This window comes from Sphingomonas sp. H160509 (genome assembly GCF_024124765.2).
Lineage (GTDB): Bacteria > Pseudomonadota > Alphaproteobacteria > Sphingomonadales > Sphingomonadaceae > Sphingomonas.
This window is the reverse complement of record NZ_JAMXSR020000003.1, coordinates 173,015-230,685: the sequence shown is the minus strand read 5'-3', so window position 1 is coordinate 230,685 and position 57,671 is coordinate 173,015. Positions and strand designations below refer to the sequence as shown.

General features: G+C 56.9%; 49 protein-coding genes and 13 pseudogenes. 36 read left to right on the top strand and 26 right to left on the bottom strand.

Annotated elements, in window-relative coordinates:
* Positions 1–94 precede the first annotated feature (94 nt).
* The 6 genes from NHF48_RS23160 (at position 95) to NHF48_RS23135 (ending at position 6,230) form a co-directional block, all read left to right on the top strand.
* Complete coding sequence (locus NHF48_RS23160; protein WP_263817107.1) at positions 95–364, top strand: TolC family protein; 270 nt, start codon at positions 95–97, stop codon at positions 362–364.
* Positions 264–1,697, top strand: coding sequence for a TolC family protein (locus NHF48_RS23155; RefSeq protein ID WP_263817106.1), 1,434 nt, complete (start codon positions 264–266; stop codon positions 1,695–1,697). Before NHF48_RS23160 ends, NHF48_RS23155 begins: the two co-directional genes overlap by 101 nt.
* A gap of 253 nt (positions 1,698–1,950) precedes the next feature.
* Positions 1,951–2,897 (top strand): IS630 family transposase gene (locus NHF48_RS23150; protein WP_253072599.1). Its coding sequence is split into 2 segments (ribosomal slippage): positions 1,951–2,287 and positions 2,287–2,897, totalling 948 coding nucleotides; the frame shifts between segments, so codons are not numbered across the junction.
* 344 nt (positions 2,898–3,241) lie between these two features.
* A complete protein-coding gene (locus NHF48_RS23145; protein ID WP_253072598.1) occupies positions 3,242–4,132 on the top strand; it encodes a hypothetical protein in 891 nt (296 codons plus the stop codon).
* Entirely contained in the window at positions 4,041–5,426 is a 1,386-nt protein-coding gene (locus tag NHF48_RS23140; protein WP_253072713.1) for an Ig-like domain-containing protein, read from the top strand. Before NHF48_RS23145 ends, NHF48_RS23140 begins: the two co-directional genes overlap by 92 nt.
* A 243-nt stretch (positions 5,427–5,669) precedes the next feature.
* Positions 5,670–6,230: a transposase gene (locus NHF48_RS23135; RefSeq protein WP_253072597.1), complete on the top strand. Its 561-nt coding sequence runs from the start codon at positions 5,670–5,672 to the stop codon at positions 6,228–6,230.
* A gap of 96 nt (positions 6,231–6,326) precedes the next feature.
* Here the strand turns inward: NHF48_RS23135 and NHF48_RS23130 are convergent.
* Positions 6,327–6,627: pseudogene (locus NHF48_RS23130) on the bottom strand (integrase core domain-containing protein); the annotation flags it as partial.
* 255 nt (positions 6,628–6,882) lie between these two features.
* Between NHF48_RS23130 and istA the strand changes: the two are divergent.
* Together istA and istB are read left to right on the top strand one after the other, a co-directional pair.
* A complete protein-coding gene (istA, locus tag NHF48_RS23125) occupies positions 6,883–8,412 on the top strand; it encodes an IS21 family transposase (protein WP_253072712.1) in 1,530 nt (509 codons plus the stop codon).
* An 11-nt stretch (positions 8,413–8,423) separates the two neighbouring features.
* On the top strand, positions 8,424–9,164 hold the full coding sequence (istB, locus tag NHF48_RS23120; protein WP_253072596.1) for an IS21-like element helper ATPase IstB: 741 nt from the start codon (positions 8,424–8,426) through the stop codon (positions 9,162–9,164).
* Positions 9,165–9,289: 125 nt separating this feature from the next.
* Here istB and NHF48_RS23115 read toward each other — a convergent pair.
* A pseudogene (locus NHF48_RS23115) lies at positions 9,290–9,997 on the bottom strand (transposase); the annotation flags it as partial.
* A 181-nt stretch (positions 9,998–10,178) separates the two neighbouring features.
* Between NHF48_RS23115 and NHF48_RS23110 the strand changes: the two are divergent.
* On the top strand, positions 10,179–11,123 hold the full coding sequence (locus NHF48_RS23110) for a glycosyltransferase family 2 protein (RefSeq protein ID WP_253072595.1): 945 nt from the start codon (positions 10,179–10,181) through the stop codon (positions 11,121–11,123).
* A gap of 45 nt (positions 11,124–11,168) precedes the next feature.
* Here the strand turns inward: NHF48_RS23110 and NHF48_RS23105 are convergent, their stop codons facing one another.
* Positions 11,169–12,116, bottom strand: a complete 948-nt coding sequence (locus NHF48_RS23105; RefSeq protein WP_253072594.1) for a glycosyltransferase family 8 protein — start codon at positions 12,114–12,116, stop codon at positions 11,169–11,171.
* A 402-nt stretch (positions 12,117–12,518) separates the two neighbouring features.
* On the opposite strand from NHF48_RS23105, the gene NHF48_RS23100 reads away from it, so the two are divergent.
* Positions 12,519–14,066, top strand: coding sequence for a lipopolysaccharide biosynthesis protein (locus NHF48_RS23100; RefSeq protein ID WP_253072593.1), 1,548 nt, complete (start codon positions 12,519–12,521; stop codon positions 14,064–14,066).
* A gap of 252 nt (positions 14,067–14,318) precedes the next feature.
* A complete protein-coding gene (locus tag NHF48_RS23095) occupies positions 14,319–14,729 on the top strand; it encodes a hypothetical protein (RefSeq protein ID WP_253072592.1) in 411 nt (136 codons plus the stop codon).
* Positions 14,730–15,220: 491 nt separating this feature from the next.
* On the opposite strand, the pseudogene NHF48_RS23090 reads toward NHF48_RS23095, so the two are convergent.
* Positions 15,221–16,247: pseudogene (locus NHF48_RS23090) on the bottom strand (IS3 family transposase).
* Positions 16,248–16,341: 94 nt separating this feature from the next.
* Positions 16,342–16,743 (bottom strand): hypothetical protein, encoded by a 402-nt coding sequence (locus NHF48_RS23085; protein ID WP_253072591.1) that lies wholly within the window; start codon positions 16,741–16,743, stop codon positions 16,342–16,344.
* A gap of 1,221 nt (positions 16,744–17,964) precedes the next feature.
* On the opposite strand from NHF48_RS23085, the gene NHF48_RS23080 reads away from it, so the two are divergent.
* Positions 17,965–19,824: an Ig-like domain-containing protein gene (locus NHF48_RS23080; RefSeq protein ID WP_253072590.1), complete on the top strand. Its 1,860-nt coding sequence runs from the start codon at positions 17,965–17,967 to the stop codon at positions 19,822–19,824.
* Positions 19,825–19,969: 145 nt separating this feature from the next.
* A complete protein-coding gene (locus NHF48_RS23075; RefSeq protein ID WP_263817102.1) occupies positions 19,970–20,326 on the top strand; it encodes a hypothetical protein in 357 nt (118 codons plus the stop codon).
* Between the two features lie 168 nt (positions 20,327–20,494).
* On the opposite strand, the gene NHF48_RS23070 is transcribed toward NHF48_RS23075, so the two are convergent.
* Positions 20,495–21,277: a hypothetical protein gene (locus NHF48_RS23070; protein ID WP_253072588.1), complete on the bottom strand. Its 783-nt coding sequence runs from the start codon at positions 21,275–21,277 to the stop codon at positions 20,495–20,497.
* A 644-nt stretch (positions 21,278–21,921) separates the two neighbouring features.
* A pseudogene (locus tag NHF48_RS23065) lies at positions 21,922–22,191 on the bottom strand (IS701 family transposase); the annotation flags it as partial.
* 698 nt (positions 22,192–22,889) lie between these two features.
* On the opposite strand from NHF48_RS23065, the pseudogene NHF48_RS26365 reads away from it, so the two are divergent.
* Together NHF48_RS26365 and NHF48_RS26360 are read left to right on the top strand one after the other, a co-directional pair.
* A pseudogene (locus tag NHF48_RS26365) lies at positions 22,890–23,023 on the top strand (transposase); the annotation flags it as partial.
* 76 nt (positions 23,024–23,099) lie between these two features.
* A pseudogene (locus NHF48_RS26360) lies at positions 23,100–23,246 on the top strand (transposase); the annotation flags it as partial.
* Positions 23,247–23,511: 265 nt separating this feature from the next.
* On the opposite strand, the gene NHF48_RS23050 reads toward NHF48_RS26360, so the two are convergent.
* Positions 23,512–25,566, bottom strand: coding sequence for a hypothetical protein (locus NHF48_RS23050; RefSeq protein WP_253072587.1), 2,055 nt, complete (start codon positions 25,564–25,566; stop codon positions 23,512–23,514).
* Positions 25,567–25,764: 198 nt separating this feature from the next.
* Here NHF48_RS23050 and NHF48_RS25585 point away from each other — a divergent pair, with 198 nt between their 5' ends.
* The gene (locus tag NHF48_RS25585; RefSeq protein WP_253072586.1) at positions 25,765–26,892 is read left to right on the top strand and encodes a glycosyltransferase family 4 protein; all 1,128 of its coding nucleotides are present in this window, start codon (positions 25,765–25,767) and stop codon (positions 26,890–26,892) included.
* Here NHF48_RS25585 and NHF48_RS23040 read toward each other — a convergent pair.
* From NHF48_RS23040 to NHF48_RS23030, 3 genes are read right to left on the bottom strand one after another with little or no spacing between them, the layout of a single operon-like run.
* The gene (locus NHF48_RS23040) at positions 26,871–27,854 is read right to left on the bottom strand and encodes a glycosyltransferase family 2 protein (protein WP_253072585.1); all 984 of its coding nucleotides are present in this window, start codon (positions 27,852–27,854) and stop codon (positions 26,871–26,873) included. The genes NHF48_RS25585 and NHF48_RS23040 overlap by 22 nt on opposite strands.
* Positions 27,855–27,864: 10 nt before the next feature.
* Entirely contained in the window at positions 27,865–28,779 is a 915-nt protein-coding gene (locus tag NHF48_RS23035; RefSeq protein ID WP_253072584.1) for an O-antigen ligase family protein, read from the bottom strand.
* Between the two features lie 4 nt (positions 28,780–28,783).
* Positions 28,784–29,221: a hypothetical protein gene (locus NHF48_RS23030; RefSeq protein WP_253072583.1), complete on the bottom strand. Its 438-nt coding sequence runs from the start codon at positions 29,219–29,221 to the stop codon at positions 28,784–28,786.
* 484 nt (positions 29,222–29,705) lie between these two features.
* Here NHF48_RS23030 and NHF48_RS23025 point away from each other — a divergent pair, with 484 nt between their 5' ends.
* The 7 genes and pseudogenes from NHF48_RS23025 to NHF48_RS23000 all read left to right on the top strand — a co-directional run bounded on the left by NHF48_RS23025 (position 29,706) and on the right by NHF48_RS23000 (position 33,924).
* Positions 29,706–29,846 carry a hypothetical protein gene (locus NHF48_RS23025; protein ID WP_253072582.1) on the top strand — a complete coding sequence of 47 codons (141 nt, stop codon included), beginning with the start codon at positions 29,706–29,708 and terminating at the stop codon, positions 29,844–29,846.
* A 662-nt stretch (positions 29,847–30,508) separates the two neighbouring features.
* Positions 30,509–31,642 (top strand): glycosyltransferase family 4 protein, encoded by a 1,134-nt coding sequence (locus tag NHF48_RS23020; protein ID WP_253072581.1) that lies wholly within the window; start codon positions 30,509–30,511, stop codon positions 31,640–31,642.
* A gap of 2 nt (positions 31,643–31,644) precedes the next feature.
* Entirely contained in the window at positions 31,645–32,430 is a 786-nt protein-coding gene (locus NHF48_RS23015; protein ID WP_263817100.1) for a glycosyltransferase, read from the top strand.
* On the top strand, positions 32,405–32,755 hold the full coding sequence (locus NHF48_RS23010) for a glycosyltransferase (RefSeq protein WP_253072579.1): 351 nt from the start codon (positions 32,405–32,407) through the stop codon (positions 32,753–32,755). Before NHF48_RS23015 ends, NHF48_RS23010 begins: the two co-directional genes overlap by 26 nt.
* A gap of 26 nt (positions 32,756–32,781) precedes the next feature.
* The gene (locus tag NHF48_RS23005; protein WP_253072578.1) at positions 32,782–33,552 is read left to right on the top strand and encodes a glycosyltransferase family 4 protein; all 771 of its coding nucleotides are present in this window, start codon (positions 32,782–32,784) and stop codon (positions 33,550–33,552) included.
* A gap of 8 nt (positions 33,553–33,560) precedes the next feature.
* A pseudogene (locus NHF48_RS26355) lies at positions 33,561–33,623 on the top strand (hypothetical protein); the annotation flags it as partial.
* Positions 33,624–33,714: 91 nt separating this feature from the next.
* Positions 33,715–33,924 carry a hypothetical protein gene (locus NHF48_RS23000; RefSeq protein ID WP_253072577.1) on the top strand — a complete coding sequence of 70 codons (210 nt, stop codon included), beginning with the start codon at positions 33,715–33,717 and terminating at the stop codon, positions 33,922–33,924.
* Here NHF48_RS23000 and NHF48_RS22995 read toward each other — a convergent pair.
* The 4 genes and pseudogenes from NHF48_RS22995 to NHF48_RS22980 form a co-directional block, all read right to left on the bottom strand.
* Entirely contained in the window at positions 33,891–34,085 is a 195-nt protein-coding gene (locus tag NHF48_RS22995) for a hypothetical protein (RefSeq protein WP_253072576.1), read from the bottom strand. The two genes, NHF48_RS23000 and NHF48_RS22995, sit on opposite strands and share 34 nt — an antisense overlap.
* 64 nt (positions 34,086–34,149) lie before the next feature.
* Positions 34,150–35,112, bottom strand: a pseudogene (locus NHF48_RS26350) (glycosyltransferase); the annotation flags it as partial.
* A gap of 439 nt (positions 35,113–35,551) precedes the next feature.
* Positions 35,552–35,737, bottom strand: a complete 186-nt coding sequence (locus NHF48_RS22985) for a hypothetical protein (protein WP_253072575.1) — start codon at positions 35,735–35,737, stop codon at positions 35,552–35,554.
* A 44-nt stretch (positions 35,738–35,781) separates the two neighbouring features.
* Positions 35,782–36,756 carry a hypothetical protein gene (locus NHF48_RS22980; RefSeq protein WP_253072574.1) on the bottom strand — a complete coding sequence of 325 codons (975 nt, stop codon included), beginning with the start codon at positions 36,754–36,756 and terminating at the stop codon, positions 35,782–35,784.
* A gap of 330 nt (positions 36,757–37,086) precedes the next feature.
* On the opposite strand from NHF48_RS22980, the gene NHF48_RS22975 reads away from it, so the two are divergent.
* A complete protein-coding gene (locus tag NHF48_RS22975; protein ID WP_263817096.1) occupies positions 37,087–37,212 on the top strand; it encodes a hypothetical protein in 126 nt (41 codons plus the stop codon).
* Positions 37,212–37,295: pseudogene (locus NHF48_RS26345) on the top strand (PEPxxWA-CTERM sorting domain-containing protein); the annotation flags it as partial. The gene NHF48_RS22975 and the pseudogene NHF48_RS26345, both read left to right, overlap by 1 nt.
* A gap of 69 nt (positions 37,296–37,364) precedes the next feature.
* Here NHF48_RS26345 and NHF48_RS22970 read toward each other — a convergent pair.
* Positions 37,365–37,919, bottom strand: coding sequence for a retropepsin-like aspartic protease family protein (locus NHF48_RS22970; RefSeq protein WP_253072573.1), 555 nt, complete (start codon positions 37,917–37,919; stop codon positions 37,365–37,367).
* A 112-nt stretch (positions 37,920–38,031) separates the two neighbouring features.
* On the opposite strand from NHF48_RS22970, the gene NHF48_RS22965 reads away from it, so the two are divergent.
* On the top strand, positions 38,032–38,271 hold the full coding sequence (locus NHF48_RS22965) for an XrtV sorting system accessory protein (protein ID WP_253072572.1): 240 nt from the start codon (positions 38,032–38,034) through the stop codon (positions 38,269–38,271).
* A 26-nt stretch (positions 38,272–38,297) separates the two neighbouring features.
* On the opposite strand, the gene NHF48_RS22960 is transcribed toward NHF48_RS22965, so the two are convergent.
* Positions 38,298–39,134 carry a hypothetical protein gene (locus NHF48_RS22960; protein WP_263817095.1) on the bottom strand — a complete coding sequence of 279 codons (837 nt, stop codon included), beginning with the start codon at positions 39,132–39,134 and terminating at the stop codon, positions 38,298–38,300.
* Between the two features lie 301 nt (positions 39,135–39,435).
* Here NHF48_RS22960 and xrt point away from each other — a divergent pair, with 301 nt between their 5' ends.
* From xrt to NHF48_RS22940, 4 genes are all read left to right on the top strand, one after another.
* Positions 39,436–40,263: an exosortase gene (gene xrt, locus NHF48_RS22955; RefSeq protein ID WP_253072570.1), complete on the top strand. Its 828-nt coding sequence runs from the start codon at positions 39,436–39,438 to the stop codon at positions 40,261–40,263.
* The gene (locus NHF48_RS22950; protein WP_253072569.1) at positions 40,260–40,970 is read left to right on the top strand and encodes an exosortase C-terminal domain/associated protein EpsI; all 711 of its coding nucleotides are present in this window, start codon (positions 40,260–40,262) and stop codon (positions 40,968–40,970) included. The genes xrt and NHF48_RS22950 overlap by 4 nt, the downstream gene beginning before the upstream one ends.
* Positions 40,971–41,044: 74 nt before the next feature.
* Positions 41,045–41,380, top strand: coding sequence for a hypothetical protein (locus NHF48_RS22945; RefSeq protein WP_253072568.1), 336 nt, complete (start codon positions 41,045–41,047; stop codon positions 41,378–41,380).
* Between the two features lie 34 nt (positions 41,381–41,414).
* Entirely contained in the window at positions 41,415–41,762 is a 348-nt protein-coding gene (locus NHF48_RS22940) for a hypothetical protein (RefSeq protein WP_253072714.1), read from the top strand.
* 66 nt (positions 41,763–41,828) lie between these two features.
* Here NHF48_RS22940 and NHF48_RS22935 read toward each other — a convergent pair.
* Positions 41,829–42,409: pseudogene (locus tag NHF48_RS22935) on the bottom strand (transposase); the annotation flags it as partial.
* A gap of 165 nt (positions 42,410–42,574) precedes the next feature.
* Here NHF48_RS22935 and NHF48_RS22930 point away from each other — a divergent pair.
* Both NHF48_RS22930 and NHF48_RS26340 read left to right on the top strand, forming a co-directional pair.
* Positions 42,575–42,841, top strand: a pseudogene (locus tag NHF48_RS22930) (transposase); the annotation flags it as partial.
* 51 nt (positions 42,842–42,892) lie between these two features.
* Entirely contained in the window at positions 42,893–43,348 is a 456-nt protein-coding gene (locus NHF48_RS26340) for a transposase (RefSeq protein WP_446741235.1), read from the top strand.
* Between the two features lie 2,832 nt (positions 43,349–46,180).
* Here NHF48_RS26340 and NHF48_RS22920 read toward each other — a convergent pair.
* A pseudogene (locus NHF48_RS22920) lies at positions 46,181–46,321 on the bottom strand (transposase); the annotation flags it as partial.
* Positions 46,322–46,494: 173 nt separating this feature from the next.
* Between NHF48_RS22920 and rpsU the strand changes: the two are divergent.
* The gene (gene rpsU, locus NHF48_RS22915) at positions 46,495–46,695 is read left to right on the top strand and encodes a 30S ribosomal protein S21 (protein WP_082453104.1); all 201 of its coding nucleotides are present in this window, start codon (positions 46,495–46,497) and stop codon (positions 46,693–46,695) included.
* Positions 46,696–46,770: 75 nt separating this feature from the next.
* Complete coding sequence (locus tag NHF48_RS22910) at positions 46,771–46,974, top strand: DUF5818 domain-containing protein (RefSeq protein ID WP_082453103.1); 204 nt, start codon at positions 46,771–46,773, stop codon at positions 46,972–46,974.
* A gap of 1,239 nt (positions 46,975–48,213) precedes the next feature.
* Here the strand turns inward: NHF48_RS22910 and NHF48_RS22905 are convergent.
* The 5 genes from NHF48_RS22905 to NHF48_RS26335 all read right to left on the bottom strand — a co-directional run bounded on the left by NHF48_RS22905 (position 48,214) and on the right by NHF48_RS26335 (position 53,175).
* Positions 48,214–48,576, bottom strand: a complete 363-nt coding sequence (locus NHF48_RS22905) for a response regulator (protein ID WP_253072565.1) — start codon at positions 48,574–48,576, stop codon at positions 48,214–48,216.
* 233 nt (positions 48,577–48,809) lie between these two features.
* A complete protein-coding gene (locus NHF48_RS22900) occupies positions 48,810–49,607 on the bottom strand; it encodes a retropepsin-like aspartic protease family protein (RefSeq protein ID WP_253072564.1) in 798 nt (265 codons plus the stop codon).
* A 288-nt stretch (positions 49,608–49,895) separates the two neighbouring features.
* The gene (locus NHF48_RS22895) at positions 49,896–50,588 is read right to left on the bottom strand and encodes a response regulator (RefSeq protein ID WP_253072711.1); all 693 of its coding nucleotides are present in this window, start codon (positions 50,586–50,588) and stop codon (positions 49,896–49,898) included.
* Entirely contained in the window at positions 50,545–52,575 is a 2,031-nt protein-coding gene (locus NHF48_RS22890; protein WP_253072563.1) for a PAS domain S-box protein, read from the bottom strand. Before NHF48_RS22890 ends, NHF48_RS22895 begins: the two co-directional genes overlap by 44 nt.
* A 402-nt stretch (positions 52,576–52,977) precedes the next feature.
* Positions 52,978–53,175, bottom strand: coding sequence for a response regulator (locus tag NHF48_RS26335; protein ID WP_446741234.1), 198 nt, complete (start codon positions 53,173–53,175; stop codon positions 52,978–52,980).
* A gap of 48 nt (positions 53,176–53,223) precedes the next feature.
* Here NHF48_RS26335 and NHF48_RS22885 point away from each other — a divergent pair, with 48 nt between their 5' ends.
* Positions 53,224–53,601: a response regulator gene (locus tag NHF48_RS22885; RefSeq protein WP_253072562.1), complete on the top strand. Its 378-nt coding sequence runs from the start codon at positions 53,224–53,226 to the stop codon at positions 53,599–53,601.
* Positions 53,602–55,294: 1,693 nt separating this feature from the next.
* Here NHF48_RS22885 and NHF48_RS22880 read toward each other — a convergent pair.
* The gene (locus tag NHF48_RS22880) at positions 55,295–55,591 is read right to left on the bottom strand and encodes a hypothetical protein (RefSeq protein ID WP_056484189.1); all 297 of its coding nucleotides are present in this window, start codon (positions 55,589–55,591) and stop codon (positions 55,295–55,297) included.
* Positions 55,592–55,904: 313 nt separating this feature from the next.
* On the opposite strand from NHF48_RS22880, the gene NHF48_RS22875 reads away from it, so the two are divergent.
* Positions 55,905–56,312 (top strand): HIRAN domain-containing protein, encoded by a 408-nt coding sequence (locus NHF48_RS22875; RefSeq protein ID WP_253072561.1) that lies wholly within the window; start codon positions 55,905–55,907, stop codon positions 56,310–56,312.
* 334 nt (positions 56,313–56,646) lie between these two features.
* Here the strand turns inward: NHF48_RS22875 and NHF48_RS22870 are convergent.
* A pseudogene (locus NHF48_RS22870) lies at positions 56,647–56,801 on the bottom strand (IS630 family transposase); the annotation flags it as partial.
* Between the last annotated feature and the right edge of the window lie 870 nt (positions 56,802–57,671).

The window sequence follows — 57,671 nt, the reverse complement described above, 5'->3', positions numbered from 1 at the left end:
GGCGATGGTAAACGCGTCGGAATAGACAGGGAATAGGATCGGGGCATTAATGAAACGGGCATGGTTCGGGGCGCTTGCCGCCTCTGCGTGCATGATGGCGACCGCCGCACAGGCGGATAGCTTGGCACAGGCGATTGCGGATGCGTATCGCAACAACCCCCGGCTTGAAGCGCAGCGCGCCGAACTTCGGTCAATTGACGAGCAACTAATTCAAGCGGCATCGCCGTATCGTCTGAACGCGACGCTCGTCGGCAATTTTGCCTATGACGAACAGCGTCAGCGTAGCCTGTTTACCGAAGGGTTCGGTACCAACACCCGCAAGACAATGGGCTTTGCCGTCAGCGCCCAACAGATTCTCCCTTAACGGTGGGCGTACCGCAGCGCAGGTGTCGGCGGCTGAAGCAGACATTCTTTCCGGTCGTGAGCGACTGCGCGAAGTCGAGAACTTCATTCTGCTCGAAGTGGTGGATTCATACGTCTCGGTACGACGCGACGCTGCTATTGTCGGTATTCAAGAGCGGTCGGTTCAATCCTACGAACGTCAAGCTGCTCAGGCTCGGGCGCGTGAACGGGGCGGCGATCTTACACGTACCGATATCGCGCAAGCGGAAGCTCAGCTGTTGATCATCCGATCGTCGCTGGCACAGGCGCGCGCCAGCCTTGAACAGAGCCGCGCGCGGTTTACAACGGTCGTCGGACGGACGCCCGGTGTATTGGATGTTGAAGCCCCGCTCCCAGGTCTTCCCCCGACAATCGACGCAGCCTACCGAACAGCCGATGCCGAAAGCCCCTCCCTTTGGCAGACTATCCTCAACGAGCGCGCTGGACGGCAGCGTGTCGCTGCGGCGCGGGCGGAACGTGCGCCGACAATCTCATTGCAGGGCAGCTACGGCTATATTAGCCCAGTGACATACCAAACCCGTGACCTAGGGCGGGCCGTGTCCGGTGCGGTAAACTTTAGCATGCCGCTTCTGTCGTCAGGGGTGATCGGATCGCGGGTACGGGCAGCGACCGCACAGGCGCAGCAACTTGGCTTCCAAATCGAGGATACTCGGCGGCAGGTTAATCAGGCCGTACTGACTAGCTGGAATCAAACGATAACCGCGCAAGAACAGTTGGATGTAGGGCGCGCAGCTTCGATTGCGGCGCAAAGTGCGTTGGAAGGCGTGCGCCGCGGGTTTGCCGAGGGATTTCGGTCAAATTTTGAGGTGTTAGATTCTGAGCAGCGGCTTCTTAACGCTCAACTCATCGTCGCTAATGCCGAGTACAACCACTATGCCGGTCAGGCGAACCTTCTCGCCTATCTTGGCAGACTGCAGGCAGCTGCGCTCACCAACGTACCCGCAGCCTATGATCCTGCAAAAAATTTGGAGCGCCAGCGACGTAGTCAGATTGGGCCGTTCCAGCTAATCCTGCAACCGCTCGACAAGCTTCAGAAACCAAACGGCGACACCCGTGCAGCGCCGGGGCTTCCTGCCCCCCGGCACGCCGCAGTTTGTGCCGGCGACAGCCGCACCTCCGCAAGGGGCGCTGGCGACGTCCTATCCCGTCGATCCCAGCGGACGGGCACCGATCGCCGTTACGGAGCTGCCCGCCGTCCGTCGGTGATGTTAAGGTTTGATCGAAAGCGCGGTCGTCGCTCTGTCAACTATAGTTGCCAAAGCGACGACCGTTGCAGCACGCTCGCGTCCGCGTGACTATCGATACCCCTCAAGCCATGTCGGATCGCGTTTGATTTTGCGGATTCATGTCGCAACAGAATGTGACGGCTTCCAATGTGCAATGTTGTTCACCGCAACCTGTGCATTCCATACATTTACGAGTCTGAAGCGCTAATCGTACGCAATGACCGGACATAGAGCGGTTTCTCACCGGGCTGAATCATAATGGGATTCCCGTCGCTGCGGTTTTCTGATTCAGGATACATGCCGGTACAGGAGGCTGGCATGTATGGCGCGAGCATTGTCGGTAGATCTTCGGGATAGAGTTGTGGCGGCTATCGCGGGTGGTCTGTCGCGTCGGCAGGCTGCGGTACGGTTCGGTGTCAGCGCCGCGAGCGCCATCCGGTGGCAGCAGCTTGCAACCCAGCACGGGACGCCAGCGCCACAGCAACAGGGTGGCGATCGACGTTCGATGAGGATCGAGGCGCATGCTGGGTTGATCCTAGACGCTTACAAGGCGACCCCCGACATAACGCTTGCCGAGTTGCAGGCGCTCCTCGCTGATCACGGCACCGAGGTCGCGCTCGGCACGATATGGCGGTTCTTCGCGCGACGCGGGATAACGCGCAAAAAAAGACAGCGCACGCGACCGAGCAGGATCGTCCCGACATCCTGAAGCGGCGCGAGGAATGGTTCGACGGTCAGCTCGATCTCGATCCCGAGCAGCTCATCTTCATCGATGAGACGTGGGCATCAACGAACATGGCACGTCGCTACGGCAGAGCGCCACGCGGCGAACGACTGCGGGCCGGCGTGCCGCACGGGCACTGGAAAACCACCACCTTCGTCGCAGGTCTGAGCCGCACCGGCATGATCGCACCCTGGGTGCTCGACGGACCGATGAACGGTGATGCCTTCACCACCTACGTGACCCGCGTGCTGGTGCCCGAACTCTCGCCCGGTAACGTCGTCATCATGGACAACCTGTCGAGCCATAAGGCGCCGGCCGTGCGTGTCGCCATCGAAGCCGCAGGTGCCAGGCTCCTGTTCCTTCCGCCCTACAGCCCGGACTTCAACCCTATCGAGATGGCCTTCTCCAAGCTGAAGGCGCATCTGCGAAAAGCGGCCGAGCGGACCATTCACGGCCTGTGGGATGCCATCGGCCGTATCGTCGACCTCTACTCGCCCCAGGAATGCTCGAACTATTTCTCAGCCGCTGGTTACGATGCAGACTGATCAGAAACCGCTCTAGCGCCGATACGTGGCTGAGTTGAGATCGCGACAGCATGTTATCAGATTGAAAAATCTGCAAAGTTCCGGATATTTTCTCGACTCATCCCAGGAATCCAACGTTCCGCGTGGGAGGGCCTATTGTTTTTTCGAGACATGGTTAACGACGGCATCGGGCGCATCACTCGCGTCATCCTGTTTCCGGGATGTCAGAGACGCAATGCGGGCGGGTTGGACGTAATATTAATCATGGCGTGCGCTGATGTGTGCGTGGTTTGAACTCGTGTGCGACAGCTGTCGCGGGTCGATATCACGATCATCAATGCTGTGCATATAGGAGCGGGACTGGCATGGCACTTACAGATATCAAGTTCGGGAACGAGATTTTTCTCCAAGGTAAATATCTGACTCTCGGCATCAATGGCAGTGGATCGCTGGGAACCAAGAAGATTGCGCCGGAAGGTATTTTCACCGACATTGCAAACGGTTTCAACCGTGTCGGCATGTATGCGGATTTTGATGGCCTTGGTGTCGGCAAGCCGTCGACGGTAACCGAAGCAATGCTGGACGGCACGCCAACCGAAGGCTTCACGATCGGCTACAAGATCGGGGGCAGCACTTTTATCGCAGCAAACCAGGAGCGCACGTCGCGGGTCAATATCGCTGGCATCAGCAGTGATCGTTCGACCGCCGGTGTTGCCAAGGCCGGCTGGCTCGGCGCAACTACCGAAAAGCTGACGGTCGATCAGACCATATCGCTAACCGACGATGGCAAGTTTGTTCGGGTCGATGTCGTCCTTACTAACAACTCTTCATCGGCAATGGACGATTTGCGTTACATGCGCTCGATTGATCCCGATCAGGGCAGCAGTTTCTCCACCGAAAACAAGATTGTAAGCCAGTCGGGCAGCGCTGGCGCATTGGTTGCGGCGTATGCCGGCGGCGTTACGCCGGTATTTTACTACGCTCAGGATGCGCGAGCCGTCGTGTCCACCACAGAGGGGCTATCGCAGCGTCGATCCCTATACTGCGGCAGTGAGTACTGCTCCTCAGGCGACGGGCTATACGCTGAAAGGCGACAACGTCATCAACATCGCGTTCAATGTCGGTTCGCTAAATGCTGGGGACAAGACCACCCTGACCTATTACATGGGTGTTACCGACAATCTCGATACCACGATTGCCACAATAAAGGGGGAGCCAGCGAAGCCGATCAATGTGGCTCCGGTAGCGGCCGATGACGGTTTTGCGCTCATCGCCGGGGCGACGATCAGCGGCAACGTGCTTTCTAATGATCATGATGCGAATGGCGACAGGCTTTCGGCGACGCTCTCGGCCGGTCCTAAGAACGGCATTCTTTTCCTTAACAAGGACGGGACGTTCACATACGAGGCGAAGGCCGGTTTTGTCGGGATCGATACCTTCACTTATGCCGCGAGCGACGGCAAGGCGTCAGACACCGCGACGGTAACGATGAAGGTATCGGCTCCAACGCCGACGAATATCGCGCCAACGGCTGTTGACGATGCATACAATCTGGTTGCAGGCGACTCAGTCAAAGGCTTCGTGCTGGCCAACGACAAGGATGCGAACGGTGATGCACTGGTTGCTACGTTAAAGACCGGTCCCGCCAACGGCACCGTGTCCATCGCTAACGACGGTAGCTTCGTCTACACCGCCAAAGCCAGCTTTTCTGGGACCGACAGCTTCGTCTACACCGCCAGCGATGGCAAGCTAGCAAGTGCCGCGACCGTGACATTGACGGTCTCGGCACCCTCCAACCCAGGAACAGATCCCGTTCTTACCCGTGTAGGTACTATTGACGTTTCAGCCGTTGGCGACCAGCTAGTATCTGGACCGGCTTATCATAATAGCTTTTTAGTTGATTCGGCAGGTGAATCTGGCCACGACCGTATCACCGGCTTCGCTCACGACGATATACTAGTCACGAGCATAGCGTTGCTTGATGGTAATGGTGACGGAGTGATAGGATTAAAAAACGGGGTCGCAAAACTAGACATACTTGGCAGCGATAGTATTCAGATTGACGGTCTAACAGGTCTGCGTAGTTTGGGTGACAGTGCAACCGGTTTGCATATCTACGCCGATGCTGATGTACGTCCGGTCAATGCAGTCGAAGGCACACTCGGAAACGATATGTTGCGCGGCGATTCAGGTGATACGATAGGACAGGCGTTTTTCTACGATACGGCTCTGGACATCAATCTTGGTAGCGACAGGATTATAAACTTCGGATCTAAAGATGTTATAGTCACAACTTCTGCACTGCTAGACGGCAATCGTGATGGCGTAATTGCGTTTGGTGGCAGCGGCAAAGTCAGCTTGATGGGTGGTAGCGGTGCTTCAGGCGATAAGGCTGTCTCTGGTGAAGCTGGCAGTGTTGCGCTGTCGAACGTAGACGACGCACCGATCAACAAAATCGAGTTTGACGGATCGGTCGTCCATGAGGGAGCGACCTATTATGTCTACAGCTTGGTAGGTTCTACGGCTGGAGTTGATACTCTGCATTTTTAATGCAGAGTTTGACCGATTGCAGTAGTTAAATCTGGAAGGTCTTGGATAATTTGCTGAACAAGAGCAATCATGCTGGCGGACTGTAAATCATGCGGCTTGCGTAACTGGGACTAGGGTTTGGGCAGCTTAGTTCCAGGGCATGAGCTCGTCCATTGCGCAGCTGACCAATTAGTGGTGATCTTTATAGTTGAGGTGAATCCTAAATAACCTGACAGGCCCCGCTCTTAGATACGAGTGAGCCATATGAGTGACGGTACTACAAGTATTGCAACGATAGATAGAGTTATTACTGGTGTCCAGCGCCGGAGGCGGTGGACACCGAAGGAAAAGGTCCGGATCGTCGAGGAGACGTATCTGCCGGGTATGAGCATTTCGCTCATCACCCGCCGGCACGACATTGGTGGCAATCAGATCCTCACTTCGCGGCGGTTGATAGCACAGGATGCGTTGACCGCCGCGGCAGCTGGCGAGGAGGTGGTACCGGCGTCCGACTACCGTGCGCTCGAGGCGCAGGTGCGCGAATTACACCGGCTGCTCGGCAAGAAGGCTATGGAGAACGAGCTGCTCCGCGAGGTCGTGCCCCGGGCCGCAGGCCCAAAAAAACGTATGGCCCGTCCCGTCCGCAAGGTGATTCCGAATGGCATGAGGAGTCTGCATCAACGTATCCGGTCTCAAGGATTTTCGCCCGGGCCAAGATGGGTTCCGCGCGCTCCGATCCTCATAAACTGCGCGGTGCCGAGCACCACATTTTTGGCCAGGATTTCGAAACGCCGGTTCGACCGTTATGCTAACTTCTGCCACTGACGTGACCCCCGCCTTTCATCCAGCTGCAACCAGAGACCGACCGTTGTTTGAGAATCCTTCGGTTTCTCATCCAACCTGAAGGTGAGTTTCCGGCGTTCATTCGGCCGCCTTGGCGACTGTTGCAGCAGCATATCCGACCGGCGTCATCCAGCCAAGCGATGTGTGAGGACGGGTCTCTATAGTCCCGTCGTTAGGCCTCGATCTTGGCTCGAGCGGCGGTAATGGACAGGAACCAGTGTGCGTTCAGGCAATCGTCGCGGAGGAGACCGTTGAACGACTCTACGAACGCATTGTCGGTGGGCTTGCCCGGTCGGCTGAAGTCTAGTGTGACGCCGTTCTCGTACGCCCAGCTGTCGAGCGCTTTCGAGATGAACTCCGGACCATTGTCCACGCGAATGGTCTTGGGCGCGCCGCGGATCAACGAGATCCGTGCCCTCGCCTCGACCACCTGCGGATTCCGGGATCATCGCGCTCAGCATTCCGGGATAATCGCGATCAGCGTTCCGAGATGATGGCGATCAGCATTCCGACATCATCGCGATCAGTGTTCCGACATGATGGCGATCAGATGCGGGATGTTTTGGTGGTGTGATCCGGTCGTCGCAGGCTGCTTCTTTTCGAGGAGCAGCCAATGCCGACGGAGCGAATTGCAATGCGCAAGGTGCGCGAGATTTTGAGACTGACGTACGACGCCAAGCTGCCGTCTCGGGAGGTTGGGCGCCAGGTTGGCGTTGGCAGCACGGGCGTACGTGTGATGCTTCAGCGTTTCCGGGCATCGAAGCTGGAGTGGCCGTTGCCGGACGGGCTGACAGACACCGCGCTCGAAGCTGAGCTTTACGGTGTGGCGGCGACCAGAGGCGGGCAGCGCGATCGCCCCGAACCGGACTGGGCAGCCGTGAACCGCGAGCTGAAGCGCAAGCACGTCACCCTCCAGGTGCTGTGGGACGAATATATCGAGGTTCAGCCCGACGGTTACCGATATTCCCGGTTCTGCGAGCTTTACCGCGCCTGGGAGGGACGGCTTCCAGTGACGATGCGGCAGACGCATCTGGGCGGCGACCGGATGTTCGTCGACTATGCTGGCGACACGGTGTCGGTGGTGGTCGACCGGCTGACCGGCGAGATCCGCGAGGCTCATCTTTTCGTGGCCGTGATGGGCGCCTCGAGCCTGTCGTTTGCGTGGCCGACCTGGACCGAGACCCTGCCAGACTGGACGGACGCGCACGTTAGAGCCTTTGACTTCTTTGGTGGCGCAGCTCGCCTTCTCATTCCCGACAATGCCAAGGTCGCGGTCATCAAGGCGTGCCTTTACGACCCGCAGGTGAACCGCACCTATGCCGAGCTCGCCGCGCACTACGGTACGGCGGTGCTCGCGGCGCGACCGTATCGGCCGCGAGATAAGGCCAAGGTCGAAGCCTGTGTCGGCATCGTCGAGCGCTGGCTGTTTGGGCGTCTTCGTAACCGGGTCTGGTACGGCCTAGACGATCTACGCGCCGCCATAGCCGAGATGATGACCGCGTTGAACGCCCGCGTCATGCGCCGGTTCGGCCGGTCGCGGCATGAGCTGTTCGAGGAAATCGACCGCCCCTTGCTGAAGGCATTGCCGGCTGAGCCATACGTCCTGGCAGAGTGGCGCCGCTGCAAAGTTGGCATCGACTATCACGTCGAAGCGGCGAAGCATTTCTACTCGGTGCCTTACCGCCATGCCCGGGCGCAGGTCGAGGTGCGGCTGACCGCGCGCACCGTCGAGATCTTCCTCAGGGGCGAGCGGGTCGCCTCCCACATGCGCGGCTCCGGCAACGGCCATCACACCACCATCAACGACCATATGCCCTCGAGCCATCGCCGCTACGGCGACTGGACGGTCGAGCGCCTGCTCGATGAAGCCGGACGGCTTGGCCCGTCGGTCAGAATGCTGTGCGAGATGATCCTGAGCGACCGGCCACATCCCGAGCAGGGCTACCGCTCGTGTCTCGGTATAGTGCGGCTGGCGCGCGCGTATGGCGCCGTCCGTGTCGACGCGGCTTCGCTACGCGCCCTCGAGATCGGCGCGCGCAAATACGGCGCCGTCAAATCCATCCTTGAGAAGAAGCTCGACGCAGACCCGCTCCATCGTCCCCGCTCGGCCGGAGAGGTGAGCGTCGACCACCCCAATATCCGCGGACCCAAATACTACCACTGAGGAGATAGCTCATGCTGATACATCCCACCCTCGACCAGCTGCAGGCGCTCGGCCTGCAAGGCATGGCCAAAGCCTTCACCGAACTCGACAAGCATGGCGGCACCGCCACGCTCAGCCATGCCGAGTGGCTGGCCCTGCTGCTCGACCGGGAAACCACCTGGCGGCACGACAAGAGGCTCAGCGCCCGCCTTCGATACGCCAAATTGCGGCACCAGGCCGCACCTGAGGATGTCGACTACCGGAGCCCCCGCGGTCTCGAGCGCCGGCTGTTCGAAACGCTGTTGAGCGGCGAGTGGATCGACGCGCACGACAATCTGGCGATCTGCGGCCCGACCGGTATCGGCAAAAGCTGGCTCGCGTGCGCCATCGGCCACAAGGCCTGCCGCGACAACCGCTCGGTCCTCTACGTGCGCTTCACGCGTCTGCTCGACGAGCTTGCCCTGGCACGCGGCGACGGCCGCATCGCCAACAGGCTCAAGAGCCTCGCCAGCGTCGAACTACTCATCCTGGACGACTGGGGTCTTCAGCCCCTGGATGCACAGGCCAGGCATGACCTGCTCAAGATCCTGGAAGATCGGTACGGCCGCAAGTCGACCATCGTGACCAGCCAGCTTCCGACCGCGTCGTGGCACCATGCCATCGGTGATTCCACCTCTGCTGACGCCATCCTGGACCGCCTGCTTCACAACGCTCACCGCGTCGAACTCGAAGGTGACAGCCTGCGGCGCACCAAAGCATCCATCAGCGATTGACCCTACCTTACGCAACTGACACCAAATCCATGTCGACCGGGTGACCGCCACTGATCGCGATCATCTCGGAACGCTGCGCGCCATCATGTCGGAATGGCTGCGCGCGATCATCGGAATCCGCATTCCACCTGCTCGCCTTTGATCCCTTGGTCGACGTCAATCGCCAGAGCTTCGCGGGTGAATGCGTCAACCACGGTTAGCGTTCGTAACCGCCGGCCATCGAACAGGGCATCCGAGACGAAATCCATCGACCACATCTCGTTCGCCGCCAGTGCCGCGGGTTGGCGTTCACGGTTGGCAGCGCTAACGTTGCGTCTTGGTTTCTTGAGCCGAAGGCCCAGTCTATCATTCCGATATAGCCGATAGACGCGTTTGTGGTTCACGACCCATCCTTCCCTGCGCAGCAGGATGTAGATCCGGAAATAGCCATAGCGCGTCCGCGTTGCCGCCAGATCACGGATGCGCATCACCAGCGGTGCCTGATCCGGCTTGTGGGAGATGTAGCGCAACGACGACCGCTCGACGCCCAGCGCCGAGCAACCTCGCTGTTCGCTTAGGCGTCAAAGATTTTTGACAGGACATCCTGCAAAATGTGCTTGTCCAGACTCAGGTCGGCAACCAGCTGTTTCAGCTGCCGGTTCTCATCCTCGAGCTGCTTCAAGCGCCTCAGTTCGCCGACACCGAGACCGCCGTACAGCCGTACACCTTCTCCAGCGGTAAAACGTCTGCTCCGAAATCCCCATTCGCCGGATGACCTCGGCCACCGGTGTGCCAGTTTCCGCCTGCTTCAGCGCGAAGGCAATCTGCTCGTCCTTGTACCTAGATTTCTTTATTTCCAGCTCCTTGCCCAAAGGCTTCTCAAAGCCGAAAACTCTCATACAAAAATGGACCTAAAAGCAGGCGGGGCGTCAGCAGTAGCCCTGTGGCTTGCAACCAGATATGCACTTTCATGTACAAAGTCCGTGGTGGACCGATGCATAGGGCATATCCGTAAGTATGAGTAGACTGGTTTCAGTGGTCACAGTGTTCCACAATCGAGCCCGACATGTCGCAGCATCCGTCGGAAGCCTGCTAGCGCAGACGCACGATTCACTAGAAATTATCGTTGTCGATGACGGCTCTAGCGACGGCACCGCTACAGAACTGCGTAAGTTGCAAGACCACCGACTCGATGTGAGGGTTCAGGAGAACACAGGCTTTACCATTGCGATCGACCGCGCAGTGAGGTCTGCAAAAGGTGATGTGATTGCAATCCACGGATCCGGCGATATTTCCGCGCCAACTCGAATTAAAAGGCAGCTAGCTGCACTGGAAGCGCACCCTAAGGTTGTTGTAGCAGGTTGCATGGTTACCAATGAGGCAAGTGAATTGCGCCTACCAACGAGTAACCGTGTACTGGGTACTGCGATGGACTTTACGGAACTTCTTCAGACTTATCCGATGACACATGGGGAAGCCATGTTCCACAAGCCACTGTTTGAACGTGTTGGCGGTTACCGCCCATTCTTTCAACTTGGGCAAGATTACGATCTATGGTTACGCATGGCGGAGCACGGGTCTTTTCTGACGGTACCAGAACCCCTGTATCGACGACGGCAGTTCGAAAATTCGATCAATACAAATGCCTTAAAATTAATGGCACAGGCTCATTACGGCGATTTTGCCAAACAGTGTGCTGTGATACGCGAACGCCATGGTTATGATCCGCTTGAACGGTTCGGCAATGCCGGTGCACTAATGGCTAGACCCTCGTCTGAACTTAGCAGCAAGCTCGGTAGTATGGGTCTCAAAGAGCTTCTACGTGATAATGATGAAGTAAGTAGAATCTTGATTGCCGCAAGCTTGAACAAAGGAAAAAACATTCGCTCTCTTGGAGCTGCGGCGCTCGCGAATTTGAAGAATTGTGCGCCCGCGGCCTTTGGGCGAGTAGCAGGGCTATGGACACGCGGCAGGGATTAACAGTGTACAAAGCTAACTAGCTTTGATTGGAGTGCTTACTTTATATCAGCGCGTCATCCTTCGTAGGCGCCAAGCAATACCGTCATAGGCCCGCGCACTTTTTGGGAAACGCGTCCTAATTTTGCGTGTTAGATACGCGAACTTCGTCCTGTCAGGTTGACGGAAATCGGCAAAACCGCTTCGTGCCAAATATCGAAGATATTCATCCTCAAACCGTACGTGATCACGAAATCTCCATGGTTTGCGATTGCCGGTGAAGTGCGCGATCGCGGGATCAGCCAAACTGGCAAATGGATCGGCTGTTCCGATCACAGCGCCTGCCACGTCCGACGTACGCGTACGCACCTGGGTATTCCAGCGCAAGTCTAGGTAATGCACATCGTTAATGAACACGGCGTTGAGCACGTCTTGATCATGATAGCGCAACCGGCCGAAATTAGCCTCGATATACGCAACAAACTTTGGAAGTACGTCGCGCGCGCGCCACGCCGCTAGATCGATGACTAGCACGCCTGAGTTGAAGTAGGGATGGTTTGCTGGCATCCCAAGGCGTTCCGCACTTCCCTCTCCATGGGTATCGTACACCGCTGCAATCGGGTGCCCTGCCATATCGCATTCCCATAAGGGGCGCAGTGAATGGCGAGCCACCAGGTCGGCATCGAGATAGATGATACGTTCCACCTCCGGCCCTAAAAGCACCGGTAAAAACAGTCGATAATAGGCAGCGAGCGTTATGTGGTCATCCACGCGAAAATGAGAGAAGGTTGAGCTTTCCAGCGTATGGACGCTGAGTGTGCCGTTCGTAAAGCTGGCGATGGTGGTGCGGAGCCGCTCCAGTGTATCGAGCGGCAAGGCGTCCTGAATCAGGTGGAAGTGAAATGCTAAATCTGGACTGTTAGCTAGCACAGACGCCATCGCCCCTGCGCAATGCTGAGCATAATTCTCATCGGTCGAGAAGGCGCAATGCACGATATCGCGCTGTTGCTGGCCCATGTACTTCCTCCGGACGCGCCGGTGCGTCAGCGCCTTCCTAGAGCGACCATTCGCACCCGCCAAGAGCTTGTCTCAAATAGCTGTTCCTCGCGTCGAAGTGGATCGTAATGATCAAACCTCATGTGGCTCGAACCGACCTCCCTGGGTCGCTTCGGTTTGAGGGCGGTGCCTGCTCTATGAGGGCACGTGATAGGCTTTGGCCGATCCTTGTACCTATCTTGAGAATAAGGGGGCGATCGCTGACGACCCCCAAATCGGACTTCTGGCTAAGTTGACAGGGTCGATAAAGGTTCCAATGCGTACGAAGCCCTCAGCCGCATTTTAAACTGTTGTCACCGCTAGGCTAAACCTTTTGCTTTTGCTCAGCTATGGCAGCGCTCTGGCGCTGTGCACGGCGATCGTATGGCGTTCCAGCGTGTTGATTGGAGAAAATGGTGGATAAGGAAGAAGCAAAAAAGGCGGCACAAGAAGGCGCCATTAATGCTCCTGCTGCGGCGCTTCTTTGTCGTCGGGGTGGGACTGCTATCGACGGTTACCATAGCGCGGCTGGTCGGTCCCAAGGCGTACGGGTTGGCGAGCATGGCCGGCATGGTTCTGCTTCTGGCACAAATGTTTCGCGATTTCGGCGTCACGTCAGCATTACTTCGCAAACGCATCGTGTCAGCCGAAGAACGCAGTTTCCTCTTCTGGTTCAATACTGCCACTACGACGGTGCTTGCCCTGGGTCTTGCCATTGCCGCGCCCTTCATCGCGGATTTCTACAAGGAGCCGGTGGTCGCATTGACCGTGCTGGTCTCCGCCTTAGGGTTCTGGTGCGGTGGCGTGTCACTGCAACATCGCTCAATCCTGCTGCGCGATATGCGGTTCGCAGAAATCGCTTGGATTGATACGGTCGCTGTTGCCGTCAATTTCGCCGTTTCTTTAGCAGTTGCTCTAGTTAGGCATGACGTATGGGCTATTGTCTTTGGTAATCTTGCGCAGCAAGTGACAGGCGGATCACTCTACGTTCTAAAATCCCGGTTTGTACCCGGACGTCCGCGCCTGATCGAAGGCTTTGGCGAGATCCTAAAATTTGGCGCGAACATGTCAGTGTTCACAATATCTACGTTCTTGTCGGACAACCTTGGGGCGATTCTGATCGGCCAATCCATGGGCGCAGCACCTTTAGGGCAGTACAACCGCGCGCAGAACTTATTCTCGCTGCCGAACCAAAATCTGGTACAACCTATCGCCCAGGCGACCATGCCTCTCCTCACCCATCTGCGCGCGGACCCCGCGGCTTATCGAGAAGCCTACCTGAATCTCGTTCGCACGCTTAGTACGTTACTGGTTCCGTCTGCCGTCCTTCTCGCCTTTGCCGGACGGCCGCTAACAATTGTTCTGCTGGGGCCGAGATGGGACGAGGCGGGCGTAATGCTTTCCATTCTGGCACCGGCCCTAGCTCTTATGGGTCTCCTTTATAGCCTCAACGATCTGTTCATGACGCAGGACAGGTCCGATGAGCTGCGGACGATCGGGCTGGCGGAAATGGTGTTTCGCGTTGCCTCGGTTTGCATCGGTGTCATGTTTGGTCTTGTCGGCATTGCTCTGGCCTATTCAATTTCAAGTGCCATAGTCTGCGTGATCCGCGTGAACATCGCCGGACGCAAAGGACCTGTGACCGCCAAAGACCAGATGATGCAATTGCTTCCGGCGCTTCCGATCGGGTTGGTCTGCACTGTGTCGTGTTTGCTTACGAAAATATGGCTTTGGCAATCTTCACGACCGGCGGTCATTGAACTAGCCTGTCTGATCGGCGCTGCCTTTCTTGGCGGACTGATGGCTATGATATTCAATCCTTCTCGTCGGGCGATAATTGAACTTTTTCAGACGTTTGGAATGCCAACTGGCATTCTCGAAAAAATCAATGGCCGATCGAAGTCCGTGTCCTCACAAGCGAAGAAGATCTGATGCGCGTCATTCTCAAACTGGCCGCAGTCTCCTGCGTCATCGCGCTGCTCGCCGCGTCCGTATGGGCGCAGCAGTACCGCGTCACAGTCGGTCCGTTGGTCGACAATGGTAAAATCTATGGCGTATGGAAGCGAGCGCCCCACTCCAAGGGCACTCACACTCTCGACAACGTGCTGATTAAAGATGTGAGCATAACCTGTCGGGACGATTGTCTTGAAATCGAGGACGGTTCGGGACCAGTCACAGTACAGGGTGGAACTTGGCGGCACGTCGGGCCCCCCCGAGAAAATCAGCGCAGCGTTCACCAACCAAAACGGAAACCTGATTTTGGACGGGGTTACGGTGGTTGGCAGCTACGATCCGATGGTGAAGCCAAATATTAGGTTTCCGAACACCGACGGAGTAATGGCAGCGCAGCGAACGTTCCTTACCGTTAAGGGCGGTTCGTTTTCAAATTTTTGGGATGCCTCGATTGACACCAAGGCGACGACAAAGCTTACTGGCACAGTTACGCTGGCGAGCAGCGGTGTGAGCTTGAAGGTCTGGGGCCATACGACGGCAGAAAATATTGTCAGCCGCAACCCGCGGCGGGGGCATATATCCTGCCTGCGCTCACCCGCAGTCGCCTGCGATCTGCATATCAAAAAAACTGGTCGCTTATGACAGCAATCCGAACGGGCTATTGGTGGGCTTTCAAGGCAGTAACACCACCGTCCGCATCGATGCCTGCGAGTTGCACGTCCGGCCAACGATGCGCATGCAATGGACTAAGCCTGGCGTCACAGGAACGAAGCTAATCCTTGGACCGACTTGTGAGAACAATGGCAAGGTCGTGGTTTACCCCGCTGTTGCTACATCGATCGTCCGCTGATGCCCGACGTTCGTCCTCGAGTTCAAATAGAACCGAAAAGTTCGGCGCTCTTGCTACTTGCTCAAGTCTACGCATGTCGAATGCACGGTTTGCAACGTGTTTCATCTCACGGTTTGATGGTGCAATTCTTTTTGCTGCATGGAAAGGGAAAGCGGTATGGGACAGGCACGCCACGGGAGCGCTACAGAGGTAGCCCCGGTTGTCAAAACTGTCTCGCAGTCTGGATAAGTGGATCGCCGCGGGTTGATCATGCCGCGGCGAGAAGCGGCTGGCCGAAGTATACCTAGTCCGGTGTTCTGGCACCAAGGGCTAAATGTGGCCGGACGCTGTTATAAAATGCAAGATCGGCCGATGCCAGCGCGGGCTTCGGGAACCGAGGTGTAGGCGTTGAGGTACGCCTTGTCGTATTTCACAGAGCGCCAGAAGCACTCAACGGGCACGTTGTCGCGCCAGCAACTCTTTCCATCCGTGCTTATGGCGATCTCTTCGTGGCGCAGGACCCGTGAAGGCCGCACTGGTGATTTGCGAGCCCAATCCGAATTGAAAATGGAAGGCCTGCCATAGCGCGCTAGCGCTTCCTCCAACGCTTCGATACAGAACGCGACAGCCATTGAGATCGACCCCCGCCAAGCCAGCACCCGGCGGGTGAGCCAGTCAACGATACCGACCAGATAGACGAAGCCGCGCACCATGGACACGTATGAATGTCGGTCGCCCAGACCTAGTTCGGCCGGGTCACCGCTAGCTTGCGGATAGATATTGTGCCCCTCGCCGGTTTCGACGTGCTCGGACGACGATAGATCCCCTCAAGCCCCATCCGCTTCATTAGCGTCGTGATATGCCTTCGCCCAATGCCCTCGCCCTCCTGGTGGATCAGATCGCGCAGCATCCGGCTGGCTGCGAACGGATAGAGCAGATGAAGTTCATCGATGCGTTGCATGATCGCTAAATCGGTCGGAGATACAGGCCGCGGGAGATAGTAGATGCTGCCGCGGCTGATATCGAGCTGCTGCGCCTGACGGGCAAGCGACAGCGCATGGTCACGGTCGATCATCGCTTTGCGCTCGGCAACAAACCGGCTTTCCCGAGCGCACCGGCCAAAAAACGTTCGCCAGCGGCAGCTCGCCGATCTTTGCGTGCATCACAGTTATATCGACCGCGGGTTCACTCGCTGCCGGCCCCGCGCCGAACACGTCTGCCGCCCCCTCCAGCAGCTGCGCCCGCCACTGGTTGATGAGGTTGGGATGCACGTCATACTGGTGCGCCAACTCAGCCAGCGTTTTCTCGCCTCCCACGGCAGCCAGCGCCACCTTGGCCTCGAATGCCGGGCTATGATTCCGGCGGGGTCGCTTGCTCGTTTTGCCTCCTCTTTGCGGCCAGCATGACCCCTGTCAGATCGGCAATTCACTTTTCCCCGCTGTTCAGATTCTTAGAACCACCTCTATTACGCAGACCATCCAGCGCCTTTGAAAAACCGAATGAAGATGCAGCGCTACGCACACAGAACGCAGTCAGAGCCTTGGAAAACTGATTCGAGGGTACCTTCAAGAGACTGACGTAGGCTTTCAAAGTCAGCGCTACCATAGAAGCACCTATACCGATTAATAACACCAGTGATTGGCCTACATTTCCGGAGGTCGACCAGTAAACTGGGGACCAGCGTAATAGCCACATGAATGCACAGAGAAGAAAACCCGCGACTGTAGTGGCAATAATAAAATCTATTACGGTGCTTGATAGATAAAAACGTTTCAGTTTACTACTTGAGGCGGAGATGCGGGGCGTATCAATAACTTCATTTTGCATAGAAATCGCCTTACTTATCCACGACGAAACTCTTAATACCTAGACTGTACCCTACAACGCTTGTTTAAATTATACTTCGTGAAAACGCGTATTTTTAATATTCTTTTATGTCATTCGTTGGATAACTAACGTTGGCCGCTATTTGTATATAGTACCCTATTGCTCAGTGGCGATCCGCGAAATCTGTAGAGTATTGAATATATAGCGTTATGCACATGCGCTAAGCCTTTTGCGTTCCGACAGTCATCGAGCAAAGCGTTATGGATCTAAACTTGCTAGCACGGCTATAGACTTTACTAGACCTAATCAATACTACGGAACATCTTAACCAAAAAAGCGGTGACAGCAACTATTAGGCTTATTGATCCCGAAGCAGCCGCCAGTGGCCGATTGGCTGACGCCAATCATGGCTGCCATGCAGGCGGTGACCTCGCGATCAACCGCAACTTTCTCCTTAGCTTTGCGACGCGCTGATCGTCTTGACTGATTCCAGACGCGCTCTTCACTGACCCAGAACCGGACTTCTTCTTGCGCTCGACAAGCTCACATCGCTAAATGGCGAGGGGGGAGAACAGTTGATTGGCGTCGTTTACCGGCAGCGGCCCGATCGGCGCTACAGCCGCACTCTGGTATATCAGAACATTTTCAGCAAGTCGCGCTGCCCTCGCGGGCATTACTCACTTGACCACGTTTATGCTAAAGTATTATTTAACCACAATACAATAAATTATATCGTAAAACTTTATTTAACCGATCTGTTTCATAATCATGCAAGCGGCCTGAATTATCAATGCCCTTACCGACCTCGCGGTGGGGTTGTCCGGTACGCCCTATGTTGCTTCCGGTAGTGGGTAATCACAGCAGAACGATGCAAAATCCTTCGCGAATTTGGGATGAAGTGGTCGTTTCGTTGGTAACGGGGATGGCACATGATCGAAGAAATTCTCGGGAACGAAGTATTCCTACAAGGCAAGTATATTAGTCTCGGGATTAATGGCAGCGGCACGCTGGGGACGAAGCAGACGGCTCCCGATAGCGTATATACCGACAGTATCAACGGTTTCATCCGCTTGGGTATGGTCGCGGACGTAGATGGCTTTGGCACTGGTAAGGCCGCTACACGGGAAACAATGCTGACCGGTACTCCCCCAGGAAGGCTTTTCGCTCGGCTACGATATCGGTAGCAGCCATTACGTACGCACTAACGCAGAACGCACCTCAATGCGGCAGATCGCCGATGGCGCCACCAGTGCCCAATCAAGCGGCAACACGATGACTGCGGCTTGGAACGGCATGACGGCCGAGAAGGTGAAGATCGATCAGGTCATGTCTCTGGCAGATGATGCCAATTTCGTGCGGGTCGATATTACCCTGACCAATCAGACGGGTGCCGCGATGGACAATGTGCGCTATATGCGGACGATTGATCCGGACCATGGGCCTAGTTTCACGACGATCAATACCATCATCGAGCAAGGTGGTGACGGTGCTGACGGTGCATTGATCGCCGCCTATGCCGCCAAGGGGTCAACACCGTTCTTCTACTATTCCGCCGATGATCGCGCGAAGGTGTCAACTTACGGCCTGAAGAACTATGATCCCTACGCAGCGGCTGCGTATACAACAGCTCAGTCCGAAGGCTTTAGTAAGGCGGCCGACGAGTCTATTAACATCAATTTTGATATCGGGACTCTGGCCGCAGGTGCTACGACGACTGTCACGTTCTACTTCGGTATTACCGACAATCTCAATACGACCATATCTACAATCAAAAGTCACGACACGTCGACTTCCACCCCACCCCCGGTGCAGGTGCCAGTCAATCATGCGCCTACGGTAACGAACGATAGCGCTTCGACGACGGGGACCGCGGCAGCCACGGGTAACGTCCTGGCTAACGACAAGGATACAGACGGCGATGCGCTGACCGCTAGCCTGGTCAAGGGACCGACGCATGGTACGCTGACGTTCGCAGCCGACGGTAGCTACAGCTACGTTGCCGAGAAGGGCTATGTCGGCACCGATAACTTCACCTATGCCGCCTCAGACGGCAAGGCGTCGGCCAATGCGACGGTTGCGATCAATGTCGCTGCAGTGCCTAATAGCACGCCAACGGTAGCCAACGATGCAGCTTCAACGACTGGGACTGCGCCTGCGACAGGGAATGTACTGGCTAACGATAAGGATACAGACGGCGATGCGCTGACCGCTAGCCTGGTCAAGGGACCGACGCATGGTACGCTGACGTTCGCAGCCGACGGTAGCTACAGCTACGTTGCCGAGAAGGGCTATGTCGGCACCGATAACTTCACCTATGCCGCCTCAGACGGCAAGGCGTCGGCCAATGCGACGGTTGCGATCAATGTCGCTGCAGTGCCTAATAGCACGCCAACGGTAGCCAACGATGCAGCTTCAACGACTGGGACTGCGCCTGCGACAGGGAATGTACTGGCTAACGATAAGGATACAGACGGCGATGCGCTGACCGCTAGCCTGGTTAAGGGACCCACGCATGGTACGCTGACGTTCGCAGCCGACGGTAGCTATAGCTACGTTGCCGAGAAGGGCTATGTCGGCACCGATAACTTCACCTATGCCGCCTCGGACGGCAAGGCGTCGGCCAATGCGACGGTTGCGATCAATGTCGCTGCAGTGCCTAATAGCACGCCAACGGTAGCCAACGATGCAGCTTCAACGACTGGGACTGCGCCTGCGACAGGGAATGTCCTGGCTAACGATAAGGATACAGACGGCGATGCGCTGACCGCTAGCCTGGTTAAGGGACCCACGCATGGTACGCTGACGTTCGCAGCCGACGGTAGCTACAGCTACGTTGCCGAGAAGGGCTATGTCGGCACCGATAACTTCACCTATGCCGCCTCAGACGGCAAGGCGTCGGCCAATGCGACGGTTGCGATCGACGTGAACGCCGAAGTGATAGTCAAGGTGCCAACGACCGTGACTTTGCTGCAGAATGGTTCAGATGTGGCCAATCAGCTGCTGATTGCTACGTTGGGGCATGATGTTTTCTATTTCGACAACAGTAAGGCCTCAGGGATCGATACTATCCAGGGGGTTTGATCGCGGCGACGTGATCGAGCTAAAAAAAAGCCCTATACGATGGCAACGGAGATGGGATCATCACCACCTCCAAGGGGGATTTGCCCTTCAGAATCCAGCGAGTACGAATATCCTGAAAATCGGAGATGTGCCCAGTCTTCGCCTTATGGGGACCGGCGACGATGGTTCGTACATTTATGCGTCCGGCGCAGCCCGCCCGCGTGGTGCGCAGGAAAGCAAAATGGGTGACGACCGTCTGGCAGGCGATGTCAAAGACAAAAAAATGCAGACCTTCTTCTTTGACACAGCGCTTGATCTAAACCTTGGTCACGATACGCTTGCCAACTTTGGTAAGAAAGACATTATAGTGACGACCGAGGCACTGGCCTTAGACACGACTGGACACGTCGCACGGACGGTGGATGGAAAAATTGCGCTGACCAGCAGCGGTAGTGAGCATGCGATCGGAGAGATTGATATCTTTGCGATCGGTGGGGGGCCACGCGCCTGCATTGGAATTTGACGGGTCGGTCACGCGGGATGGTGCAAACTACTACGTCTATAGCCTTGATGGATCCGCTGCCGGCCTAGCCAGTCTCGTCATCTGAAAAGCTGTTAAAGCACATATCATGTTAAAGGGGGCGGCCTTTCGACCGCCCCCCTTCTTCATTTCGGTCATCTGGCGGATAAATCAGGCGCCAGGAGTGACGCCATAGTAGTAATAATTCACGCCGCCAACCATCTTCGTATCGAGCAGGCTCAGGTGATCGATGCCCGGGTTTACGAACTCAATCTGACCGCCATGCGTCGGGCCGTTGTCACCCTTGATGCCGTCAGTGTCACCCGGCAAGTCGAGAACCATATTCTTACCGAACGTGATCACGGCGCCCATGTCCGTTCCGTTATGAACCTTCGTGGTGGTGACAATGCGATCGTCCGCACCAAAGTTCGAAATTGTATCGCCGCCCAGGTTCAAGCCAAGCGCGGTATCATACAGGTACGTCTTGGCGCCCGTTCCGGCATTGAAAGCGTCGTTGCCCACGGTACCTTCGGTCATACCAGCAAGACGCGTGCTCGCATCAGCATAAGCATGGCCCGTGCCGTTGCCCTTGGTGCCAAGATAACGCAGGGCATCAATGTTTTGGCCAGTGCTATTGCTGATCGTGATCTGTGCTTCGCCAGCGTTCTTATTGCCTGCACCGGTACGATCGATGTCGAGCTGACCATTCGGACCGAACGAGATGATGCCGTCGTTATTGCCGTCGAAGATCTTCTGGAAGTTGATGATCGAGTCGTTCTTGTCGAAGTTCTGGATCGTATCGTCACCGGTAATGCCGTTACCGAACACGAAGGCCACAGCCTGCTTGCCGGTCGCGTCATAATCCAGCGTATCATACGTATCATTTGTGTTATTGAAGGCAATGTCAAAACCCGTCGCCGTCGTGATCAGCGAATCATTAGTACCAAGAGCCATGATATCGTTCCCTGTTAGTTTGCGCCGCACCAATTAACTTCCACGCCAGAAGGCAGTAACCGCCTTCCGGACGTCGTATGGCTGCGAGTGCATGCAAATTAACAATTCGTCAACTATTTGTTATTAGGCTAGGCCCATTTTGATACACTTCCAACGGGCTTCAAAAAACGAGAGTGATATACGCTTAGCTCTGGAGAAAGATGCATCGGCTGTTAACCAAGCTGTGCTTTTTTTTACAAATAGAGCTCGATACCCCTGTGTGATGCCATGGCCGACCACGTTACCAAACGGTGGGTAGCCCTTTTGTCAAAAAGGAGGCTGTGCACGCCGCAGACTAATATCGCCTAGGCATCCAGAAAGGGGTGCGAGAGTGATTCGTCTGCCAGCTCGATTTCGATCTGGCGCAGCTCATCCTTATATACAAGCCTTGGGCATTAACGAACATCGGCGTTATTACCGCAAACCATACGCGCGATCTGTTGTGTGCTAGCATTACAGTTGCATTCTCGACTTGAGGTGAGCGCGGCGGGCGGCCGCTTGGTGCGCTCGTCGCCATAACGACCATGCGATGATGTGGGCGGGCGCGATACGGCGCTGGGCGAGCCGAACGGCAATGCGTCGAACTTCTTGTATGGACCAGCGGATCAGCGCCGGGGTGTCGTGCGCATTCTTTTTGGGGGCGTCACCTCGTTTGCGTGGTGGCGGATCACCGCCATCATGGCGAACGCGAGCATGACCAGCGACACGTGGCGATGCCATCCATGCCAGGAGCGGGTTTCGTTATGGTCGAGGCCGAGTTCGTTCTTGGTCGTCTCAAAGCTGTCCTCGATCGCCCAGCGGTGGCCTTCAACCTGCACGAGCGCGTCGATCCCGGTCCCGGCCGGGCACCAGGTTGTGAAGAACGCCATTTCGCCACCGTCTTGGGGTTGATCCCAAGCTCCCTGCTCAGCGTCGAGAGCGAAGCTTGCGATCGCTGTATTGCTGCTCTGACGGCGTGCGTGGTCGTGGCGCTCCCGTGACGTACCTGTCCCATATGGCTTCCTTCCATTCTAACGAAAGGATCGCACCATCAAACCGTGGGATCAAACACCTAGCGTGCCACACGAGCACCGGAAAACCACCGCCCCTTCCGCTTCGCTCAGGATCGGCTTCGTCACAAGTCTGAGCCGCGCTCGCATGATCGTACCTGTGGGTCTGATGGAGCGATAAACGGTAACGCCCTAACCGCCTACGTGACCCGCGTTCTGGTGCCCGAACTTTACGCGTAGGAATGCGGCCTTTCACCCTATCGTTCCTGCCGGTTGGAGTGTTTCGTAGGGCCGCACTTTCCAAGCTCATTGGCCAGCGCAACCCGTCACAATCTACAAAGATAACCGCTCAACACTTGCCGCTTTCGACCTGCGGATTTGCCATGACTCTTTAGAGCCCGACCGAAAATTGAGTTGAGCGATTTCAGTACCTTGTGATTCACTGGGATTGCGAAGACCACGAGGATCACATGAGCTGGACTGAAACCGCTCGGCGCGAGCATGACAGAAGCGGGCTGCGCTATGCAAGCGACTGCACCGATGAGGAATGGGCTGTCATCCGGCCGCTATTGAGGCGAACCTCCAGGGTTGGACGCCCACGCAACACAAGGCGCGGACCCTGTGGAACGCGATCCAGTATATCGCATCGACGGGGTGCCAATGGGCGCAACTGCCCAAGGACTTCCCGCCCTTCACGACGGTGCAGTACCATTTCTACCGTATGCGCGACAACGGCCTGCTCGTTGTCATCAACGCGGTGTTGGTAGGATGGGGTCGCGCACATTGATCGGCTGACGGTCGAAATCATCAGACGATCCAACCTGACGGGCTTCATTATTCTGCCACGGCGCTGGGTCGTCGAACGTACCCTGGCGTGGCTCAACCGATGCCGGCGCCTAGCCAAGGACTGGGAAGTCTCCATCGCGTCATCCGAAGCGTAATTGGTTATTTCGTCCAGCAGCGAATGACGCGCCGTATTGCTAAACTCGAATTATGAGTCGGGGTCTTGGAGAATACGGCGCGAACCGTTCGATCTGTTCACCAACAGCTAGTACAAGTCGCTTGCTATCAGCCCCCCGCATGCAACCTGAACCAGATCGTCATTTTAGATTAATAGGCCCGGAACCTAAGTTAACAATAAGCTTGGAAACGGCGTCGCTTCCAGAAAGCGACGCCGTCGTAAATTAAATTAAAACAGTACTCGATTTAGCCACCTATTACGGGCATCGCAGTCGTGCTGCCCACCAAGCTGTAAACGTAATAATGCGTTCCGCCGGATGTCTGTTCGCCATCGAACTCCAGCGCCGTGACGGCTCGACCGCTCAAATCAGTTACGCCTACAGTGCCGAGATCAAGCCCATCATGGAAGCTGAAGACCCCGTCATGAGTGCTAATGGTCGACGTACCATTCTCAGCGAGCTTGCTAGTCGATATGATAAAGTCCTTACTGCCGAAATTGACAATTTTATCTTTTCCAAGATCGAGATTGAGGTCGGTGTCAAAGAAAAAGGCATTGGTGGCCTTGTCTTTCGCGTCGCCGGTTAATGTGTCAGCGGTAGTAAGCTTGCCCTCCACCGACTTGTTGGGGCGAACTGCGGCATTGCCATAGACGAAGCCGTCATCGGTTTGACCAAGAAGACGTAACCCTTTGGCTAGGTCGAGTTTAAGCGTCCCACCCCCTGCGCCCAAATCGAGTAGGCCGTTGCGGCCAAAGGTTATGATCCCGTCACCGTTCCCATCCGCCAGCGCCGTTTTCATGACTAGAATATCGTCGGTATCGAATCCGACAATTTTGTCCGCACCGCGGTTAACAGTTTGGTCAAAGCGGAACTGGTCATGGCCTGTCGTACCGTTAAAAACGTCCGCCGCAGCGGTACCAGCAAACTTGGACACCGCGGGAATCGTAGTAGCGGGAGCATCGGTCTGCCCTGACGGCAGCGAAGCAGGACTGGTGCCCGGTCCCGATGCCGGCGATTGTAGTACAGGCAATGTAACGACAGGGACCACTGTTACCGGGATGGAAGTTACGGGAGCTGTAACATTCGGACCCGTAACGACTGGGGCTGCGATCAGGGGATCCGTGGGTAGCAGACCGGCCGAATTTTTACCGACCGCATCAACTAGCGTGACCATGGCGTCGGTCAGTCCACCGATCGTGCCAGTCTTCAGTGCGCCGGTCGCAGCCCTTACGACCTGGACGTCGCTAATCGTCACACTGCCGCCTTCGTTCAGGAACACTCGCGTTCCTGAACCTGCATCGGCAAAATAGCCTCCTTCAATCGTCAGCGACGCACCCTTTATGATGTGTATCTGATTTTGTCCGTTAAGCGGTCCACCACGCTTGTCAGGGTTGAGACCGACGACGTCGATCATCGTCGTATCGCCCCAGATACGATAGTTTCGGCTATTATCTTCGGCTAGAGTTCGAACTAGTGTCGTAGACTTCGATTTGAGATCGTAGCCGGCGTCCGTGTTGCCGCGCGCAATAGTGTCTTCAAACAGAACGTTGTAGACACCCTTTTCGGTCGCGAAACCATCGCCATTCCAATATTTGCCACCAGTCGTGTCCGTCGCGTTTTCCATTGTTACGCGGCGCAGAACGATATCATGCGTAGTACCGGTAATATGCACGCCCATGGCGAATTCATCGCCATCCTGCCGCTCGCTATCTGCGCGTACGTCTTGGATCAGCACATTGCTGCTATTGTAGCCGATCTCGATCAAGCCCTTGGAAAAACCTTCTACATCGATATCGCGGAGTGCCAGGTTGGTTACACTAGCGCTTTTGTTGCCTGACCCGATATAGGTCTGGAAGAAGTGTGCGACATTGTCTGCATCGACATGCTCGATCGTGATGTTGGCAACATCGCCCGCAGCCCGGAAGGCTGTTGCGGTATTGTTTACCTGGAGATGTTCAAAGGTAAGGTTGCCTGCGCCTTTCTGGAATTTGAACAGCTCGTTACCGCTAGCGTTTCCGATCGCATAGGTTGCAGGCCGAGTTCCTTCGATCACCGCTTCCTGATCGGCGCCGGTTTTGCTGTTGACGCCCTTGATTGTCACGGCGTCAGCGAAGCTAGCCCCGCTCCAAATATTTACGCTGTTGGTCATCTTGTAGCTTCCAAGATCGGCCGCCAGGAGCACGGTACCGCCGGACCCTGCCTTGCGAATGGCACCATCCATACTGGTAAGGGCGGCGGTGTTCGCCCAATCGGATCCGCTCTTGTTCCCCGACCCGGTCGGGCTGATGTAAAAATTGGGCATGTCGCGAGTTCCGTAAGGAGGGTGCTGTTCTCGGGCATTCCGAGCTCACGAATGTTTAGTCGCGAGAGAGCATCGATTCGGTTCGCAAAACCGGTCAAAGGGCGATTAACCCTTCATTCTCAAAAAGTATGATGTCGGGGGAGTTGACGGCGGCGCCACAGCGCGGAATGCCCTGTATGACTATTAAGGAACGGTATCGTGCCGCATTCACCGATCGTGTTTCCATTCTCCAGCTACGATATCGGCGGCAGTCATGTCGCGACGTATGAACTTGCTGTTGCCCTGCAAAAGGATTTTCATCGACGCTGTATATTCCTATGCGCTAGCGGCACGCCGATCGCCAATGAAGCGCAGCGACTAGGCATAGAGGTGGTCGATACCGGTGAGATGGCCAAATCGCGCGCGTCGCTAAGACAACGTCGTAGCCCAATCCATACATTGCGTCGCTTCCCCTCACGATTGGCGATCATGCGACAGATCGGTCGGTGTATCGTTCATGCCAATGATATTGTTGACATCCAGACGTTTGGAATCGTCGCCAAAATTTTAGGTGGGAAGATCGTCTACCACCACCATGCGCTCAATCGAATGGTGCTGCCCAATCGGCTGCTAATCGGCCGTGCCGATGCCGTGATCGCGGTGTCGGAGACATGCCGTGCGCCATTGTCTTTCGTACCGCCCGCACGATTGCAGATCGTGCTCAACCCAATCGAAGTGCCACAGGCCTTCGATCGGAATGCCGCGCGTGCGCGGGTGTGCGCCAAGCTCGGCATCGATAATAATGACACGCTAGTTGGATTTGTCGGAAACCTGTGGGATCGTAAACGACCCGAATTCTTCCTGCGTACTGCGGCCGTGATGGCGCTCACCGACAGTTGCATGCGCTTCATCGTCTTCGGTCGTAAGGGCGACGTCGACGTGCCGGAGATGAAGGCGCTGGCGGACACATTGGGCATCGCTGACCGCGTCATCTTTGCCGGGTTTATGATGCCAGCAGAAGACAATATCGCCGCACTTGACCTGTTGATGGCACCGGCGATCCGCGAACCGTTCGGGCGCACGCCGATTGAAGCCGCGCTGCTCGGGACACCCTGGGTGGCAACGGACGATGCAGGACACGGTGAAATCGGCCGGCAATGGCGAGGGGGGCAACTGGTGCCGATCGATGCCGATGAGGCGACGTTTGCTCATGCGGCGCTGGCCGTCCCATCTAATCCGGCATCGGTGGTGGCAACCCCAGATCAGCGCATGAGCATTGCTGCCGATTTTTCACCGCACCGAGAAGCCGCCAAGGTCGAGGCGATCTACCGACGGCTGGAAACTTGACGCCCTAGCGGCGCAATCCGCGGCCGACCCGTGCTCGCAGCCGTTTGGTGGCGGGCAGAGTCCATCCATAGCTGAGAACAGCCAAAGGGCGGGTTGCAGCGAGCAGCAAGGCGCTCCCTTTGCGTCCGTTGCGCCACAAATCGTGTGCGCGATGCCCCCTCTCCCAACGTTGCCATACTTCTACGATAGCGATGCAAAGCGGCGCGCGTTTGGGAAGAGGCGGTCTCGCCATGTTGCGCTAGCAGTGTTTGCGCAATCCACATCCGGTCAGCGTGTTTGGGTATTGTGCGCGTGCCACCCGAGACCGTCTTCGAGGTCATGCTTTGCGGTAGCGTGTAGATATATAGCGGTTCGTGAACGAGCACGCCTCGGCCGCCGGCGAGCAAGACCATCATGAAGAAATGGAAGTCCTCCGCATACCGAATTTCGGTCGAATAGCGGATCGCATGCGCGTTCAGAAACGTGCGCGATACGATCGGCTTGAGCAGGCCGAAACGGACGGTGACGAAGGGACGTTCGCTGTCTAAAAAGCGCGCTGGCGTGATCGACGACACGCCACCGTCCACGGGCAGCACTGCGCCAAGTTCCTGCTTCGATCCTTCGTCGTAGCGGATATAATTGTCGGCGACGATCACTGCACCTTCGGCTTGGGCCGCGGCAAGCATCCGTTCAAGCCGATGGGATCGCCATCGATCGTCCGCATCAAGTACAGCCAACCAGTCACCGCAGGCGGCATCAATGGCGCGATTGCGTGCTGCGCTGGGTCCGCCGTTGCGCTCAGCACGGAGCAGGCGAATGCGCGGATCAACGGCTGAGCGGCGTTCGACGATCGCGCAGGTGTCGTCGGTAGAACAATCGTCCGCTACCACCGCTTCCCAGTCAGGAATCGTCTGTGCAACGACGCTGTCGAGCGCCTGTTCGATATAAGCAGCGGCGTTATAGGCGGCGATCAGGACGGACACGCGCGGCATATCAGACCCGCACGGTCACAGGCACGAAGCGCGGCCTGTACGATTGACGCATTAATTGATGCCGATTGCGTACCATATATACCGTATAACCGCAAAGCAGGGCGTAATAGATTAGCCCTTCGATATTCCACATCGGCATGGTCGCCATATTAAGGATAATGAACGAGATGTGCCCTGTCAGGCACGTCCAGCGCGCGGGGATAGGGACGATAAAGCTAAGACTCAGAAACCATATCCATACGATGATGTAACAAGCAACGCCGACCAGACCCAGTTCGTATAGCGCCGATACCAACGTATTATGCGCATAAACCTTCATCTTGCCGACCCAGGTTTCTGGACCCAACCCGATCATATGCTGGCGCGCGGTGCTCTCGTCCCACGCATAATAATATTCGCTCCAGATCATCGGGCGACCACTCATAATATGGCGCTCTTCGACCGTAAACGTCGTGGGGGGCTTAATGAGGCTGGTGTTGCGCTCGAGAAGCAGGCCTAGGTCGCTGAAGCGCTCCGCCTGGCTGACGGCGATTGCCAGGCCTCCAGCGGTAATCAGTACCACAAGTGCCGACCCCACGATTGCACGCTGCCGCGGAAGGAAGCGACGCGTGCCGTCTATGAAGAGGGACATTGCCAACAACGGTACGATGGAGGCAAGCGAGGTCCGATAATTAGCCACAAAGATGCCGATTGAGCACCAGACGATGAGTCCGAACTTAAGCTTGGAGTTAATATGACGCGATAGGCACACCGCCAGCAATGTACCGCATAGCAACATTGAGAAAGCAGCTTCGTGATTGAAGCCACCAATATACGCCGCCGAGCCGTCGGTCTCGCTCTGCTTGACCACGCCCAGCAGTGTACCCACGAGCTGGAAGATAAGCGGCGACAGCAAGGCGAGAATAACGGTGCGCATGACCTTATCCCTCGCCATGTATCTCCAATGCCTCAATTGCTAGCAATGCCACGACAATGAGATAGCCCAATTTGGTGACGTAGGTCGCAAGGTCAGGCAGCGCATGGTTGAGCGTACCGCTCAAAACCCCAACGACAAGCAGCGGCAATATTGGCAAGACGATCATTGGCGATATGCTTCGGCGCCGGAGCACCATAAATCCGACTACTAAAAAAACGATCGATGACAGGGCGTTCCACGAAAGCCCGATCGGGGAGGGTCTAAAGGTGAAGACCCAGGCCGCCGACAGCAGGGGGCGCATGCCGATCGTTATCACTAGCATGCGTCCCGCCGGCGACGGCAGCTCTCGGCTGAGGCGGAATATCGCCACGATGCCGAGCAAGACCATCGGCAGCAGCACGAATATGGGCATTCCCCGCCCGAGATATTGCGCTGATTCCATAGTCCGACCCTTAGACCAGTAAAATTGCTCAATCTATAAAGCTGTCGATGATAACCGTCGCTTTGCGCAAAAGCGCAGACGCAGCTCAAAGCCGCATATCGCTGGCAGTGCTGCAACCCGTCTAATCCCGGTACTTGGCCAAGGGGGAAGCCATTGCCGCCAGCGATACCTTGTCCAACCACCGTCGCGCCTTAAAAGCCGTATTGCGGTGGACCTGTACCGCCAGGACGGCGGGGTCGATGCACGATCTTTGCTGCACGATTGCATTTTTGCCCGACTTTAAAACTCGGATGTGGATGCGGATGCGCGGCGGGTTACGCAAGAAGCCCGCCATAGCACTTGGGCCTGTATTCGCTGTCCAAGCTGCTGCGCAGCCGGTATAAGTTCGGTTTGAGATCTTATCCTACATGCTGATCGGACCTGCCCGTTCACCAGTAGGTTCGTCAGCATCTACCTGAATGCGGGGATGAGGGGATGGTTTGCAATGTCAACATTTACCTACAAACCGGTGCTGGGTCAGACCAATTGTGGTCTGCGTAGTGACAGCCTAATTGTCGGCAGGCGCGTGTTCGTCGCCAAGGTGGTCCGTCATACCCTGATCGGCAACGGCAGCTTGTTCGATTAGAATGTGATGGTAACTACGGACGTACCGCCGGACTGTGTGGTAGCAGGCGTTCCGCCCAATTTTCTGTAACTATAGGACCGGAATTCTGCATCAAACGCTAGGTCCCTGCGAGTATGATTCGGCGTTGCATAAGGGCACAATTTAAAGGTTTCGGGAACTAAATTAGGCGAAGATCGAGACCGGTATACAACGGTTACCTCTACATTAAGCAAGTTTCTTCGCGATAGGCGAACCTGCAACGGTTACGACCAGTGCCACATTGCCGAGGTTTGAACGCTTATGAAAACTGCTCTTGCGCATCGCCAGATTAATGACGGACAGGCCCTGCCCCAATCCTGCATAGCTTTTGATGTCGACATGGGCACGCTACCGCCGCAGGGGGCATCGCCTGCCGGCGATCTTCAGCGGCAGGTCTGCAACGCTGCCCTGCGCGGCTTTTTCGAAGAGCCTCCCAAGACATGGCATTACGGCACCGCCCGGCGCATTGCGATCACCACGATAGCGGGCGCCACCGGTTGGGGGCGGTGTTTGGTCTTGGTTCTCTGCTGTTACGATAGTCCGCTCCACAGGAACGGTTGTCCGACACGTAGCAAGCGGCTAGTTGCTCACAGCGCAAGAGTGCCTGCCATTGGGTGCCGCTAGATCATCGGGGAACTCATCGCGTGAAAATCGGGATCGCGGGCCTGCGAGGCATTCCTGGCGTCATGGGCGGGGTCGAGGCCCATGTCGAGGAACTCTATCCCCGCGTGAAGGCGCTGCGACAGGCATTGGATATCGATGTCGCGATGCGGGCGCCCTATGTCGATCCCGCACCGCGTGACTGGCAACAGCTTGCGTTGCTGCCGATCTGGGCACCGCGCAGCAAATATCTTGAGACGATTGTCCATACCGTCTGGGCGACCTGCTACCTCCGGTTCGTCCGGCGCTGTTCGGCAATCCACCTGCATGCGATCGGGCCCGGCTTGGCGGTGCCGCTCGCCCGGTTGCTGGGCATGCGCGTCCTGCTGACTCATCATGGCCGGGACTATGATCGCGCCAAGTGGAACCGCTTTGCCAAGGGAGTGCTGCAACTTGCCGAACGGATTGCCGTGAAGCACGCGCACGAGGTAATCGTCGTGTCGGAAAATGTCACCGAGACGCTGCGCCGACGCTTTCCTGCCAATGCCCACCGGATTCATTTCGTTCCCAACGGCGCCAGCCTGACCTTTGCTCAGGCATCGCGGACCCCAGACCCGACAGTCCTTGCCGCACTGGGGCTAAAGGCCGGTGAGTATATCCTGGGGGTTGGTCGTCTGGTGCCGGAAAAGGGGTTCGACGACCTGATCGAAGCTCATGCCGTCTCCGGCGATTCGCGGACGCTGGTAATCGCGGGTCGAGCGGATCACGATGACGGCTATGCCCGCCGCCTCACCGCGCGGGCGGGCGCGCGCGTAGTCTTCGTCGGGTTTCAACCGCACGAGGCGCTGCGCTCGCTTTATGCAGGCGCATCATTGTTTGTGCTGCCCTCGCATCACGAAGGCCTGCCGATCGCCGCACTGGAGGCGCTGGCGATGGATACGCCGACGCTGCTCAGCAACATTCCAGCTAATACCGAAATCGGGCTGGCGCCATCCCACCATTTTGCGGTCGGCGATATCGCAGCGCTGGCCACCAAGCTGCGCCTGTCGGGTGACAGTTTCGCGGTCGATGGCGCGACGATGCGGGAACGCTACGACTGGGACAAGATCGCCGCGAGCACCGCCGGGATTATTGACCGGTTGCTGACGCCGGTACGAGATGCGGACCGCGGACGATGAGCGTGCGCGTCCGTTTCCTCATCAATTCGCTGGCAGGCGGCGGAGCGGAGCGGGTAATGCTGACCCTACTAGCCGCGTCGCAGGCAAGGATGGCCGCATCGCCGTTCGCGCTCACGCTGCTCGACGACGACCCGGATGCCTATCCTCTGCCGGCATGGCTGCCGGTGGCACGGTTGGCGACGGCCGGATCGCTCGTGCGCGGCGTGTCCGCGATGCTGTCGCTCGTTCGGCGTGAGCGGCCGGCGCTGATCCTCAGCTTCCTGACTCGGTCCAACATCATCGCGGTGATCGTTGCCAGGCTGACCGGGCGGCGCGTTATTATCAGCGAGCGCGTCAACACAACGGCGCATCTTGCCGGCAGCCGCGTCGCCCGGCTGCTCGTCCGTGCCACCTACCCGCACGCCGATCGCGTGATCGCCGTGTCCGAGGGGGTCGCCGACGATCTAGTCGAGAATTTCGGCGTGGCCCGGGATCGCATTGTCGCCATCGCCAACCCGGTAGATATCGACGCGATTATAGCGCGCGGCCTGGAGCCCGCCACGCCACCGGTGGAGGGTGGCTTCGTCGTCGGGATGGGGCGACTCACCGAGACCAAGAACATGATGCTGTTGGTCGAAGCCTATGCTGCGGCCGCCATTGCGTTGCCGCTGGTGATCCTGGGCGAGGGACCGGAACGCGCCGCGATCGAGGCGCGCATCGCCGCGCTAGAAATTGCGGACCGGGTTCACCTGCTAGGGCTTCCAACCCAATCCCTTCGCCATCGTGGCGCAGGCCAGCCTCTATGTTAGCGCATCCAACGGCGAAGGCTTCCCGAATGCGCTGGTCGAGGCGATGGCACTGGGCGTACCGGTGATCGCCACTAATTGCGCGTCGGGCCCGTCAGAGATACTTGGCGATCTGCCGCGGCACGCTGTGCGCGATACAATGGTCACGTCTTGGGGTACGTTGGTGCCGGTCAACGACGTACAAAAGCTGGGAATCGCAATACGCGAGGGGCTGGAGGCACCGGATCGCATCGCTGCCCAAGGTGCCGCGGGGCAGATGCGCGCTCAAGAATATAGTGTCGATCGTGCCGTCGAGCATTATTGGACTATAATAGATCAGATAAAATAGACACGACAAAATAATCGGGAATACAAGTGGAGAATGAAGGGCGCATCGCGGTAATTGGATTTCGGGGTGTGCCGCACGTTATTGGCGGTATCGAGACGCATTGCGAACATCTTTATCCGGCTTTGGCAGAAGCGGCCCCGGATCTGGATATCACGATGATCGCACGTCGTCGTTACGTTAGAGCGTCTAACGATCGATTGGGCAAGGTGCGCCTTGTTGCGCTGCCTGCTCCGAAACAGGGCTCCATCGAAACGCTGGTGCATACGCCACTGGCGATCGTCTACGCACGATGGCGCCTGCAAGCAGCGATCGTGCATCTTCACGGCATTGGCCCTGGGTTCTTTGCGCCCCTTGCGCGCATCCTCGGGATGCATGTCATCGTAACGCATCATGCTGCCGATTTCGAACGGCCCAAATGGGGCCGGATGGGCCGCAGGTTCTTGCGTCTGGGCGAACTTTTGATGGCCCGCTTTGCCGATCGCGTGATTTGCGTCAGCGATACCGTAAGGCGCGAATTTCTGTCCCGGCATGGCGGGGCTATCGGGCGAACCGTGACCATCCAGCACGGTCTGGATCTACAGGCTTCGGTCGACGGTCTGGATTTCCTTGTCGATCAGCGCCTTGTTTCGGGTGGTTACCTGCTTGCGGTCGGCAGGCTCGAGCCGACTAAGCGGTTTGAGGATCTGATCGCTGCGCATGCATTAAACCCCGCGGCGCTACCATTGGTCATCGTAGGTAGTTCGATCAGCAATGCCGATTATGAGGCGGAGCTTCGTGACCTTGCGGGGACGGCGTAGGGAGTAGCGTGCGCTTTCTGGGGTTTAGGACCGGTGACGAGCTGTCCGCGCTTTATACCCATGCCGCGGTGTTGCTGCACCCATCCGAAATGGAGGGGTTCGGTCTAGTGGTCTTGGAGGCATTAGCTTTTTGGAGCACCGGCTATCGTTTCGGATATTCCGGTGCATCGCGAGTTCGGCTTGCCTGCCGATCACTATTTTCCGGTAGGCGATCATGCGGCAATCGGGTCCATCATGGCGGAAACACAGGTGCGTACTGCACCATGGTCGCAGGCGGCAGCGATTGCCGCGCGCTATACCAGCGCGTCTGCGGTCGAGGCGCATGCCATGGTCTTTCGTCAGTTCATGAACGCATCGAATACCGCCCAGTAATCCGCGGCGATACGTTCGATGCGAAAATCCTCGATGCGCAGCAGCCCGGCTGCTCCCAGTCTCGTGCGCAAATCGGCATCGTCCATCATTTTCCGAATTGCAGTGGCAAGACCCGCGCGGTCGCCATCCCCGACTATCAGACCGTAAGGTGCTTCGGTCACGTAGCCTGCAGCCCCCTGCCCCTGCCCCCAACAGGTCAGCCGGTCCCGAGGGGCAATCGGTAGCGATGACGGGAACGCCGAGGGCCATGGCCTCGGCCAGTGCATTGGGAAAGCCTTCGTTGTGAGACGCCGATACCAGAAACGTCGCACGCGCCATGATGGCGAAGGGGTTGGCAAGGAAACCCGGAAAACGGATGCGTTCACCCAGCCCAGCAGCAGCGACCTGAGCCTCGAAGCGGATACGATCCGGCCCTTCGCCGAGGATGAGAAGCGGCAACGCCGGATCAGCGTCGGCATAAGCATCGATCAGCAGTGCAAAGCCCTTGGCGGTAACCAGCCGCCCGACAGCAACCATAAACGCAGGCGGCAGCGCTATCTCCGGTGCCTGAGATCCTTCGGCGGCAATCCGCTCTAGATCGTAGGGATTGTTGATTGTCGTCACCTGATCCGGCGCGAGGCCTGCCGTGTCGATCAGGTCGTGCCGCACCCCTTCGGATACGGCCAACACATGGTTTGCGAGTGGATAGAGGTATCGTACCAGCGCGCGCAAACCGGCCAGTGCGATACCCCGGTATCGCCCCGCAAGATGCGAAGACAGATGCATGCGTTCACACAGGATGGTTCTTGCGCCGAGACCAGGTGCTACAGCGGCGGTAGCCATGTTGGCGCGTATCAGCAGGCTAACCACCAGCTTCGGTTGCAAGCGCGTCAGCAGAGCACGCAACCGAATGGCGCTTCGCCACAGTCTACCCCGCGCATCCAGGCAATGGCGACCGGCGAGTGCTGGTAGCTTGCGCATTTCCGGTTCACGATCGAGCAACACAAGGTGCATCTCATAGTGCTCGTGCCGGTTGCCGGCAGCGCTTAGAATACGACCTAGCGCACGTTCGGCTCCGCCACTACCAATCGAGTTGATGATGAAAACAATGCGCGGCAAAGGGGTGGAGCGATCAGTCACATGGGTTCTCTGCCATGCCGAGGCGTCCACGTCATCCGGCGAGACCTTCTTTCGGTAGGTCCCCCGCATGTCATGCGCTGGATAGGGGCGGGGATGAAAGTAGATATAGCGTTGAGAACGCGCACCGAATTATAGGCGATGGCACGTTGAGCGCATTGGCGTTACGTTCCGTCGCCGATAGGTCACTTGGAAAACACCATTCAAAACCAATGCGTGATCGCCGTACGGTGTGTAGGGGCCATCTACGCTTTGCTGGTAGATGCCGGTCAATGAGGCGAAATTGATCGTACGGGCGGGCGAGCGACGATTTGAGACTGTGTGGGACCACCACCAGCCGGGAGCCTGCGGAGGTATAGGCTATATTAAGGGACGTTGCGATCGATTACCGACGCCGCGAAGCTCGGCCTGTCGGACTTGGCCATGCTGGTCGAATGGCTGAGACGACGCAGGCAATGGCGCATACCGTAGGTTCGGCTCTGCACGACGCCTGGAAACCCGGCACCACCCGTCAGGCTCGAAAGGCGGTCGCGATTGCATCTAGTAGCCGTTCCAACGGCATGCGCAGAAGGAAGAAGATTACCACGACCGCGATGGGCCAACGGATCAGGTCGAAAATGCCGATGGTAAACTGCTTCCAGCCGATATCTCGTCCGGTCGGCGTGCCTGCATCCTGTATTCCGTCGTCTCGTGTCATAATAATCTTCCTTTAATTGCGCTGAAATCGGCATGATAAACATATCAATAGAGCCATCGGCTCCATTCGGCGGCGATCCGCCAATTCCGATCAGTCTTTTGCAAAGCGTATAAGGTGCCCCAATGTTCGGCACGGACCGTCACGAACGCCATGTCGCGGTCGCGGACGGGGTCGCTGATCTCGAACAAAGGCCAGCAATCGCGCCGCATACGATTAATCGGCCACCACCGCGCCGCCACGCCGGCAGGGACCCAGGCTTGCCGAATATCCACGGCGTTCTCGGCCCGGCCAATCTGTTCACCAAGCCGCGCTGCGGCACCATCAAAACGCAGCTGATCGAGGCCCGGTAGCACATCCGTGCGCGCGCCAGGTTCCTGAATCGTCAGCGGCTGATCCTCGAACTCCGCATCGCGCAACGCCCGCGTGGTGACACGAATATCTGGCCTGAGAGGCAAAGGGCGATGCCAGTTCAATTCAAGACGGGCGGGCCGGGGGGCCGCCTGCATCTCATGGAATACCGCCAATGCCTGACCTTGCGTACTGTCGTCGACACATACCGACCGCCTATCCTGCGCAAGCAGGGTCAACACCGCCCCGACGATTCGCTCGTCATCGGTCAACGCCCGCTTATCCGGGGCACATCCCGTCATCGCCATCAAAAGCATGGCGGAGAGCAGAATGCCCGCTGCGCGGGGTTCACCCGACACGGTATTGGGAGGTTCTACATAAGGAGAATGGCAACGGGCTATCGACTCTGCCTTATGCAAATTGCGGACGTGCAGCACGCGGAGATGGTTCCGTTCGTTTGCGGGAAACGTTGTCTGCGTCACAACGAATTGACGTGCAACAGGCAAGATGGCCCGAAACCTGACAGTTTTTGGGTCTATCTTTACGGCGGCAGGCAAACCATATTGCAATTCAGGGGAGCGCGAAATGGCGAATGAAACCGTTGATTTGAGATCGGAAGAGCGTAGGCGGCAGATCACGCTAATGCTACTGGGCGGATTGCTGTTCGTCACGACAGTTCCGGTAGTAAATCAGCGTGCCTTGTTCAGCCCGCTTGGTGACGTGCCGATCCTGGGGGGATCTGTCGCCGGTAGCCTATGCGGCGACGTTCGGTACCCCGCTGACGCCCGGCATTCCTGGCGGAGCTGGTGGAACTCCCGTTTCGGGAGGTGGCGAAGTACCTCCGGGCGCTTACGGTGCGCGAACGCCCGGTGAACCGGGTTTTAGAGCTCCTCCGACCGGCGGAACGTATTCGCCTCCACCCCCCAGGTGTGGTCGGTAATCCGCCAACATTTTCGTCTCCCCCGGAACGCCGCCCGGCGGCAACGGGGTGCCTGGCGGAGGTGGCGGTCTTCCTGGCGGAGGTGGCGGTCTTCCTGGTGGAGGTGGCGGTCTACCCGGTGGAGGCGGTGGTCTACCCGGTGGAGGCGGTGGTACGCCTGGTGGTGGAGGTACTACGCCAGGCGTAGTCGGCGCGGTGCCGGAGCCGGCCACTTGGCTCACCATGATTTTAGGGTTTGCCATCGTTGGCGGCATCATGCGCCGAGCTCGACAGCAAGAAGCGGCCCGACGGCATGCAGACCCACTGACGCCAGCCAGAATGGTGCAGGTCGTGCGGTCGTCAGCGAAGGCTGACGCGATCTGCCGTGAGAGTAATGGAATCGAGCTTTGCCAGCATATTCTGACCAAGCAGTGAAACGCCAAGGCCGTTGCGAACAACTGCGGCCTTCAGACCGCGGACCTCGTGTCCGGCAAGATTAACCTTATCTAGTGTTGCCCAGGCCATGGGTGCCGCGCCACCGACCGTATCAACGCTGCGATTGAAGCTGGTTTCGTGTACCTTAATACCGGCCTGCCGCGCATCGGCTGCCGTTAGAACGACGACACTGGCGCCTGTGTCGATCAGAAACCGAATCGGACGATCGTTGATCAGTACATTGACGTAGAACAGACCGTCTGTTCCGCGCTGTATGTGATGCGCGGATTTCACGATGGCCGCCGTGCCCAAGGGCAAAGCTGTGTTCTCGGCCGTCTGTGTGGGATCGGTGCCCGTAACCGCGGCATTGGCTACCGGGTTGATGGTATCGAGGATTATGTCGCGACCTAGCCGGGCGCTACCGGCGAGCAGAAGCGCTATGACCGCTATCAGCGTTGGCGGGATTTGCGGGCCGAGCATAGGCAGCATATGCGCCGAAAGTCATCAAGGCCGGGTGAATGCATATCCATAACCAGGGATTAACCCCTTAGTTGATGTTGGATCATCGGGGCGCAGACAGGCAGAGCACACGATGAATACCGTCTACGACTGGGTCACGGTTGCTCTGTTCGCGGGTTTAGTCGTACTGTTCCTGCATCGATCGGATCAGGAACCGGCACCACGTGATGCCATGTGGCACTACTTGGTCGCTGCGGTAGGTTGCGGATTGGTCAACTGGATTGGCAACGCCGGTTATCATTTGGCCGCCACGCTCGCGCTAATCGGCCTGGTAGCATTCATCATTCTGGTATTGAGGCCCAGGCCCCTGTAGCGTTAATCTTGTGCTATCGATTCTGCCTATGGCGTGTCTGCCTCCCGTTCTTCCTCCGGGGGCGGGGCTGTATCGGTTCTAGCAATATCACGGACATGCCGGTGCTGGACCAAGGCCGCAAGCGCCGCGATCAGCGCCGCGATCAGCAGCTGGACAGCGGCGACGTAATAGGGCCAGCGGAGCGTCTTATCCGAGACGTATAAGACGTAGACTGGCGGCTCGACGTCATAACCCGCATAGCGATAGAGGCGCAGAATCGATCCCGGCAGATGGTTGCGAAGCAGAACGCCAGTACGGTTGTCTAGGCGCGCGACATTCGGATTGCCGAATTCGCGCGGGAGCAGTTCTACGAAATAGCGGAGCTGTTGATTCTGAGCGTTCGGCGCGACAATCGGGGCGAACCGTACGCCGCGGGTGGTGACGAGGAGGTTCTGTGCGAATACCGCAGTACGGGTGAATATGATCCGACCGCGCAACGTTACAGGACCAAGCGGCGGAACCTTTGCCTGCACGCTACCGATCGGCACCACGGCGCGTGGCGGGGCAATACGGGGAAGCGTCAATGTCCATAACAAAGTCACGACCGCGGCACCAGTAAGCCCGCCGGCAAAGGCGAACAGGGCGCGGCGGAAATTCATGCTCGTGGATACCGCGGCATCGAGCCCATAGCGGTCTGGCAGATCCACTCGGTCGGCACGCTGACGCGCCTTTAACAACCATGCGGCGGGCCAGCCGAAGCCGATGACGAGCATCGCAAAGGTCAGGATGGGGAAATAATGACTCAGCTGTTCGAACTGCCACTCTGCCAGAAACGCGTACAGGCCAGTGTAATGATCGGCTTCCCACAGGAAATAGAGGCTCACGACGAGAACCCACAGCATTAGCAGCCGGGTGGCGATCGTCCGCCGGCCGACCGGACGACGCCTTACATGGCGGCCTTGACGAAGGGATTTCGCGTATCCTCCGACGCGTGCGCCCATCGTGCTGTGCCCTCTCGTTTCGATCCGCTGTCTGCGCGTGCAAACACAACGATCCAAGGTTATCTCGTGAAATCACCTATCGGCTGATTTTATCCGGTCCCTAATGGTCAAGTGATGCCAAGTGAAGCACTTAAGATGAGTCGAAGCCGATACGTGCGTACCGGCCTAACGATTGCGTGGCCTGATGCGGTACGCGATCACTGGTTCGTTCTGGGCGCGGTCGCTCTGTTCGCCCTCCCCCTCCCTCATCTGGCTGATGGCAGGTGAATGGTCGCTAGAACAGGGAGCCGCAGGACCCATCATCCCAGCCAGCGGCGGCTGGTTGCTGGTGCGTGAGGCACGGACAATTTGCACCATGCCGGGGCATATTACATGGGCGATGGCGGGGATGCTACCCGCCGCTCTAGGATATGTCTTTGCCTACGTCGCCGGTATGCTCTGGCTGAGCTGGCTGTCGACCTATATTGCTCTAATAATCGTGCTTTACAGCTATATAGGCGGGCGAGCGCTGATGCGCTTATGGTTTCCGTTGACCTATCTGCTGTTTCTAGTGCCTCCGCCCTATATGCTGATCGCGTCGATCACCCAGTCGCGGAAGCTGTGGCTGTCCGTTACCTCAGTCGATCTGCTGTCTGCTCTCGGCTTTGAGGCGGCATACAATGGGACAACCCTGTACATCGATCAATATGAGCTGCTGATTGCCGATGCCTGCGCAGGTATGAACTCCTTGATCAGCCTGCTCGCGATCGGCCTGTTCTATGTCTATGTCCTGTATCGCGCTGACTGGCGTTATGCGATATTGCTTGCGATGCTAACTCTGCCTGTCGCGATGATCGCCAACCTCGCCCGCATCCTGCTATTGCTCCTAGCAACCCATTATCTAGGGATCACACGGGTCGAAGGCGTTCTGCACGAGACCGCAGGCCTGTTCATGTTCCTAGTGGCGCTTGGCTGCCTGATCGGGCTGGATACCGCGCTTGGCCCGCTGCGACGTCGACTGGCGCAATCGTGACCACGCCGCTCCGGTCGCTGGACGCCCGATCCTTTCGCCTGCCCGACCGGCGCCAGTTGCTGCTGGGCGGCGCGCTAACAGCGGCTGCCGGGGCCGCTGCGTGGTTACGACCGCGACGTACCACCGTGCTTCCGCCGGATGGGGCTTTAGAAAAAAGCGTGCCGCTGCAGTTGGGTGATTATCGCTATGCCAGTTCGACCGGCTTGATTCTGCCGGACAGCGATCAGACCAGCGGCGTTTATGATCAGGTACTGACCCGCGTCTATGTCGCACCCGATGCCGCGCCGATAATGCTATTGATCGCTTATGGCAGTGCGCAGGACGCGGGGCTGGCCGTGCACCGGCCCGAGGCATGCTATCCTTCAGCAGGATATACGATCGGTACGCAGTCGACGGTGAACCTGCGCGGAATGCGCGGACGCAAGGCGACGGCGCTGTCCGCATCGCGGGGAGATAGAATTGAACAGATCTATTTTTGGATGCGGATCGGCGAACGCTTTCCTACCTCGCCAATCGACGAGAAGGCTGCGGTGTTCGCCGCTAATCTGCGCGGCGTTATGCCGGATGGGGTTCTAGTTCGATTGTCAGTTCGCTCGACCGATGCCAGTGGCGCACTGGACCAGATGATGGCGTTCAATGCTATGCTACTGGGCATTGACGATCGCATGGGGCGGACGGTGTTGCTAGGTCAGGACAGGGCGTCGTGACTTATATTCGCATCACGATGGGTCTGCTGCTGGCTTCGTCCGCTTGCACTCAATCTGCGCCTACAGGACAGGTCGTGGCGCGTATCGACGGGATGGAGGTGACCCGACGCGATATCCTGATCGAGCTGATGGCGAGTGGGGCACCCGCCGATGTTGATACCCAAACGGTCCAGCCTGCGCTGCTCGACCGGATCATCGTCCGCAAGCTGCTAGCCGAGGAGGCGCGACGCCAGTCGGTCGATCGATCCCCCAGAATTCCTGGGACAGGAACGGCGAAGCCGGGAAATCATCTTGGGCGAGCAGCTAACGCAACGTGTCGTCGGACGGCTGCCCCCCTCACCCGTGACGGTCGCGGCTTTCGTCGTGAACAATCTAGCGCGGTTCGATCGTCACGAGGTCTTTCGCATTGATCGGATCACGACTGCGGCCCAGCCCGGGAGGATGATGCTGCGACTGCCGTCGAACGACGCGATTGCCAATTGGCTGCGCGACAGGAATGCAGCCTTCAAACGGGAGCTGGTCGATGTCGACAGCTTGGCGCTGACGAAAGTGCAGCGCGGGATCCTGAACGCTGCACGCGGCCGGCCGTTCATAGCCGGCACCGGCGACACCCTCTCGATTGATCAGGTAGTGGCAACCATTCTCCAACCGGTGCCCGCTGTGCGGCAAGAAGAATTGGCGACTGCCGTCCTGCACGATATGGCTGCGCGACAGGCGATGATGAAACTGACCGCAAAGCTGAAAGCAGGTGTGCGTATCGAATACGCCACCAATCGGGCCGCCTCGCGCTAATTGCGATACGCCAAGGGCGCGATAGAGCGTTTCCGGTCCATCTCTTGAAAGCGTTTGGCCATATCGTTGGCGAACGGCATACGATGCGTATGACGGCCGCCTTGACCTCTTGCGCCGAAGGCTCGGTCCATCATTCCGAGATAGTCAATAGATGCATTTGTGGTTCACGACCCATCCTTCCTGGCGCAGCAGGACGTAGATCAAGAAATAGCCATAGCGCGTTCGCGTTGCCGCTAGATCACGGATGCCCATCGCTAGCGGTGCCTGGTCCGGCTTGTACAAAATGTAGCGCACTGATGACCGCTCGACGCCAGCACCAAGCAACTGCGCCGTTAGCTTACGGCATGGGACGCTTGGACGGGCGCGACGAGCTCGCGTCGTCGTCTAAGCGTTAGAGCTTTTCGCCAGAACGTCCTGCCGAATGTACTTGTCCCGGCTCAGGTCGGCAATCAGCTGTTTCAGATGCCGGTTCTCGTCCTAAAGCTGCTTCAGTAGCCTTTAGCTCACCGATACCGAGACCACCGTACACCTTCTTCCAACGGTAGGGCGCCTGCTCTGTATCACCATCCGCCGGAAAAATTCGGCTACCGGCTTGCCGATTTCTCCCGGTTCAGCGCGCAGGCAACCTGCTCGTCTGCCTCGGCCACGTGGACAAAGGTTGACGCGCGTCTGATCGGTTGACTCAAGGCTGTCTTTTGGAGGCGGCGTTGGGCGAGCGGATTGGGGTTTCGGATGATGAGTGGGCTCTGATTGGGCCCCTGCTGCCGTCGGGGCAAGGACGTGGCTGACGATCCGCGGGAGACAACCGGCCCTATTTCGAAGGCATGGTGTGGATGGCGCGGACAGGCGCGCAATGGCGGCATTTGCCGGATGAATATGGCAAGTGGAACAGTGTGTTCCGGCAGTATCGTCGCTGGGTCGTGACGGGCGTGTTCGGAGCCATGCTGGAGACCCTGCCCGCTGTCGTCGAGCGGGATGTCAGCGCCGACATGATCGACAGCACCGTAGTCCGGGCGCACCACTGCACCGTTGGGCTAAAAAAGGGATCAAGAATTCGAAGGGCTGCACGCCCGCTGTGACGGTCAGGGCGACCGCTATGTTTCGTCCTGACGCCGGGCCAGGCCCACGACGTGAAGGGCTTCGGGCCATTGTTCGGGATGCTGGCTGACCGGATCGAGGCCCTGCTTGCCGATAAGGGATATGACGCCGATGCCATCCGCCAGGAACTCGCCAGGGCGGATGTCGAGGCGGTCATTCCAACCAAAAGTAACCGCCGCATACCGATCCCGCATGATCGCGAGAAATACCGTTGGCGCAATCTCGTCGAGCGCTTGTTCAGCAAGCTCAAGAACTGGCCCGTGTCGCAACGCGTTATGACAAGACAGCAGAGTCATATCTCGGCTTCGTCGCGCTTGCATCAGTTACGCTGTGGCCGCCTTTGCCCACGTGGCCTAGCTAGATTTCCGCATGCCCAGCTCCTTGCCGGAAGGACTTATCAAGGTCGGACAAATCTTGCTCAAAATGACCAAACAACAAGGCGATCGTCAAATCGAAATTACCCGAAAGCCATACTAAGGTATCAGTAAAGCAGTTGAACGTCGATGTTTCCGACGTTCAACAGTCCGATGCTAGGTGTTATAGCTAAAATTCAGTACCAGACAAGAGTAGCAGAGGTTAATTAAGACCGTCTATAAGATGGGTGTTATCGGATATCTCATGACGACAACCCGACCTATGTGATTGGCACCTCGTTTCGTTGGTGCGGCGCAAACGAGGTGCCAGCTGCCCAGGGAAGAGCAGCGAATGCTTCATGGAGGAATATCATAGCTAGCACAAATCGGTATAACCCGCCTGTGCCTCAGACTGCCTCGATGCGTTCATTCATCGGGCATAAGCCTTCAGATCCTCGATGGTTACCCTCTTGCGCCACTTCGCCACTGTCTTGGCGTTAATTCCCAGTTCCCGAATCAGCGTCGCGGGCAACGTTTGTGATTGCTCTATTGCTAGTCGGACGGCGTGCGCCTCGTAGCGTTCCCATGACAAACCTGTCCCATACAGCTTTTTATCAATTCCAACGAAAGGATCGCATCATCAAACCGTAGTATCAAACGCCCAAGGCGGAAGCCGCTAGCATCGACATATAATCACCGGGGAGGTTGCAATCGAGAAACGGTCCCGACTGGCTGATGTAGTGAACGCGTTTACCGTCGGACGATCAATTGCTACTGTCGGATTCGCCGTATGAAAGCTATAAGGCGAACGGTGAGATCTCGTTGATCTACGGATAATCGCTGCTGGGCCTGAGCGGCTGGCGTCTGCCCATTCGCAATTATACCGTTCGCGCTTCGTGTTAGAGCCCGGGTGTATCGACCTCGCTCGGAAGAACAGGCGTTCAAGGCGTTCAAGGCGATCGTAACCTCACTTCCAGATCCTAAACTTTCTGTCTGAGCGAATGATTGCAGGCAGCTTTCCCAAGCTGCCCGTGTCAGTGGCACGCTTCCTTCTGGCGCGGGTGAGAATGCAAGCGTCAGGACCGCAAGGATCTTAATCATCAGAACGGTTTGCCTGAATCAGTCGACTGCGCATAGGCTCTTAAATAGATAGGCTGACGCGAAAGCCGCGGAAGATGGAGGTAAGCCAATTCCTAAGGGCTACAAGACGACAGACACAACACGTGATATGGTCGCCTACACGCTGCCAGCTGAGCTCATAGACGAGCCATCCATGACAAGGGGGACGGCCGAGCGTACGAACGCATACTGGCTTCCATCCATGACCGTCGCGAGAAACTGACGGGCCGGTGAGCCTCTTACAATATCAAACTTGATGTATACAGCATCCGCGACGTTAATATTCAATAGCGCAGTGATGGACCGGAGCCCGAGCCTAACTGCTCGGTCATACTTCCTCACTCTCCGTTTTGCTTTACGCCGCACCTCGGAGAGCGGAGAACATTCTATCATACTAACTGATAACGAAAGCCGTCTAGATGGCGCACAATCGTATTTGGTGGTCGAAGCGCTTATAGGCGGCCGGCTTCGATCGCGCGGCCTCCACTACGGCGTTGGTCAGAAGATACCCCCTTGTGTTAGGTGTTGCGCCAAGCCCTGAAAGGAACGCTATGATCGAAATCGACGACGCCGCTGACCGCTTGGTCGATAAGCTTTTTGGATGGCCTTACACGAGGAAGCGGTGTTTCAGCTTTGGTACTGGGAAGTGCCGAACCTGTCGCAGTCGTGGAAGCAAAGAGCGTCGGCCGCCTAATCGAAATGCGAACGGTAGCCGGGGCGAGTTTCTACATTCGCGAAACCGCGCTTTTGGGGATCGTCGTTACGGCGGGGGTTGACCCAGAGTCGGAGAACGAGCCGTTCCGGCTGGATGACGGCACTGAAATTTTAAGCTCCCCGGAGCAGTAGGTAGTCTGAGGCAGCCAATTTATAAATCTGCGGCGGAGAAGCTTTTTTGCCGCATCTACGTAATTCCGCGAGTTGCAATGCCGTCGCGATCCCACCCGGAATACCGAGGTGGGATCACCATGCAGGCGAAGCCAGCAATCGTTTCCGGAGCTAGAGCGCGCGCGATAAGTCTACTTGATTTTGAATGACACAAGTTCAAGCTTTGGTGCCCGCGCAGCTGGGCCGTAATCCGTAAATGACTTGTCAAAGTGGCGAAGCGTTTAGTACCGGATAAGCAAGTTGCGAACAACCGAGCTGCAACATGAACAAAGCTTTCCGGAATGGTTCATGTCCGATAACCCACTTTCTATTTTGTGATGGACCGGAGCCCGAGCCTGGCCGCCCGCAAAAACCTCCTCACTCTTCGATCTGCTTGCGCCGCTCCTTGAAGAGTGAGGAACTTCTTGCGGCATGTGGTCTAGTAGTATCTGTTAAATACCGACTATGCATTTCACACAGTATGATTAGTGGTAATAATTGAACTGTAAATCATTAGAACTGCGGCTGGTAAGGTTACCAAAAAAGATAACTGAGAAGTGGCTCGATATCAAAAAATGGTAGGCAGAGCTTTACGGAAACAACAACACGTGTGATCCCAATTATCAGCGTTAATCGAAATATGCATGCGACCAGTATGCTACAAGGCTTGCTTTTTTGAACCGAACTCCCTGCTCGCCCGAGCTTGGGGGGGCGTTACGGCGAGCAGGGGCCGTCCGGTGTGAGGGCGAAGCCTCGAGAACTTACATGACGGCGTATAATTAAGATCGGAATAACGGCCCGCCCCCGGGGGTTCGGAAAAGCGGGCCGACCGGGGACGTTGTGGAACCCGGTTCGCACTAACGCTTGACTACGCAATTGTTCCCGAGCGGTAACGATTGGCCTCGAGCGCCATCTAGACTCGACACAGGTCAACTGTCGCACTTTCGAAATTACCCCGGGGCAATTTGACGCTCTGAGCAGTCAGTCGCACCACCGGCAGCCGACCTTCAGCACATGAATGATGCCCGAAATCACCCGTCGGTCATCGACCCGCCGGGCGCGGAGCTGGTTCTTCGGCAAATGCGGCTCGATCGCCTTCCATGCCTCGGCCGATAACCAGAACAACGCCTTCTACCGCCTCCATCGTCCCACGCTCTGTGAATCAGGAAACCCTCTTTAAATCAATAGCCTGATTGGGTTTGAGCCCAAAGAACCTTGCATTCGTACTTGGCAGAGGCAACCTTGGACCATAGGGCGTTCTGAAGCGACCCACGAACCTGCACGAAAGCCCAGCAGCCATGCTGATCACCGTCCGCGACAACAACGTCGACCAAGCCCTTCGTGCACTCAAAAAGAAGCTGCAGCGCGAGGGTGTTTATAGAGAGATGAAGTTGCGTCGCCATTACGAGAAGCCATCGGAAAAACGTGCGCGTCAGCATGCCGCTGCGGTGAGCCGTGCAAAGAAAGCCGATCGCAAGCGTGCCGAACGTGATAGCTGACACATGCCTGATGGTACTTTCTAACCGTCCGATTGGCAAAGTTGTACGTTATCAGAGTGAAATGATGCCGAAGCGATGATAGCGATTGGGGCCCGGATCGATGAGGTGGGCACCTTAATTCGCGAAGGCGGAGAGTTCTATCTTCGTCGGGATGTTGGTGGGCGCTACCAGCTCGAACTGCATCGCACCCCGGTTGATCTGGTAGAAAAGCGCGTACGGCTAATTGGTACGTTAGTTGGCCCTGACCTGGTAAATGCCGAAGGCGTTGCGCTGACCTAGAAAGACGCTTCTTGCTCAGTCGTTACCCACTGGGCGTAATTCCGATTCAGCCTGACTCATTGACGTTGCACTCAAAACATGGACGGGCATCATCACGGCCATGGAACAGAAAATCATTCATGCTTGCGGTCATGAGCAGACTCATTATCTGCCGGCTATGATAGCCAACAGGGACGCAAGGCGCGGTGGTTAAAGACAACGACATGTCGCGACTGCTTCGTTGTCGAAAAGAGAGCCGAGCCCGCCGCTACTGCAGCGCTCAGCAGTGCTGCAGTCATGCACCTCGGCCTTGCGGCGCTGACCGGCACTGATCACCAGATCAGCTGGGCGTCGACCATCAGGGCGAAGCGCCTCGCAGCGATAACAGCACTTTGTAAGGTTGCCGATTATCATGCATGTCTCCAAGTGACAGAGGCCAAATGGTGGATCGATCATCGAGACGTTACCGACGCCACAGGTGTCGTGACCGCTCCACTGATGGTGTCGTAATAGCATGCTACTTTGGGTGCCCGGCACTAGCACTGCTGCCCTTCCGTTCTCCGGTGGGCATCAGGCTGCGGCACTGAAGCTTGAGGAGGTAGGCTGTCGGACGTAGTCTGCTTGCTTCCTACCCGTGCCTTACCGAACCATGCCGCCTCAAGTTCAAAACGAGAGCCAGTTGGAGCGCGCTCGCTCTTCTCGTTGAGAATAAACCAAAACCCCAACGCTAAACCCGGCGAACCACGCAGACACCGCTTCGCGATCCTGCACAGGCCATGGACACGTTGGGGGCGGTACAAAATGCATCCTCCCCGCCTGTAATCCCTGAGCGTGCGCAAGCGCTACTGGATGAAGGGAGCCAGCCATATAAGCAAAATACCGAAGTCTCCAGTTTTTACAACAGCATAGCGCTGCCTTTTATTGTCGTCCTGGCCATTCAAGCGGTGCACCGACGCCGCGTGCTGGGGCCGTTAAAGGCAAGGTATTCGACCCGACCTTCGCTGAGGTAGGCCCTGCATGAGCGGTTGCAGCGTTGCCGACGACCCATATTCATGAACGCACCGGTGACTTGTACATACGGCACGGAAACCAAGGTCTGCGGGAAGCCGCCTGACACGCGCCGAGCAGCGCGGCAGAAAATCTCACCCAAGACAGCGGGACGTAGCACTGCGCCGCCAGCGCCAAAGTCCGACATGGCGAAGGCTATTGCCATTGCCGCTAAGCGACTGCCCGAATTTAGCCGGTATATATTTTCCTGAATCACACCAAAGCGTTCACTGCGTCTAAGAACCCCGTCAGGGTGATCGGTTTCGAGATATAGGATTGCGCACCAGCTGCCCGGATACGTTCCTCATCGTCAGGTCCGGCATAAGCGGTCACGGCCATTATCGGGATCGTTCGCAGATTCTTGTCGGTCATCATCTCAAGGATCAACTCGTAGCCTGTGACGTACGGCATCTGTATGTCCATTATGATCAAATCAGGATTAAATTCACTAGCCCGCGCCAGAGCTTCGCGACCATCGCGTACGGGCTCGACAACGAACTCATGCGCTTTCAATAAGTCACAGAAAAGCTTTAGGTTCAGCTCGTTATCTTCAACGATTAGTACCCGTTTGCCCATGATTTCACCTATTCTTTTTAAGTCACGACAACATCTGGATGATTATGAAGACTCATTTTGCAATGATATAAATGCCAAAAATATTTTATGTTTTACTATTATTGATGAGTATAGTCTTGGATGACGACTAGCATGACCCATGAACCGAGTGTGGTTGCCTCCCCCGATGCTTGGACGAGTTTCATTCTGTCGGCGGGTAACCGATTGCAACGATGAGTCCGCCTGACATGGTATCAGCGCAAGGCGTACTGGATACCCCGGGGGGTGATAGTCATGACACCGTCTTCGATGACGACGCGGCCAAGCCGAGCGATCTCGGTCTGGCCAAGAAGCGTGTAGGCAATGCCACGCTGCCCGATGCGAGCTATCATGCTGCCGAACTGCTGTCCGGCAACTTCCATCGTGCGGAGCTTGGCGACTGCCACCGTGGTCATACCGCCGATGCCGATGGCCGACTCGTTTCGAATAATTGACTGGTAGGCGCCGACCGCCTGTGCCGCTTCAGGCGTTAGTAGCGTGTAGGTCGCCCCGGTATCTATGATTGCCTTGATCGCAACGCCGTTGATGTGGATGTTCGCAATGAAGTGTCCGCTCCAGCCATCGCGCTTGATGCGCATTATTTTGGGCATCGAGGATGGCTGCTCGTCCGAGAGTTCAGACGGGTCCGGTTTGAGGCGTGGTGGCACATAAGTAGGCTGGCGATAGATAGCCTGCTGGTAGGTTGGAGCCCGCGCCGTATAGGCGACGCGCGGCGGTTCGGCATGCGTGACGACCTTGCGCGAAAGAACCCGTCCGTGGCCGTCCTCTTCGACGGTCTCGGTGGTAACGACGACACCGGAGGCAACTTCGACACCGATCTGGCCAGCCCATGGCTGATCGGATATCTGTTGCCCACCGCCCGGCGAGTAGGTGATAACGCGCATTGTGCCGGCGGGCACGTCGATGGCCTTACCGTTGACGGTGACGCGCACCTGCGCGACGGCAGGCACCGTCACGATGGCCGCGGCAGCGATAACAAAGATGCGCAGCATGATCATACCCCTTCGGGTAGGGTGCAGAGATTGAGGTCTGGTAAATTTCAGACGACGACGGTATCGCCGAGACGTGAAGGGCGGATCTGATCACGGACGCTGGACTATCGAATCGCCGACCCCAATCTCGAGAATGAGCGTTGGTGTGGGTTGATCCGAACCGGGCGCTACCAACTACCGCTTTACAAAACTCTTACCAGTACAAGGGCTGCGAACAGGCTACTTTGCACCCTACGATAGACAGAAGCGGCAAAAGCTGCGCAGTTCAATATTGTTCTTTTCAAAATCTCATAGCGCCGCGAGTATTGCGGCTAGCTCGGCGCTTCGGAAGGGTTTTACCAATCGAGGCAGATCCGGAGCAAGACCCTCGAGATCGGCATAGCCAGAAATGATCAACACCGGCAGATTGGGCAACGTTTTTCGGAGTTCTGATGCCAGCTCCACCCCACTCATGCCGGGCATGAGATGGTCCGAGACCAGCAGGTCAGGAAGCAATCCGTTGGTAACAAGCGCCAAGGCCGTTTCAGCGGAGTTCGCTTCGCGAACCTCGTATCCGTATTCTTCGAGCATATCGGCTGTGCTGGCCCGAACAGCGTCTTCGTCATCGACGAGGAGTGCAAGGCCGCTCGCTGTGTTAACGGGTGCAACGTCTGCGGGTGTCTCGCCGCCGTCAGGAGAAACGGCGCTGACCGGCAACCAAAGTTCGACATTGGTTCCGACACCCTCCTGGCTCTGAATAGTGAGCGCACCGCCTAATTGAGCTGCCAGTCCGTGTGCCATTGAAAGGCCAAGGCCGGTGCCCTTGCCGATACCCTTAGTGGAAAAGAATGGCTCGATCGCGCGAGCCAACGTGACCGGATCCATTCCGGCGCCAGTGTCGGCGACCCCTAACCGGACATAATGCCCCCGTTTGAGCGCCCCACGTGGGGTGCGGATGCTAGCGCGATTTGCGGTTATCCGGAGCGTGCCTCCCTGGGGCATAGCGTCGCGCGCATTCACGCCTAGGTTCAGCAGCGCCATCTCCAGCTGGTTTGGATCTGCTTTGGCGGGGGGGCAGATCGTCCGCCAGGTCGACAACCACTCGAACCTGAGGGCCGGTCGTGCTGATAAGAAGGTCCGCCATTCCCGCGACGAGTTTGCCGATGTCGACGGCAGATGATTGCAGTGGTTGCCGTCGCGCGAACGCTAAAAGACGCTGAACGAGTGTTGCAGCCCGGTCGACCGATTGGATAGCACCTTCGATCAGCCGTTGTTCGCGGTCGCCTCCGACGCCTCGCCGCTGTAGCATATCGAGCGCTGCCAGGATCGGCGTGAGCAGATTGTTAAAGTCATGTGCGACGCCACCAGTAAGCTGACCCATCGCCTCCATCTTCTGGCTCTGGCGGAGTGCCTCCTGCGCATATTCAAGCTCTTGGGCGGCAGCCTTCTCTGACGTGACATCGCGCCCGACTGCGTAGAAGACATCGCCTTCAGGCACGAGCGTCCAAGAAATCCAGCGCCATGATCCATCGGCATGAGCGATCCTGTCCTCGAAGCGCTCGACGGTCTCGCCGCGAAGCAACCACTCCATGACGCTCTGGACCGCATCATGATCATCAGGGTGGACTTGCTCACGGAACGATAGAGACAACAGCGTCGCGGCATCGCGGCCAAGTGTGGCCTCCCACGCCGGATTTATGGCCTTTCGAGAACCGTCGAACCCCATGATAGCGAGCAGATCGCGGCTCATCTCCCAAACCCGGTTGCGCTCGGCAGTTCGTGTGGTGACCTCGTGTTCGAGGCGTTCGTTAAGCTGATGAAGGTGGATTTCGCCTGCCTTCCGCGCCGTGACGTCGATGGCGGTCCCGATCACACGAAGGCAATTACCTTGCGCATCAAACAGGCCACGCCCCTTTGCTGCGACCCACCGGGTAATGCCGTCCTCCTTGCCGATGGTCCGGTACTCGACGTCGTACAGAGCGCGGCGATCAGGGTCACTTGCGGACTCGTAAGCCCTGCGTGTTTTCTCCCGGTCCTTCGGATGCACGCCGTTATGAAAATCGTCTAAGGTGACCGGAACGCCCGGAGAGATACCGAACATCGCCTTAACCCGCGGTGGCCAAAACATGTTGCCAGTGGCCTGATCCACGTCCCATTGGCCAATTTCGGCAACCTCTAAAGCAAGTCGCAATTGCTCTTCGCTGACCGCCAGCCGCTCCTCAGCTTCACGCCGTTCGTCAATGTCGATTACGGAGCCGGCGTAGCCTAAGAACTCCCCATCGTCACCGAACCGCGGACTCGCAGCATCGATCGCCCAGCGGTAGGTGCCTGATGCGTGCTTGAGACGATACTCGAAGCGGAAGGGTTCATGTTTGGCAATTGCCGCGAAGAAGGCAGCCTCCGTACGTTGGCGATCACCGGGATGAGTAGCCTCTAGCCAGCCGTATCCGTGCGCTTCCGCAATCGTCTGCCCGGTAAATTCATACCACTGCCGGTTAAGGTACGTGCAAAAGCCAGTCGCATCGGTGACCCACATCATAACCGGAGCGCGATCGGCCATATTGCGGAACCGGCTCTCGCTTTCCCGCAGCGCAGCCTCTTTCGCTTTTTCGGCCGAAAGATCGCGCAATTCAATGATCGTGCCGACAGGTTGACCGTCATCACCCGTGATTGGGGACGCGGTGAACGCGACGGGATAGAAGTATCCGTCCTTGTGGACGAATACCTCCTCGCCGTGCATCTGTTCAAAGTCGGGGAATGCCCGATCGATTGGACATTCGGCCAACGGGTATGGTGTACCATCCGGGCGCTGGTGATGAACGAGATCGTGCAGGGGGCGGTCGACGGCTTCTTCCAAACGGTAGCCAGTCAATGCCTCTGCTGCTTGATTCATGAAGACGCAGTGCTGACGTTCATCCATGAGGAAGATCGCCATCGTGCTATTATTCACGATGGCGTTTAAACGACGTTCGCTTGAATCGATAGTCACTTCCCGCCCCCAAACGCCCTCCCATGAGGGTGAGCGTCTTACAGTTAGGCCATACGCTTTCTATCTGCGTCAACTGGTTACTCTTGTTCCGTGACGAGACCGCATATTCACAATCTGTACCCGCTGACCGACGAGCATATGGCGCTGCATGAAATGCATGTCCTCCAAGGACCAGCGCAACCCGCAGTGCCGTAATGCACAACCTTTGCTATCGCAATCGCCGCGAACGTCACCCTTTGACTACGTTCAGCAAGATCAGACTCTAACTGCGAATAGCTAAATCAAGCGTTCTTGTGGTAAAAGGTTTGCTTAGATAGCGCGTGCCGCTTGGGAGCGCGTCAGGTTTTGGACTTCCCGACATTAGCACGACAGTTTGCGGCATATCAATTTGCTCGTCCGCGATCAATTCGACGCCGGAAAGCCCTCCCCTAACGAAATGTCGCTAAGCAGTACGTCTACACCGCCTTCACGAAGACAATCTATTGCCGCCTCTGCCGTGCTAACCGGTATCGGGATATAACCCATATCCTCAACCATATCAGTAATCATTGACAGAATAACGACGTTGTCGTCAACGATGAGCACTTTTAGGGTATCCATGTTGCCTCTTAGGGATATGATTCAGATCGGAGATCTGAGAGGTTTGTGATGAGAAACGGTTATGGAAATACCATTCTGGTCGTTGACGATGAAGAACGAATTCGCTCTATAATTGGCGAGCACCTTGATGAATGTGGGTTCAAAACAGTTCTAGCTTGTAATGGTGATGATGCATTATTGCTTGTAAAAAGATGTCCTGAAATCGATTTAATCATAACTGATGTCAAAATGCCGGGTATATTAAACGGATTTGATTTTATTGAGAGCGCTTTGGCGTCTCGACCAACCCTTCGCACGATAATCATGTCCGGCTTCACAGACGAAGCCGAAACTCGCCGACATGTTGCCCAACGTTTTCTAATAAAACCATTTACCATGAGCTATTTGGAAAACGAAGTTTATGGCCTCTTAGAGATCGACTCGTAATTCGAACTTAGCAATACGGCCCGCCATTCCCTTGATGGATGACCGATAATCCAAGCCTCGGACGAGGTGATGGAGGTTTTCAGTCCTTTGCAAGACGTCGACATCGACTGAACCACGCCAGGGAGCGCTAAACGACGCAGCGACGCGATAGATTGACCAAAACCGTCACGATCTCGACTGTCAGATGATCAACGCGCGCGCTCGCGGCTTCAAGCTTCCTGCCGCCATAGCTGCCATCATTCAGCTTAGTGAACGTGGTACGCGTCGCAGGATTGCTCGATCAGGCCGAACACCCCGTCACAGCGCTTAACATTGCCAGGCCATCGAGCAGTTTCGGAAACGATTGAGGACGGACACCGCAGCGGGGAGGCGTCTTGGGGAAAGCTCAACCCGCTGCGATGTCATGTAATTGACACTTATCAGTAAGGTAAGCAATCTTTAACGATTCCCAAATCGGAACAATGCCGCGACGAGCGCGTGTGACGAGCACGGAACTGGGATGCTCGCCGCGACGGATCACGGTAGTCCCAGTGCTTACCGGGCAGCAACCGCCATCTCATAAAATGCCGCCTTGCAGGGCGATCGTTCGACGGGTTGATAGCAGCACCTTAAACGGAGCCGTGATGCCAGGCGGCTCTATTGAACGAACCAACGGCAGCCACAGCACCCGCTTTATAAGTAGTCATATCGAGATGTCGGTCGGGTGTCCTTGGTCGACACGCGAGGAACCGAAACCTACATCGCCGATGTCACTGGAAGGCTGCGGCTGATTAGAAAGCGGTGCAATGGAACGAGCTCCTGCCATGGAACAAATCCGCGCAAATTGCGGAGTCATAGGCGCAAGCTGCATAATCTGGGGCCCGCCGGGCACGCTACCGTAGCCCGCTCCATGAGCTCTTCCACATATGCGCGCCGACATGCCCGATTACCGCATCTTTTTGTTGCTCGTTCAGATCCGACACCGTGACGACATATCCAACCTTGCGCGTTCGTTCCCGTTGCGTTCCATAGCGTAATGCATCGGCGGAGGCGAATCACAGTTGATTTAGCGGTCCAGATCTTGCGCCAGACGCTTGACCAGACCAGCGCGGGGCGAGTGGAGACGGTTCCAGTCCGTCTCGCGCTACGATGCCTATGGGGACACTGCCCCGATCGATGGCCACTGGTAATGTTCTGGGGAAGCGGTTCAGCAGGATAACGAGATTGGCGGCCAAAGCATTTCGGCATCTTTAAGGGCATCGTGAGGCAGTTGCAGCGATCGGACGTCTACTCAGACACCGTGCCTTGACGTTGACCCGGTCGGACAACAACTGCTCTAACGCCCATTCCAGCAATGGTGACGTAAACCTCAGATTTACTTGCGCGAGCAAGCTTTAAGGCAATCAACTCATCGGCCGTTTCAACAGATAGATATCTTAAAATCCATCCGGCGCCGTTAAACACCGAGTTCTGTAACGCACACCTTGCCAATTCCGACAATCCGGCAGCAAGCTCAGCGTTTTTGTAAACGCGATCGCTCTTGGAGGCGTAAAGTACACAAGAGTGTCGACTGCTGCAGCTACCCGATGCCGGTCCTCAATACGATATTTCGAGTTTAAGATCCTATTAAACGAGTTTGGCACATAGCTTGCCGGTTCCTCGCCGCGCAACGCGACAATTTCCGTCGCCTTCGACCGCGCGTTCCGATCGCCTATCATATATTAAGGTTACGCCGTTCGATCTCAGCAAGAAGGGCCTTGGCATCTAGTTCGCCGGCTTCACCGTCGGTTTCTTGGTGAGCCTTAACCAAGTCCGTGTCCGTAGCCTCGGCCAGTAATACGCTTATTTCCCGCTGCATGCCTACGATCGCCGCTGCAGGCATCGGGTCATCTGACATAGTACCGACAGACGTGTCGAGCATTGGCGCTGGCATAAGCGCGACTGCCTCCTGAGCGCTTAAAACGCGCCGCAATTTGGATAGGAGGGGTGAAGCGTTGAGCGAATCGGTCATGGGCGAAGCCTATGCTCGGTCGACCATTCGGGCAAACCATCTGCTCAAACGATTTATGTAGTGCATTCAAGGCCACGAGGGGTCTTGGTCTACAATCTCGAACTTCCCTATCTTAAGAATTTCACTCGTTCGGTATGGGCGGCGAGCTCATCAAGCTTCCAGATAGATGCTTATACAACGGTTTTTATTCGTCGGGTCAGTCGTTCCCGCTTCAGCCCAATCTGAAACTGCGCGCCGGCGAAGATACTCGCTCATTACGGCTGTTTTAGAACTCGACCTGTCCGAAACTCGGCCGCAAGGCTAGGGAAGGTCGATGAGCGAACTCACCACCTCCATTGTCGGCTTGGACTTTCCGAACGAGGATAAATCGAAGAGCAGCAGGGTTATGGAGTGCATGCTCTGCAGGCCTGGCGAGATGGTCGAGCTTCGCCTTGAACCGAAGACCCCATACGACCAGAACGCCATTACCGTATGGTCCAGACGCGGTGTACAGATGGGCTACGTCAGCGCCGAGCACGCGCGCCTGATTGGCAAGCGGATGGATAAAGACGAGGTTAGCGCGATCTTCCAAACCATGCACAGGAGCAGAGCTTACATCCGGATCCGGTTCGGAGGCGGGCTTCCCACCCTGCCCGACCCGGTCCCTGATGTTCCGAATTACGCCCCCCAAGATGAAGCCAGCGCAGCGGCCGGTGCACGATCTTTACGCATTCTATCTTGATGAAGGAAAGTCCCGAGATCGGGCCTTAGTTCACTCCGTGGAAAGGATTTGGGTTTTACCGCCTCCGTCATGCGAGGCATTGAACGAATGATGGAGCAAACTTTTTGAAGCTGGTCGGGTTGCAGGCCGGACAATCGACGGCAGTGCACTGGACTGTCCGTACGAAGAACGGCTTGCGCCGAACCTTCGAAACGTTTGGATCTACGGATTTCTGTGCGGCAAGACCGGCCGGGCGTACAGGAAACGATTGCGCTTGAGCTAGAGGCCACGCGGCAATACCAAAACTGCTAACGGCACGAACAATCGCAGCCGACAGGATGGATAAGTGCGGATTATGGCTGGACAGGTTGTCCATGATGACGACGTTGCCAAGTGAGAGTTTGGACACCAGCACGCGGTCACGTAGGCAATGAAGGCATCACCGTTCATCGGCCCATCGAGAATCTGGGGTGCGATCATGCCCGTACGGCTCAGACCGGCGATGAAAGATCAGGTCCGCGATTCTTTCGGTGGTGATCACCTCCGCCATCAACCGATCTCGCTCTCATGGAACAATACACGGAGTCGCGCGAGATTTACTCAACCGCCGGAAGTCAGCTTTCCATTGCATAGCGAAGGGAGATCAACGGACGGTTTGCGGCGATGAAAGCGCTTCTCATGTCCGTGTGACAGCGACGGTGCCTAGGAGGGGGCAGCTCAGTGCCTTTGCGCATCGCCTCGGGAGCAAGTCTCAAAACGTCCTATGAGGCCTGACCTTTACGCAAAACCGCGCGAAATCGGGCGGAGAACTGATCTACGGGGCGCCGATACTGCCTGCGATCTCGCTGAATTTGGTCTTGGTGGACTTACGACAGCGACCTTGCGGTTCCCCTGCCAGATCTCAAGACCGAACCGATTTCTGTGATCAGCACCTTCAGCAATCGATTGCAAATCGTTATCTGCCGATAGGTCTGCCCCGCCTACGATTTCACCACAACTGCCAAGCTCGTAAATTCTATAACGCATACTGTGTCCCCCGCCCCTATCTGACGGGAAAGGGTAAACGACGGGTTAATGCCTTCTGCGAGCTGGCGAGCGACTGACGGAACGGAGAAGATCCAATTCCCGGTCGACGAGCCTCTGCCTCTGCTGGGCTTCCCTCAGATCGGCTGCGTATGCGCCGAGTAGTTGGCGGGAAAGCTCGTCATTCAATCCTGCGACGATACGCCGTACCCGATCACATTCCGTTTCAAGATTTGTCTCAGTCGGCACGTTCGTCTCCATTACGTCGCAGGGAACGACTGATTCAACAACCATCGGAAAATGGTTAACAAGAAGTTAAGCATTTTCGAGGGCGTCGACAGGCCGAATCTCGGGCGC

Coding starts and splice junctions, on each gene's coding strand:
- NHF48_RS23160 (WP_263817107.1), top strand. CDS start 95: ATGGCGACCGCCGCACAGGCGGATAGCTTGGCACAGGCGATTGCGGAT.
- NHF48_RS23155 (WP_263817106.1), top strand. CDS start 264: ATGACGAACAGCGTCAGCGTAGCCTGTTTACCGAAGGGTTCGGTACCA.
- NHF48_RS23145 (WP_253072598.1), top strand. CDS start 3,242: ATGGCACTTACAGATATCAAGTTCGGGAACGAGATTTTTCTCCAAGGT.
- NHF48_RS23140 (WP_253072713.1), top strand. CDS start 4,041: ATGGGTGTTACCGACAATCTCGATACCACGATTGCCACAATAAAGGGG.
- NHF48_RS23135 (WP_253072597.1), top strand. CDS start 5,670: ATGAGTGACGGTACTACAAGTATTGCAACGATAGATAGAGTTATTACT.
- istA (WP_253072712.1), top strand. CDS start 6,883: ATGCGCAAGGTGCGCGAGATTTTGAGACTGACGTACGACGCCAAGCTG.
- istB (WP_253072596.1), top strand. CDS start 8,424: ATGCTGATACATCCCACCCTCGACCAGCTGCAGGCGCTCGGCCTGCAA.
- NHF48_RS23105 (WP_253072594.1), bottom strand. CDS start 12,116: ATGGGCCAGCAACAGCGCGATATCGTGCATTGCGCCTTCTCGACCGAT.
- NHF48_RS23100 (WP_253072593.1), top strand. CDS start 12,519: ATGGCGTTCCAGCGTGTTGATTGGAGAAAATGGTGGATAAGGAAGAAG.
- NHF48_RS23085 (WP_253072591.1), bottom strand. CDS start 16,743: ATGCAAAATGAAGTTATTGATACGCCCCGCATCTCCGCCTCAAGTAGT.
- NHF48_RS23080 (WP_253072590.1), top strand. CDS start 17,965: ATGCGGCAGATCGCCGATGGCGCCACCAGTGCCCAATCAAGCGGCAAC.
- NHF48_RS23075 (WP_263817102.1), top strand. CDS start 19,970: ATGGGGACCGGCGACGATGGTTCGTACATTTATGCGTCCGGCGCAGCC.
- NHF48_RS23070 (WP_253072588.1), bottom strand. CDS start 21,277: ATGGCTCTTGGTACTAATGATTCGCTGATCACGACGGCGACGGGTTTT.
- NHF48_RS23050 (WP_253072587.1), bottom strand. CDS start 25,566: ATGCCCAATTTTTACATCAGCCCGACCGGGTCGGGGAACAAGAGCGGA.
- NHF48_RS23035 (WP_253072584.1), bottom strand. CDS start 28,779: ATGCGCACCGTTATTCTCGCCTTGCTGTCGCCGCTTATCTTCCAGCTC.
- NHF48_RS23030 (WP_253072583.1), bottom strand. CDS start 29,221: ATGGAATCAGCGCAATATCTCGGGCGGGGAATGCCCATATTCGTGCTG.
- NHF48_RS23025 (WP_253072582.1), top strand. CDS start 29,706: ATGTCAACATTTACCTACAAACCGGTGCTGGGTCAGACCAATTGTGGT.
- NHF48_RS22985 (WP_253072575.1), bottom strand. CDS start 35,737: ATGACACGAGACGACGGAATACAGGATGCAGGCACGCCGACCGGACGA.
- NHF48_RS22970 (WP_253072573.1), bottom strand. CDS start 37,919: ATGCTCGGCCCGCAAATCCCGCCAACGCTGATAGCGGTCATAGCGCTT.
- NHF48_RS22965 (WP_253072572.1), top strand. CDS start 38,032: ATGAATACCGTCTACGACTGGGTCACGGTTGCTCTGTTCGCGGGTTTA.
- xrt (WP_253072570.1), top strand. CDS start 39,436: ATGCGGTACGCGATCACTGGTTCGTTCTGGGCGCGGTCGCTCTGTTCG.
- NHF48_RS22940 (WP_253072714.1), top strand. CDS start 41,415: ATGCTGCGACTGCCGTCGAACGACGCGATTGCCAATTGGCTGCGCGAC.
- rpsU (WP_082453104.1), top strand. CDS start 46,495: ATGCTGATCACCGTCCGCGACAACAACGTCGACCAAGCCCTTCGTGCA.
- NHF48_RS22910 (WP_082453103.1), top strand. CDS start 46,771: ATGATAGCGATTGGGGCCCGGATCGATGAGGTGGGCACCTTAATTCGC.
- NHF48_RS22905 (WP_253072565.1), bottom strand. CDS start 48,576: ATGGGCAAACGGGTACTAATCGTTGAAGATAACGAGCTGAACCTAAAG.
- NHF48_RS22900 (WP_253072564.1), bottom strand. CDS start 49,607: ATGCTGCGCATCTTTGTTATCGCTGCCGCGGCCATCGTGACGGTGCCT.
- NHF48_RS22895 (WP_253072711.1), bottom strand. CDS start 50,588: ATGCCCCAGGGAGGCACGCTCCGGATAACCGCAAATCGCGCTAGCATC.
- NHF48_RS26335 (WP_446741234.1), bottom strand. CDS start 53,175: ATGGATACCCTAAAAGTGCTCATCGTTGACGACAACGTCGTTATTCTG.
- NHF48_RS22885 (WP_253072562.1), top strand. CDS start 53,224: ATGAGAAACGGTTATGGAAATACCATTCTGGTCGTTGACGATGAAGAA.
- NHF48_RS22880 (WP_056484189.1), bottom strand. CDS start 55,591: ATGACCGATTCGCTCAACGCTTCACCCCTCCTATCCAAATTGCGGCGC.
- NHF48_RS22875 (WP_253072561.1), top strand. CDS start 55,905: ATGAGCGAACTCACCACCTCCATTGTCGGCTTGGACTTTCCGAACGAG.